This window comes from Streptomyces sp. NPDC025721, assembly GCF_055558595.1.
Genome location: NZ_JBVHMF010000005.1, coordinates 170,697 through 226,085, shown reverse-complemented (window position 1 = coordinate 226,085; position 55,389 = coordinate 170,697). Strand labels below are relative to the sequence as shown.

Genomic DNA, 55,389 nt, shown 5'->3' with positions numbered 1-55,389 from the left:
AAGACCGCGGGCCCGGCCACCAGCAGATTCTCCCGCTCGGCGAAGAACTCGTCATTGGCGGCGACCACCCCCGCGCCCAGCCTGCGGTCGGCCAGGTCCGCGAGTCCCGCGAAGGGCAGCTCCACGCGGCGGTAGTCCGCGAACGGGTTGCCGCCGCCGTAAGGAAGCGCGTCACCCGTGAAGGAGGTCAGGTCCGTAAAAGTGCCGGCCCCGGTCCCGGCCGCCGCGCCTGCCGCCGCTCCCCCAGCCGTTCCCCCAGTCGGTGCCGTCCCCGGCGCCGATCCCGCTGCCGTCGTCTCATGCGTCTCTGTCGTCGTCATGCCTCTACTCTCGGCCGACCCGACCCTTCACGTCCATCGAAACTTACTGAAGCCATTGTTCAGTCCAACTGCATGGTCGGGTCCAGCTCCGCGGCCCGCCGCAGCGCCCCCAGCGTCCGCCGCAGCAGCGGGGCGTCCTGCGAGCCGCCGCGCACCGCGCCCACGATCCGGCGCCGCGGCCGGTCCACGTCCAGCGGCCGTACCGCCAAGTCCTGGGTCAGGGCGCCGGACGCGGACATCCGCGGCACCAGCGCGATCCCCATTCCGGCCGCGACCAGGGCGAAGATCGCGGGCCAGTCTGCGGCGGCGTGCGCCTGCTCCGGCACGAATCCGGCCTCGGCGCAGGCCGCCAGGGTGATCTCGCGCCACGGTCCGCGACTTCCGAAGATCCACGGGTCCTCGGCGAGCTGCGCCAGTCGCAGCCCCGGCGCGGCGGCCAGCGGATGCGTCGCGGGCAGCGCGATGTCCAGCGGGTCGGTGAGCAGCGGGGCGATCACGAAGCGCGTGTCGCGGGCCGTCGGCGCGTCCACGGCCAGCGACAGCGCGAGATCCACGTCTCCGGCGGCCAGTTCCTCGTACACCTCGGCGGCCTCCGCCTCGCGCACCGACAAGGTGATGCCGGGCGCGTCGCGGCGCAGCAGCCGGGCGGCGGGCACCACCAGGCGCGTGATGGACGTGGCGATGGCGCCGACCTTCACGACGCCGACCTCGCCCTGTGCGTACCCGTCGAGCTCGGCGCCCGCGCGTTCGAGCTGCGCGAAGACGACCTCGGCGTGTCTGAGCAGGACGTGCGCGGCGCCGGTCAGCCGTACGCCGCGACCGCGCGCCTCCAACACCGGCGTGCCGATCTGCTTGGAGAGCGCGGCCAGTTGCTGCGAGACGGCCGACGGGGTCATCCGCAGCGCGCCCGCGGCGGCCGTGACCGTACCGGTGTCGCGCAGCGCGCGGAGGATTTGCAGCTTGCGGAGATCCCAGTCCTTCATGCAGCCAGCCTAAACAATTCCGGCCCGATACCCTGGCTCGAACCGAACGGTGCGCGGGACGCAGCATTCGTACGAGGCGCCCGTACGCGCCCCCCCGAAGGCCCCCGCGCGCCCGCCGGACGGATCAGGACGCCGCGCTCCCCTCCGCCACCACACCCTCGCGGTGCTGCTGCGGGCTGATGCCGCGGACGCGCTTGAAGGCGGCGCTGAGCGCGAAGGGGCTGCCGTATCCCACCTTGCGGGCCACGGCGCCAATGGTGGCGTCCGGCTCGCGCAGCAGGTCGGCGGCGAGGGAGAGCCGCCAGTTGGTCAGGTACGACATGGGCGGTTCGCCGACGAGATCGGTGAAGCGGCGGCCGAGGGCGGCGCGGGAGACGCCGGTCCTGGCGGCCAGCGCCGCGACCGTCCACGGGTGCGCGGGGTCGTCGTGCAGCAGGCGCAGCGCGGGGCCGACGACCGGGTCGCTCTGGGCGACGTACCAGGCGGGCGCGCCGGCCTCCGGGCGGGAGAACCAGGCGCGCAGCACCGCGATCAGCAGCAGGTCGAGGAGCCGGTCGAGGACGACCTCCTGCCCCGGCTCGTCCCTGACGATCTCCTCGCAGAGCAGTGCGGGCAGCGGGCTGGCCCAGGCGTCGCCCGGCATGACCAGGACGTGCGGCAGGGCGGAGAGCAGCCGCTGGCTGATCTCGCCGCGCATCTGATACGTCCCGGTGATCATCACCACGGAGTCCTCGGCGGTCCCGGCACCCCTCTGACCTGCGCCGACGCCGACGGCTCCCGACACGGACCGCACCGGTCCCGGCGCGCCGACCGTACCCACCGCCTCGGGCGGCACATCACCCCACGTCCTGACCCCCAGGTCCATCTCCTCGCACAACTCGACGCCCTGCGGGGTCGCGGAGACCTGTCCGGGATGGATGACGATCTGCGGCTCGGTGGCCGGCGCGTCCGCGACCGTGTACGGCTCCGGGCCGCGGATCACCGCGATGTCACCGGGGCACAGCCGTACGGGGTCGCCCTTGTCCGGCACCACCCAGCCGTCGCCGCGCACCATCAGGGCCAGCGTCAGCGGCGCCCGGTCCTCGATCCGCAGCGACCAGGGCGGGGTGAGGATCGACCGCAGCAGGAAGGCGCCTCGGGCCCGCGGCCCGTCCAGCAGATTCGCCAGTGCGTCCATGCGCCCAGCCTAGGACTGGACGCCCGCGCATGGGGGTGAGCTTTTCGACGATGGTCCCGCCGCCCTCGCCGCCGTTTCACTGAGGCCATGACACCGAACGCGCATACCGCGCCCCGCGACCGGACACCTCAGCGGGCACCTCGACAGCCACCTCAGCAGCCACCTCAACAGGCTCCGCACCAGCAGCATTACGCGGCGTGGCCGTACGGTACGCCGCCGCCTCAGCCGATGTCCGGCGGCGGCGCGGCGGACCCGGAGCGGCAGCCGCGCCGGGAGCGGCCGCTCCCGCAGGACCGCTCCGGTCGGGACCGCCAACCCGCCTACCAGCGGCCCGAGTCGGGCCGGAATCCGACCGCTCGTCCCCGAGGACCCAGAGGAGTTGCCATGTCCGGCGACATCCGCAGTCTCGTGCTGCTCGCCGCCACGCTCGCCACCGGCCTGATGGCGGGCCTGTACTTCGCCTTCTCCGTCGCCGTCATGCCGGGCCTCGCCGCCTCCGACGACCGGACGTTCGTGGAGGCCATGCAACGCGTCAACGTGGCCATACTCAACGGCTGGTTCAGCCTCGCCTTCGGCGGCGCCCTGGTCCTGGGCGGGATCGCGGCGGCGCTGCACTGGCGCGGCGACGGACGGCCCGCGCTGCCGTGGATCATCGCCGGGGTGGCCCTCTACGCCGCCTCGCTCGTCGTCACCATGGGCTTCAACGTCCCGCTCAACGACAAGCTCGCCGCGGCGGGCGACTCGTCGAAGATCCGCGATCTCGCCGCCGTCCGGGAGCAGTTCGAGTCCGCCTGGCTGCGCTGGAACGTCGCCCGCGTCCTGACCACGACCGCCGCGCTCGGCTGCCTCGCCTGGGCCCTGCGGCTGGGCCGGGGATGACCCCGCCGGGCCGACGGGCGAACGGCGCACGGCTTCGCGGCCGTTACGTCCTAAGGCGTGTCCGGCGGATCATGGGCGGTCCAGGCGGCGTGTGGTGTTCCCCGGACTCCGTCCGGGGGCCTTGAGCGCAAGGCTCCGGGGTGGCCTCATAGCGGAGCTATTCGGGTGTTCCGGCGACGCGGCGGGCGTGCGTGCTAGGCGCCGCCAGCGATCCGCCGCGCCACCTCGTCGGGGGCGACGTCCGCCGTCTCGACGATCTCGGCCTCCTCGCGCAGCCAGGGGAGGGCGGCGGCGTACGGGGCGACGTGGTCGTGCCGCCAGCGTCGGATGCCGGTGCCCTCGGGGTCGTTGTCGATCCGCGCGGCGAGCGTCAACGGGTCGGCGTGCAGCACGAAGTGCCGCAGCGGAATGCCGGACTTCGCGAACCCGTCCCGCAGTTCGGTCCAGTACGCCCGCACCAGCACCGACTGCGGTACGACCAGCGTCCCGCCGACGTAACCGAGGATCTGCGCGGCCGTCTCGACCACGAGGGCGCGCCACGGCGGATGGTCCTGGAAGTCGGCGACGGGGACCGAGGCGAGGACGGGGCGCAGCATGGAGCCGACCGTCTCGGAGTCGAAGATCCGCGCGTCGGGGCGGAGTTCGGTGAGCAGCCGGGACGTCGTGGTCTTGCCGACGCCGAAGGTGCCGTTGAGCCAGACGATCATGCCCGCGAGCACAACGGGCACGTGGGCGGCCGTCCGGGGACCCCGACAGGACTACGGGGCCGGCGCGTACGGCCGACAGCGGGCCTACGGCATCAGGTGAATGATCCGTGGCGGCCCTCGCCGGAGGCGAAGCGGGAGGCGCCCGCCGCCGCCTCGGTCAGGGAGGTCCGGCCGTGCGCCAACTCCACGGCCAGGGCGGCCTCTTCGGGCAGACCTTCCTGCTCCAGCAGGGAGAGCCGGTCCTCGCGCAGGCAGGTCTGAGGGAAGGCGGCGATCTCGGCCGCGAGTCGCTCGGCGGCGGCGCGGGCGGTGCCGGGCGAGACGACGCGGTCGACGAGGCCGATGGCGAGGGCTTCCGCCGCGTCGACCGGACGGCCGGTGAGGACGAGGTCCATCGCCCGGCCCGCGCCGATCAGCCGGGGCAGCCGTACGGTGCCGCCGTCGATCAGTGGCACGCCCCAGCGGCGGCAGAAGACGCCGAACACGGCGTCCTCCTCGGCGACGCGGAGGTCGCACCAGAGCGCGAGTTCGAGACCGCCCGCGACGGCGTGCCCGGAGACGGCGGCGATCACCGGTTTCCCGAGCCGCATACGGGTCGGCCCCATCGGGCCGTCGCCGTCGTCGGCGACCGCGTTGCCGCGTGCGGTGCCGATCGCCTTGAGGTCCGCGCCCGCGCAGAAGGTGCCGCCCTCGCCCCAGAGGACGGCGACGGCCGCCTCCTCGTCCGCGTCGAAGGCGCGGAAGGCGTCCGCGAGCGCGGCGGCCGTGGGCCCGTCCACCGCGTTGCGCACCTCCGGCCTGGACAGCACCACGGTGGTGACGGCGCCTTCGCGCTCGCTGCGTACGGACATCTCTCGCGCCTTCCGGTCGGCCGTCTGCGTGTTTACGTGTCCATGTGTCCATGTGTCGCGGGCATCGCACATGGACCGTGTACCCGCAGCGTTAACACGCGGGCACCCGCCTGAACAAGACACCCCCTGGGGGTATATCGTCAACCGGGTGACAGCGGACGGCGACGGTACGGCACACGCGCACCGGCCGCGTACGCCCCGGCTGTTGGCGGTGTGCGCGGTCCTGCTCGGGCTGTTCTTCATGCACGGCGCACCGGCTTCCGCGAGCGAGGGCTGCCACGGCGCGCCCATGGCCATGAACATGGGCACGGACATGGGTATCGCGCGGATGTCCGCTACCGCACCCGTCGCCGCCACCACCCACTCGACTCCGCACGTACGGCCGCAGGCCCCCGCCCCCCACGTCGCCAAGACCGGCTCCGGCGGTTCGTGTTGGGCCACGCCCGTACGCGCGCGGGCACCGCTCACCGGCTGGGCGCAGGTCGCCTCCGCCGTACCGCCGTTGCTGGGGGCGGGGTTGGCCGCCTCCGGCACCGCGCCGTCTCGGGACCGGCGGCGCGCTCCGCCGCCGGGCGGGCGGGCGATATTGCTGCGGGTGTGCGTCGCGCGGACGTGAAGAGGCCCGCCGCGCCGGGGAGTTCCCGGTGCGGTGTCGCGCCCCCACATCCGTCCGCATCGCATCCATACGCGCGCCGTTTTCCGCGCGCTCACCCGAAAGAGCATCATGCGAACACTCCGGCCCGCTCTCCTCGCGGCCACCGCCGCGACCTGCGCTCTGCTGCTCGGCCTGACCGCCTGCGGCGGCGGCTCCTCCACGACCGCCGGCCAGGCACACGGCCACGCCCCGGCGTCGTCACCCGAGTCCCCCACGTCGCCCCCCGCGTCCACGCCCTCCACGCCCTCCACGCCCTCCACGAACGGCATGGACGGCATGGACGGCATGGACGGCATGGACGCCCCAGCCTCCGCCAACGGCCTGTCCGCCGACCGCGACGGCTACCGCCTCGTCTCCCCCGACGCGCGGCTGCCTTCCGGTGCGCCCGCCACGTACCGCTTCTCCGTCACCGCGCCCGACGGCAGGCCGTTGACCGCCTTCGCGCTCGACCAGACGCAGCGGATGCACTTCTACGCCGTCCGGTCCGATCTCACCGGCTTCCAGCACGTGCATCCGGGGATGGCGAAGGACGGCACCTGGACGGCGCGGCTGGCGGCGCTCACACCCGGCGCGTGGCGGTTCTTCGCGTCCTTCACGCCGGACGCGGGCCCCGGCAAGGGGACGGACGTCGTCCTGAGCCGTACGGTCACGGTCCCCGGCGCCGCCTCGTCGCCCGTGCCGCTGCCCGCGCCCAAGACCAGCGCCACGGTGGACGGTTACACGGTGACGGTGAAGGGCGACATCATGGCGGGCATGTCGGGCATGGCGCATCCGCTGGCCGTGACCGTGACCAGGAACGGCCGCCCGGTGACCGATCTCCAGCCGTACCTGGGGACGTACGCGCACCTGACGGCGTTCCACGCCGGTGATCTGGCGTTCGCGCACCTGCATCCGACGACGGCCGTGAACGGCGATCACGGCGGCCCCGAACTGGCCTTCCACGCCGAGCTTCCGACGGCGGGCGACTGGCGGCTGTTCCTCCAGTTCCGCACGCAAGGCACCCTGCACACGGCCGCGTTGACGCTCCGCGCGGGCTGACGCACCGCCACCACGGGCACTGCACGCGGAGTTGACTCAGGGCGGCGTCAGTGGTGTTCCTGGACGAGCACCGCGAGGGTGTCCGGCTCCAACGCGCGGAAGATGTGCGGCTCGTCGCCCGGATAGGCGATGTAGTCGCCGGGGTGGAGTTCGACGGGATCGTCCGTGAGGCCGACCAGCGCGCGGCCGGTACTGAGCACCACGTGCTCGATCATGCCGGGCGCGTGCGGGTCGGACTCGCGGGCGGTGCCGGGCTGTACGGACACCAGGTAGATGTCACGGCGCGCGTGCGGCGGGCAGGAGGCGAGGAGTGTGGCCACGTAATCCGCGCGCTCGGCGGCGAAGGCGACGCCCTCGCCCGCGCGGACGACGCGGACGCGGGGGCGGGGCGGGTCGACGAGCTGGGCGAAGGCCACGTTCAGGGTGACGCTCAGCGCCCACAGGGTCTCGACGCTGGGGTTGCCGGTGCCCGATTCGAGCTGGGAGAGCGTGGATTTCGCGATGCCCGCACGGCGGGCGACCTCGGCGAGGGACAGGCCCGCGCGGCGGCGCTCGCGCTGGAGGGATTCCGCGATGGCCGCCAGCGGTGCCCGCCCGCTCTGCCGCTCCCGTCCACCCTCGTCCGCGCCGCGTCCCGGCTCCCCCGACTCTCCTGACGCGTGCGCCCCCTTGTCCGCCGCCATCGCCGCACCCTTCGTTCGTCAAACAAGTCCACTCGTTCGCCTTGACGAACGATCCCCACTCTGTTCATTATAGACGGCGATGCGTTCGATATGGCGAACTCCGGAGAAGGACCTGGTGCGGGACATCGCCCTGGTCTGCGTCGCCGATGCCGTCGTCGGGGTGTCGTTCGGCGCCATCGCCGTGGGGCTCGGCCTGCCGGTGTGGCTGCCGATGCTGCTGTCGGTGGTGGTCTTCGCGGGCGCGTCGCAGTTCATGTTCATCGGCATCGTCGCGGCGGGCGGCAATCCGGTGGCGGCGGTCGTCGCGGGCCTGCTCGTGAACGCGCGGCACGTACCGTTCGGCTTCGCGGTCGGCGACGTCTTCGGCACCGGGCCGCTCCGCCGCATCGCGGGCAGCCATCTGATGGCGGACGAGACCGTGGCCTTCACCCTCGCCCAGCGCGAACCCGAACGGCGGCGGGCGGCGTACTGGGCGTGCGGCATCGGCCTGTTCGTCTGCTGGAACGCCGGTGTCGTCCTGGGCGCCCTGGGCGGCGGCGCGGTCGGCGACACCGACGCCTTCGGGCTGGACGCGGCCTTCCCCGCCGTGCTGCTGGCCCTGGTACTGCCGTCCCTCGGCGACTCCGCGACGCGCGGGGCAGCGCTGGCCGGAGTGGTGCTCGCGCTCGTCGCGACGCCGTATCTGCCCGCCGGACTGCCGGTGTTGCTCGCCTTGGCCGGGGTCGGAGCGGCGCGGGCGGGCGGTCGTCGCGAGGAGCCGGACCCCGCCGCGCGGACCGGAGCGGGACGATGAGTACGGGGACGAGCCTGCTGCTCGCCACCGTCGCCCTGGGCGCGGGCACCTTCGCCTTCCGTTTCGCCGGGCCCGTGCTGCGCGCCCGCGTCACCCTCTCGCCGCGCCTGGAACGGCTGATGGCGCTCTGCGTCGTCGTGCTGCTCGCCGCCCTGGTCGCCACCTCCACCCTCACCGAGGGCCACGGCTTCGCCGGAGCCGCCCGCCCGGCCGGGGTCGCCGTCGGCGGTCTGTGCGCGTGGCGCCGGGCACCCTTCCTCGTGGTGGTGCTCGCCGCCGCGGCCACCACGGCGGCGCTGCGGCTGCTGGGCGCGAGCTGAAAGCGGTACGGACGTGACGCGGGCCCCACAACCCACCGAACCGCCCCTGACGTGGCGTCAATTCCGTTGAAGATCGGCTCGATTCGTAGCTGACAGCCGGAATCCAGATCGTGTTACGTGACATGTCTCCGTCGATTCACGCTCGGCAGTCACCGTCCGGACGGAGAGACACCCCCCCACTGGAGGACACGTGACCGGTCCGCTGTCCCGACGAGTTTCCCTACGACTGCGCACGGCGCTGCTCGGCGTGCTCACCACATGCCTGGCGTTCACCGTCGCCGGAGCCGGAGGCGGCGCATCCGCGTCCGCCGCTGACACCGGCTCCCTGCCGTTCTCGGGCGCCACGACGTCCGGCCTGCACAACACCTACGACCCCGCCGCCTTCCCGTACCTCGCCCAGGCGTTGGACACGGGCACGTCGCTGATCGAACTGGACGTGTGGGACGACTTCTTCACCCAGGAGTGGAAGGTCAGCCACTCCAGCCCGACCAGCAACGGCAACAACTGCGTGGACGCGTCATCGCCGTCGCAGCTCTACACGGGCGGCGCGAACAAGGACCTGGAGAGCTGCCTGGACGACGTACGCGTCTGGCTCGGCGCGCACCCCGGCCACGCGCCGCTGATGATCAAGCTGGAGATGAAGGCGGGCTTCCAGGCCAACCTCGGCATGAGCCCTGCCAAGTTGGACCAGTCGATCAGCGCGCACCTCGGCAGCCTGGTGTTCAAGCCGTCCGACCTGCTGGCCAAGCCCGGCGGCGGCAGCTACAGCACGCTCGACGAGGCCGCCCAGGCGGGCAACTGGCCGACGCGGCAGCAACTCGCGGGCAAGGTGATCCTGGAGATCATCCCCGGCACCGTCGAGGAGAACAACCCGACCGACACGCTGTGGACGGACGTCGAGTACGCGAGCTACCTCAAGGGGCACGTCTCGACCGCCCAGGTCTTCCCGACCGTGCACAACGTGCAGTCGGGCGACCCGCGTTCGCGCTACTCCGACGCCTCGCTGCGCCCGTGGTTCGTGATTTTCGACGGTGACGCCTCGGCGTTCCTCAACGTCGACACGAACTGGTACGACGCGCGTCATTACCTGCTCGTGATGACCGACTCGCAGAATGTCGCGCCCGCCCTGGACGACGCGAATCCGTCCCCGGCCGACGCTCAGGCGCGGATCGCCCAACTCGCCGCGGCGCACGCGACGATCGCCTCGAACGACTGGAAGGGGCTTCCCCAGATCCAGTCGCTCGTCCTGCCGCGCGGCAACGGCTGACGGTCCTGGTTCCAGGGCCGGCCGCGGCCTCGGCCGCGCAGCACGGCACCCCACGGCGACCGCCGGCCGTGGGGTGCCGCTCCTTCTCCGCCGACCTTTCCGGTCCCGCTCAGACGGGGACGGCGCCGCCGAACGCGGGCGCCCGGTAGGTGTCGAGGCGGGCGGCCTCCGGCCCGGCCGCCTCCTCCCGGTGCAGGCCGCGGACCGCGGGCAGCGCCGCCGCCAGCGTCCGCGTCGACGCCTCCGTCCACGGGCCGCCCGGCACCAGCACCACGTGCCCGATGCCCAGACCGGCGAAGTGGCGGCAGTGCGCGACGAGTTCGTCCGCCGACTCCTGCGGCCGCAGCCTGACGCTGACGGATGTGTCGATGTCGCCGAGCGGGCGGCCGATCTTGCGGCAGTGCACGGCGAGGATGTCGAGCTTGCGGCGGATGGTGGCGCCGCCGTTCGGCACGTCGAGCAGATTGCAGGCGTCGGCGTACCGCGCGACCAGCGGCAGCATCCGGGCCTCGCCGTTTCCGCCGATCAGCACCGGCGGGTGCGGGCCGCTGAGCGGCAGCGGACTGGGGTACGGCCTGGCCAGGTCGCAGTGCGCGCCGCGGAAGGGGCTGTCGTCGCCCGACCACATCCGGTGCGCGAGCCGCAGCACGTCCTCCATCCGCTCGAAGCGTTCGGGGGCGCCGGGCGCGGGCGGGCCCAGCGCGGCGGCCTGGTGGTCGGCGTATCCGGCGCCGATGCCGAGCCAGGCCCGGCCGCCGGACAGGACGTCGAGCGTCGTGACCGCCGTGATCAGCGGGCCGGCCGCGCCGTTGCCGACCGGGCTCGCCATGGCGCCGAGCCGCACCCGTTCACTGCGCGACGCGAGGAGTCCCAGCGTCGCGTACGCCTCCAGGACCGCCTCGTCCGGTGAGCGCGTCGGGTCCGTCCGCGTCGGGTCCGTCCGCGTCAGGTCCGTCCGCGTCAGGTCCGTCCGCGTCAGATGGTCCGTGACCCACACCGTGTCGAGCCCGATCTCGTCGGCGGTGGCGACGACCCGCTCCAACTGCCGTGCGGAGCCGCGCGGTCCCTCGGGCCAGGCGTCGTGGGCGACACTGATACTGATCCGCATCGTCTACGCCTCCGGTCCCGGGCGGTCGCCGGTCGGACTGAGGTGGAGCGCGGCCAACCGCCATACGCCGTCGGTCTCGACGATCGTCTGCGTCACCCGGAAGTACCCGTCCGCGTCCCGCCCGTCGAAGATGCTCTGCTGGCCCTGCACTCCGGTGGCGACGGCCGCCCGCCCGTACTGACGGATCGTCACCTCGGCCCAGGTGAAGGCGTCGTGGACGAGCGCGCCGGAGGCGTAGCGGTCGAGCCACTGCTTCTTGTCGAGGACGAAGCCGCGCGGTCCCACCGCGCTGAAGTCGTCGGTCAGCAGCGCGTCCAGCGCGGTCACGTCACCGCGCCGTTCCGCCTCGGTCCATCGGCGCGCGAAGTCCGTCAGCTCCTGCTCGTCTTCCATGGCCGTGCCTCCTCGCGAGCGGGTGCGAAAGCCCCGGCGGAGGCCGGACTCCCGGCCACCCGTGTGCCGGTCCGGGGTGCCTCACCAGACTCCCGCGTACGCCGCCGCGCCGCATCGCCCGGCGGTATGCCTCTGCCGTACTCCCCCGGTCAACCCGCCCCGCCCCCACCCGTACTCCCCGGGGAGTAACGCCCCGCCCCCGCCCTCCCCTCACCCCCTTCGCCGGGCGTTCCCGCCCCGCAATTCGCTGGCCGCCCCCACCGCCTCGACGGCACTGTGTCCGCATGCGAGAACCCGCCCGGCGCGTCCGCGCCCTCCACACCCCCACCACGATCACCGTCTACCAGGCGTACGCCCCCGCGATCGGCCTCCCCGCCGCCCGCGACGGCCGCTTCCCCGCCGCTTGGAGCCGGGACCGCATGACGTGGATCAAGCCGTCGTTCCTGTGGATGATGTACCGCTGCGGTTGGGCCGCCAAGGCGGGGCAGGAGACGGTGCTCGCGGTGGAGATCACCCGTGACGGATTCGAGTGGGCGCTTCGGCACGCGTGTCTGTCCCACTACTCCCCCGACGTGCACGCCGACCGGGACGCGTGGCGTCGGCAGCTCAAGCGCGCTCCCGCGCGGGTGCAGTGGGACCCCGAACGGGACGTGCGGCTGCGGCCGTTGCCGTACCGGTCGCTGCAACTCGGGCTGTCGGGCGAGGCGGTGCGGGAGTACGCGGACACGTGGATCGTGGGGATCAGGGATGTGACGCCGCTGGCGCGGGAGGTGCACCGCTTGGTCGGGGCCGGGGACGTCGAGGGGGCGGAGCGGCTGGTGCCGGAGGAGCGGGCGTATGACGTCGTGGGCGGGCTGCCGGAGCGGGTGGGCGGGAGTTCGGGTGTCTGACCCGTGGGCGGCGGTGGGCGGGGGCCCGGGGCGAGGGTGTCGCCCTGTGGGTCTTCTCGGTCGTGTTCGGGCGGGTCACCGTCGGCATGGTGGCGCAATTCGCGGTGCGCTGGCGGGCGTGCGGATGCGCGGCCTCGGCGATCCGTCAGCGGGCGCGGAGACCGGGAGAGGACTACGCCGACAGCGAGGCGTGGTCGCCCATCACGATCACCGGGTGGTCGGCCGGGACGAGCGTGTGCAGGAGGTCGACCATGTGCGCCGCGGAGACGCTGACGCAGCCGTGCGTCGGGCCGCCGTGGTCGACGTGGACCCAGATGCCGCCGCCGCGGTTGGCACCGAGCGGCTGGGTGCCGTCGAGCGGGGACGTACCGGGCACGCGGTTGTAGTCGATGGCGATGACGTAGTCGAAGGCGGCGTCCAGCGGCTCGCCGTCGAAGCCGACGCCGCCCGCGCGGAAGGCGGACGAGTGGTGGTAGGGCAGCTTGGCGCCCGGATCGGCGTCGAAGCCGCCCGCGTCGCTGAGGGTGAACACGCCGATGGGGCTGTGCAGATCGCCCGAGTGGTGCTTTTCGGTCCAGCCGCGCAGCGCGTTGTGCGCGGGCCAGGCCGCGCCCGCGCTCCAGTGGCCGTCGGCGGTACGGGACCACAGGGTGACGGTGGAGTCGGCGGAGTTCTTGGCCTTGCCCGAGGCCACCAGCACCTGCCGGGTGGCGGCGGGGATCGCGGAGCGGGTCTTGGGGCCGAGGCCCGGGATCACGGTGGGCGCCTCGTCCTTGACGCTCAGGGTGCCGGGGCCCGCGGCCTTGGCGGACGCGCCGGGCACCGCGGCCTGACCGTGCCCGGAGCCGCCGTTCCTGCCGCTGTCCGCGGCGGCGGAACCCGCGCCGTGCCGGTCCATCACCACATATCCGGCGCCGACGACCGCCAGCACGACGAACGCGGCGGCGCCGATCCCGGCCCTCCGTCGCAGCACATGTTTCCGACGCCGGTGGCGGTTTCGGCCACGGCCTTCTGTGGAGCGGCTCTCAGCGAAGGAGCCCGCGGGAGCGGAAGTCATCCCGGCGATCCTCGCAAACTCAGACCCATATGCACCACCCAGGGTGACCTCTCGCCCGATTTGCCCCGCATATCCCCCACCGTCCGCACCCGCCGCGCACACCGTACGCCCTGACCGGGCGTCAGCGAAGGATCAGCGGACGGCGCGGTGGATCGCGACCAGCAGCCGCCAGACGTGAGCGGCGAAGGCGTCCGGCGAAAGGTCCAGACGGCCGTGCAGCCAGTCGGCGAGCAGGCCGGTGAACACGGCCGCGGTGGCGGAGGCGGCGAGCGCGGGCGACGGGGCGCCCGCGCGGGTGCGGTCGGCGAACGAACGAGCGCGGAGTTCGTCGTGGAGGAGCGCGCCGAGCGGGCCGCCGCCGCCTTCCGCGATCAGACCGCGGTAGAGGTCGGCCCGCCCGGCCACGACGGCGAGGAATTCGGCCAGCGGCGCGGGCGGCGCGTCGGGCCCCGGCGGCGCGGTCCAGGCGTGCAGCGCGTCGACCGCTTCCCGTACGACGTCGGCGCAGGCGTCGACCGCGAGCGCCTGGAGACCGTCGTAGTGCAGATACAGGGTCGCCCGGCCGACCCCCGCGCGGCGCGCCACCGCCGACAGGCTGACCTGCTCCAGCGGGCGCTGCGCGCACTCGTCGAGCAGCGCGGCCCGCAGCCGGGCGCGGGTCCTGAGCGTACGGGGATCGGACGTCGCGCGCCCCCCGCTCACCTCACCCGTAGCGATCACACCCCTCATCCAGCCACAAGCACCGCCGCCAGCGCCACGACCGCGGGCGCGAACTGCACAAAGAGAATCTTGCGGGACGCGGTCGCCGCGCCGTACGCACCCGCCAGGATCACACAGCACAGGAAGAACACCCGCGCCTGGAAGCCCACCGGGTCGGAGGCGATCAGGCCCCAGACGAGTCCGGCGGCCAGGAAGCCGTTGTAGAGGCCCTGGTTGGCGGCGAGCGGCGCGGTGATCCTGGCGCCCTCGTCGTCGAGCCCGTGCAGCGCCCGGCCGCGCGGACCGCGCCACAGGAACATCTCCAGCACGAGCGCGTACACATGGAAGGCGGCGACCGCGCCGACCAGGATTCCCGCGACGACCTTCACGACCGTGCACCACGCCTTCCGTTGACCGGACTTCCCACTCCCCGACTTCCTGGACAACTGTACAGGAAGTCGGAAAGCCCCCTCCCTGCCGGGAAGCCCGCCGGGCAGTGGCCTCTGCGCCAGGAAGTCCCCCAGGCCGGGGGGAAGTCGCCGTTACGCGGCCGACCGCACGCGGCTCACACGTCCCGCACCAGCGCCTGCGCCAGCTCGCGCGGCCGGCTCAGCGCGAGCAGATGCCCGCCGGGCAGTTGCTCGACGTCCACGCCGATCCGCTCCTTGCCCAGCCGCCGCTGGAATTCCAGCGGGAAGAAGCGGTCCTGCGCGCCCTGGAGGAAGCGGGTCGGCACATCGGGCCACGCCGTCAGCGGCCACGGCTGCGTGAAGACCCGTTCCGGCGCGCCGCCCGACGGGGCGGAGTTCATGGCCTCCTCGGTGATCTCCCGCGGCACGTCGTGGAAGAAGTCGACGCGCACGTCGAACGCGGTGTCGCGTCCCTCCTCCCGCGCGTACGCCTCGCGCGCGGCCTGCTGGCCGGTGTGGTCCCACCACTCCCCCGCCGTCTCGCCGGGCAGCGGCACCATCGCGTTGAGGAGTACGAGCCGGTCGGCGCGCAGCCGCTCGCAGGCCAGCGGCGCGGAGAATCCGGCGAGCGACAGCGCCACGAGGACCAGCGGCCGGGCCAGCCGGTCGACGTCGCCGCACGCCGCCACGATCGCGTCCGCGTAGGCGTCGAGGTCGGCGGCGCTGTCCTCGGGCAGGTCGAGCGTCACCGCCTCGTGCCCGCGGGCGCGCAGTTCCGGTACGAGCCGGTGCCAGCCCCAGGCGCGGCCGTCCGCGCCGGGGACGAGTACGAAGGTCGCCATCGTTCACGCCTGCTTTCGTCGGGGCGCGCCCGGGACACGGGCCCGCTGCTCCCCATAGGACCGCGGGCGCGGCCGAAACTCATCGCGGATCGGCGGCGGCCGTCCCCGGTCGGCCGGGCCGACGACGGCGGTTTCCGCGCCGCCCGCGTCGTCGTCCCGGCGCCGGTCACGGCCGCCGCCCTTCCCGCCCCCGACTCCGCCCTGACATACGGCGTCGGTACGTCCTCCCCGACCGGCCGGTCGGGCCCTTCGGGTGCCTCACGGGCTCACCGGCTCAGCGGCTCAGCGGCTCACCGCATCACCGCATCACCGCATCACCGCATCACCGCATCACCGCATCACCGCATCAGCGCATCAGCGGCTCAGCCCGAAAGTGATCCGGTACCCGGCCTCGCCCCGGCTGGTGAAGGTGCTGGTCGCGTCGTCGTCCCCGTACGAGTACGCGAACGGCTCGGCCCTCTTGAACACGTCCGCGTACCTCACCGGCCACTGGTCGGGCAGGCACATCGAGCGCGGCGCCCACGTGCCGCGGCAGCAGTACTGGTCGGTGTCGAAGACCCCGCAGGGCGACTCGCAACCGACCACCCGGCCACCGGACGTCACCTGGAGGGCGGCCGGACAGTCCACGGCGTGGGTGCAGCCCGCGGCCGAGCAGCCGTTCGCCGAGATCGGGTCCTTCGTCGTACCGCCGACGAGGTTGATGTACATCGGGAGGTTGGAGCCGTCGACGAGGCTGACGTCGTAGAAGTCCATCCCGTCCCACGAGTTGAGGTTGAACTCCGCCAGCGTCGCCGGGATCACCCCGTAACCGGGGCACTGGAAGCGGCCGTCGCAGTCGCCGGTCTCGCAGTGGCCGCGGCCCGAGGCGTCGAAGGAGCAGCCGGTACGGCCCCAGAAGCGGCCGTTCCAGTGGTCGGGCACGCGGACGCCGAGGGTCTGCCCAGGGCGCAGGACCCAGCCGGTGGTGGTGAGCGCGGGCCGGGCGGTCTGCTCGCCCGAGGCGAGCCAGATCGTCTGGTCCACGTCGTTGACGAAGGTGAACACCCGGGTGCCGGAACGCGGTGGGAGCTTCGTACCGGCGGGCGGCGCGGCGGTGCGCGTCGCGGTCGGCCGCGGGGGCTGCCGGGAAGCGGTCGGCTTCGGCTTCTTGGCGGCGGTCGTCGCGGAGGCGGTGACGGTCGGTGTCACGGACGGCGCGGCCGTGGTCGTGACCTGCCCCGCCGATACGGGCGCGGCGCCCGCCGTGGCCGAGGTGTCGGCCGAACCGCCGCCAGGCCGTTGGCCGGAGACCACCCAGACCGCCACGCACAGGGCCGCGACGGCCAGCGCCACCGCCGCCGACACGGCACCGCGCCGTGATCGTCCGCCGTGCCGAGCTCTGCGTCCCATCGCTTCCTCCGCGCCGTGGCCGCCGTGGCCGCCGTCAATACCGTTGATGCCTGTGGCCAGCGCATCCCGTACGTCCCGCACATGCCGACTCACCGGCGATCAGGAGACGGCCGGTGAGCGGCGGGGATAACGGATTTCCGGTACGGCGAAGGCCCGACTCCGGCCGCGGGAGGGGGCGTTACGCGTAGACCCCGGCGAGCCAGCGCGTCCAGTCCGCGCCGATCCGCTCGGCGTCGGCGCCCGGCGCGAAGTCGTGCACGCTCACGCCGACCGTCGCGCCGAAGTGGTTGCGGCCGAAGAAGCGGTACATCGCCTGGTCGGTGCGGAGCCCGATGAAGTACGGGTTGCGGAAGTCGAGCACGGCCTCCACCCGTCCAGCGCCCGGCAGTTCGACCTGTACGGTCGCGCCCTCGGCCGCGTCGTCCGCCAGCCCGAGCGCGCGGGCCGCCGTCTCGAAGGCGTCGGGCGCGCCGGACGCCTTCGGGCCTTCCGCGCCGCCGAAGACGGCGATGCGGCCGGTGAAGTACCGCAGGTACTCCCGCAGGGTGTGCATGTAGAAGTCGGTGTGCTTGTTCGCGCCGTCGTACTGGTTGTCCCAGTCCTCGACGAGGATGCCGCTGTGCACGTACCGCACCCATGAACCGCCGCCCTCGCGGGGCTCGATGAGGTGGTCGACCTGGTTGAAGGTCTGCACCGAGATGCCCTCGGCGTCCTCGGTGCGCCCGGTCAGCCGGTGCGGCGGGTCCCACGCGACCACGGTCCCGCCGAACGGCGCCGCGCCGCCCTCCTTGGGCTCGTACTCCATGGGCCACAACCAGCCCCCGGTACCGGTGGTGATGGCGTCCCAGACCTGCGACGGGCTGGCGTCGACCTCGAATTCACGGACGATCTCGAAGTGCTTGGACATGGTTGTTCAGAGCTCCTTGCTCCAGGGGATACGCGGATGGGGGCCGTGCGGGTGCGGGAGGGCGGACGGGCCCTACGCCTTCCGCGGCGCGTAGACGACGTGATGGACGCCGGACGCGAACATCTCGGAGGAGACGACGGTGAACGGGGTCTGCGGCAGGCCGTCCTGGAACAGCCGCTTGCCGCGGCCGACCACGATCGGGTGCACCAGCAGGTCGAACTCGTCCACCAGGCCCTGCCCGAGCAGCAACCGCACGAGCGTCGCGCTGCCCATCACGGTGATGTTCGCGCCGTCCCGCTGCTTCAGCTCGCGGACGGCGGCGGCCGGATCTCCGCTGAGGACGGTGGAGTTGTTCCATTCGGCCTTCTCCAGCGTGCTGGAGACGACGAATTTGGCGATGCCGTTCATGTGGTCGCCGCCGGGCTGGCCGGCCATCGCGGGCCACGCGGCGGCGAAGCCGTCGTAGGTGGTGCGGCCGAGCAACAGGGCGTCGGACGCGTCCATTTGGGCGGACACGGCACCGGCCATGTCGTCGTCGAAGTACGGCCCGTGCCACTCGTGGGGCGCCTCCATGACTCCGTCGGCGGACAGGAACTCACTGACGACAAGCTTCCTCATGACGCTTCCTCAGGGGGTGTGGTGGGCCGGCCGACGGCCGGTTCGACAGCGGCGGCATCGGCGCCACCGCTCGTGACGGCGGGGGCCTCGGGGGTCTTCACCGTGGGGTGCAGGGCGACGACGATCCGGTGCGGACGCCCGCCCTCGGCCTCCTCGTCGTGGTACTTGGCGACCAGCGCGGCGATGCCGCGGGTCAGTTCGTCCACGAACGCGGCGCGGTCCGCCGCCGAGCCGAAGCGGACCTCGCCGTCGAGCGCGAAGGTCGCGATCCGCTGCCGCGCCCGGTCGGCGCCCGTAATCAGCGTGCCGACGTCCCGCACCAGCCGGGCGGCGACGGCCAGCAGCCAGCGCGCCGAGAGCTGGTCGCGGAAGCGGGCCGGATCGGGCTGCACGGCGGCCAGCGCCATCGGCGAGATCACGTACGAGGCCGCGGTCGCCCGCATCAGCCGCTCGGTGACATTGCCCTTCTTGCGCTCGCCCGACAGCTCGACCAGGCCGTGCTTCTCCAACGCCTTGAGGTGGTAGTTCACCTTCTGCCGCGGCAGCCCCACCCTCGCCGCGAGCATCGTCGCCGATGCCGGGCCCGCCGCCAGCTCGGCCAGCAGCCGGGACCTTATCGGGTCCAGCGACGTCGCCGCCGCTTCGGGGTTCTCGATCACGCTCACGTCCAACATGGCTTCAGCGTCTCACCGAAAACTTTTTTTGTCCAGACGCATTCCCTTGTCGGTGGGCGAGCGGCCTTCGGCGCGGGTAGCGGTCAGGCTGATGCAGGCACTGGCCGGTCCCATAGGGGCACCGGGCGGTCCCACCAGCGGCTTCGGCGCGCGGTGAAGGTCCGCGCGGTGCCGGTCCGCGCGGGGTCAGCCGGGTGGGGTCAGTGCCGCGCGGGATCAGTGCCGGGTGGGATCAGTGGCGGGTGGGGGCGGCGTCGCGGAGTGCTTCGGCGACGACGGCTTCGAGGCGGGTGTGGTGGGCGCCGCGCCAGTAGACGCGGCCGCAGGAGGCGCACGCGGCGAAGACGTCGTAGGAGCGTTCGGTGCCGCCCTCCAGGCGGTCGCGGACGGACTCCTTGTCGGCGGGGGTCAGCAGGCCGTTGCAGGCGACGCAGCGGGTCCAGGGCGCGAGGTCGGGCGCGAACCGCTGGAGGATGTCGCGCAGTTGGTCGGCCGGGCGGTCGCTGTAGACGTACGCGCCCGCCCACAGTTCGCGGCGGCGCAGCAAACCCCGGTCGCGCGTGAGCATGACCCTGCGGTCGCTCGCCGAGAGCGCGGCGAGCGCCGGGTCGCCGATGTCCTCGTTCTCGTACGCCGCGTCGACCCCGAGCAGCCGCAACCGCCGTGCCAGCGTGCCGAGATGGACGTCGAGCAGAAAGCGCAGCGGCGCGCCCGGCACCTCCTGCGGCCGTACGACCGCGTGGACCCGTACCGCCTCGCCCGGCGCCGGGACGTGCGCGTTCGGGACCGCGCGGCCGTCGACGGACAGCCCGCCGACCTCGGTGAGCGGCACGCCCAGCGACTCCACGACGTGCCCGAGCGACGACGTGCCGTCGGTGACCACGGCGCCGGGTTCCTCGCGGCGCCGGTCGGCGGCCACGAAGAGGTGCAGCTCAGCCGGGATGCTGACGGTGATGTGCGGTCCGTTCACGGACTCAGCATGCCATCGCCCACCGGGCCCGGCCACGGAGTTCCGCGCCGCTCGTCAGTGCCTTGGAGACGGTGGAGCCGGGGGTGTGACGCGCGCGCCGCGCCGCCGTGGCCTAGATGTCGTAGGTCACCGTCACCGGGGCGTGGTCGCTCCAGCGCTGGTCGTAGCTCGCGGCGCGCTCGACGACGGCGGTGGTGGCCGCGGCGGCGAGGGCTTCGGTGGCGACCTGGAGGTCGATGCGCCAGCCGGTGTTGTTGTCGAACGCCTGGCCGCGCATGGACCACCAGGAGTAGGGGCCCTCGACGTCGGGGTGGAGGCGGCGGACGACGTCGGTCCAGCCCGCGGGGCCGAAGAGTTCGGTCAGCCAGGCGCGTTCCTCGGGGAGGAAGCCGGCGGATTTGCGGTTGCCGCGCCAGTTCTTCAGATCCGCTTCCTGGTGCGCGATGTTCCAGTCGCCGCAGACCAGGGCATGGGTGCCGGTTTCGGCGGCGTGGTCGCGGAGCGCGCCGAGGTGGACGGCGAAGTCCTTCATGAAGCGCTCCTTCTCCGCCTGGCGCTCGGTGCCGACCTCGCCGGAGGGGAGGTACAGGCTGCCGACGGTCAGACCGGGTCCGGTGCCGGGCAGGTCGACCTCCAGGTAGCGCCCGGCGGCGGCGAATTCGGTGGCGCCGAAGCCGACGCGGACGGCGCTGGGCTCCTCGCGGGTGTACAGCGAGACACCGGCCCGGCCCTTGGCGGAGGAGGGCGCGTGGAAGGCGTGCCAGCCCGCCGGGTCGCGCAGCTCGACGGTGAGCTGGTCGGGCTCCGCGCGGACCTCCTGGAGGCAGACCACGTCGGCTTCGGTCTCCTCCAGCCAGGTCAGGAAGCCTTTCTTGGCGGCGGCGCGGAGTCCGTTGACGTTCACGGTGGTGACGGTGGTCGACATGCGCTGGACGATACCGGGGCCGGTCGGCTGGACCGCTTCGGTATCCCCCGTCCGCACGTGCGTACGACCGCGCACGTACGATATCGGGCGTGGAGATCAGAACGACGCGTTACGACCACCCCGACGCGGTGAAGCTCAACGACCTGGTGCAGCAGGAGTACGTGGAGCGGTACGGCGACGGGGACTCGACCTTCATGGACGCGGCCCATTTCGACCCGCCGCGCGGGCTGTACCTGCTGGCCTACGACGAGGACGGGCACGCCGTGGCCAGTGGCGGCTGGCGCGCCCAGGACGACTCGCCCGACGGGCACGCGGACGGCGACGCGGAGATCAAGCGGATGTTCGTGGTGGCGCGGGCGCGCGGGCGCGGTCTCGCCCGCGCGATCCTGGCCGAGCTGGAGCGGACGGCCACGGCGGCGGGCCGGACCCGGATGGTGCTGGAGACCGGTCAGCGGCAGCCGGAGGCCATCGCGCTGTACCGCTCGTGCGGCTACCTGCCGGTGCCGAAATTCGGCTACTACCGGCACGACGAGCTGAGCGTGTGCCTCGGCAAGCCGCTGGTCGCGCCGCCGGGCCCGTAAGCCGCTGATCCAAACCGCCGGTCCAAGCCGCCGGTCCAAGCCGCTGATCCAAACCGCCGGTCCAAGCCGCTGATCGCACCGCACCCGCGCGTACCCCACGGATCGCGGCGCCCCGCACGAGGTCCCGGCGTCAGCGCCCGCCCCTGTTGCGGCCGCCGCGCCGCAGGTACATCCCGGCCAGCGCGCCGACGATGAAGCAGCCGAGCAGCGCCATCCACAGCGGCATCGTGACCTCGGGGATCAGCAGCCGGATCTTGACGTCGCGGGTGTTCTCGAAGATGAAGATCAGGGCGAGGACCGCGAGCACGGCCACGGTCACCCGGCCCGGGGTCACCAGCGAACCGAACCTGCTGTCGCTCGGCGGCTTCTCGGTGCTCACCACGCTCACCTGCTCCCGGTTCGGCGCTGTCCCCTTGCGTTCATGATCGGTGCGGGGGCGCCGGGGCGGGCTGCGGACTACTCCGAACGGGTGAGCGCGTCCGATGCGCGCGCCTGTGTGCTCACCTGCGTGCTCGCGTACGGGCTCCCCTGTGTACTCGCCTGAGCGCTCGCCGCCAGCAGGCGCAGCGCCGCCTCGTCCGGGGTGCCGGGCGCCGCGCTGAACAGCAGCAGCCGGTGGCCCGAGCCGTCGGCGGTCCGCAGCATCTCGAAGGCGAGGTCGAAGCGGCCCACCACTGGGTGGTGGAAGGTCTTGGTGCCGGTGGTGCAGTTGCTGACCGGGTGGCGGGACCACAGGGCGGCGAATTCCGGACTCTTCATGGACAGCTCGCCGACGAGTTCGGCGAATCCGCGGTCGTCGGCCGCCTCGCCCGCCGCCAGCCGCAGGGAGGCGACGGCGCGCCGGGCCTCCTCGTCCCAGTGCGGGTGCAGTTCCCTGGTGTGCGGGTCGAGGAAGAGCATCCGCTGGGCGTTGGGGCGGTCGGCCGGGCGGTCGGGCGCGTCGGGGTCGAGGTGGCCCGCGGTGAGTGCGTGGCCGAGCGCGTTCCAGGCCAGGACGTCGTAGCGGCGGCCCATCACGACGGCGGGCACCGCGTCCATGGCGGCGATGAGCTGCCGCGTCGCGGGCCGTACGGTCTCGGCCCGCTGCGGGGCGCGGCGTCCCGCGCGGCCGGGGCGCGCGAGGTGGCGCAGGTGGGCGCGCTCGTCGTCGGTGAGCCGCAGCGCGGTGGCGAGCGCGTCGAGCACGGCCTGCGAGGCGTTGGCGCTCTGGCCCTGTTCGAGCCGTGTGTAGTACGCGACGCTGACGCCCGCGAGCTGGGCCAGTTCCTCGCGGCGCAGGCCCGGTACGCGGCGCCGGGCACCGTACGGGACGACGCCGACGTCCTCGGGGCGCAGCCGCGCCCGCCGGGTGCGGAGGAATTCGCCCAGTGCGGAGGGGGTGCGCGCGGTGCCGTCCATGCGTCCAGTCTGCCCCGGCGCCCGGCGCGGAGCCTGACCCTGCCGGTGGTAGGCACCGCCGACGTCCGTACGGCCCGCGTAGGCACCGCCCGCGTACGAAGAACGGGGGTCTGGGTACGGGCCGCGCCGCCGACGAGCCTTCCGTGGTGACCGCACCACCGCTATGGAGGGCCGCAGGATGACGCCACCGATACCGACACCAGCACCCACACCTACACCCGCGCCCACGCCGACATCCACACCGGCACCCGCACCCGCACCGACGACGGGCGCGGGCCGCGCGGCCGGGACGGGGAGCGCGCGGACGGACGGGGCCGGGGCACCGGACACCGCCCCGAGGTCCGGCCCGCCGCCGATGAGCGCGCGGCAGCGCTGGACGCTGATGCTGCTGCTGGGCGCGCAGTTCATGATCGCGGTGGACTTCTCGATCCTGAACGTGGCGCTGCCGGTAGTCGGCCGCGGTCTCGGCTTCTCGCTGGCGAATCTCCAGTGGATCGCGACGGCGTTCGCGCTGGCCGCCGCCGGATTCACGCTGCTGTTCGGCCGGGTCGCGGACCTGTTCGGGCGGCGCCAGGTGTTCCTGGCCGGGATGGCGGTGCTCGGGGTGTCGTCGCTGGCGGGCGGGCTGGCGACGGGTCCGGCGATGCTGCTGGCGGCGCGGGTCGCCCAGGGTCTCGCGACGGCGGCCGTGACCCCGGCCGGGATGGCGCTGCTGACCACGTCGTTCCCGCAGGGGCCGCTGCGCGACCGGGCGCTCGGTCTGAACGGGGCGCTGATGTCGGCCGGTTTCACGGCGGGCGCGGTGCTCGGCGGGGTGCTGACCGACCTGCTGAGCTGGCGCTGGGCGTTCTTCGTCAATGTGCCGGTGGCCGCCGTGGTGCTGCTCGCGGCGCCCGCGCTGATCGCCGAGAGCCGCCCCGCCGCGCGGCCCCGGCTCGACGTGCCCGGCGCGGTGACCGTCACCGGCGGGCTGCTCGCCGTCGTCTACGGCTTCACGTCGGCGGGCGAGCGCGGCTGGCTCTCCCCTGTGACGCTGACCGCCCTGCCGGTGGGCGCGGCGCTGCTGGCCGCCTTCGCCGCGGCGGAGCGGCGGGCCCCGGCGCCGCTGGTGCCGGTACGGTTCCTGCGCCGCCGGTCGGTGGTGTGGGGGAACGCGGCCGGGCTGATCGCCTTCGTGACGGAGACGTCGCTGGTCTTCCTGATGACGCTCTACCTCCAGAAGGTGCTGGGGTTCTCGGCGCTCGCGACCGGTCTCGCCTTCGGTGTGCTGGGGGCGGGCACCGTCGTGGGCGGGGTGCTCGGGGCGCGGGTGATCGGCCGGATCGGCACGCGGGCGACGCTGATCGTCGGCGGCGGGGGCCAGGCGGTCGCCACCGCGTCGCTGGTGCCGCTCGGGGAGGGCCGCGGATGGCTGGGGCTTCTGCTGGCGGCGACCTTCGTCGGCGGTGTCGGCAACATGCTGGCGATCGTCGGCTTCATGGTCACCGCGACGTCCGGGCTGCCGGACGAGGAGCAGGGTCTGGCCACCGGCCTCGCCACGATGACGCAGCAGGTCGGCATCACGCTGGGCATCCCGGTGATGAGCGCGGTCGTCACTGCCCGCGCGGGCGCGGCCTCGTCGGCGGCGCCGCACGTACTCCTCGGCGGGATCTCGCTCGCCGTACTGGTCAACGCGGCCCTGGTGGCAGCGGGTGCGGTGGCCTCCGCGCTGTTCCTGCGGTCGCCGAAGGGGCGTGAACCCGTCCGCGCGCATGGGTGACGGGGAGGGCGGGGCGCGCGGGGACACGGACGGGTGGCGGGGCGCGGGGGCACGGGGGCAGGGACGGGGGAAGGCCGCGGGCCCGTGCCCCGTACGTCCGTCATGGACTCGCCCGCCGCGGCCCCTGCTGGCAGCATCGGACGCATGGACCACAGGCACCGCTCGGACCGCAGGGACGTCCTCACCGACCTCAGGGAACCGCCGGTGCTCGGGGCGGGCGACTACACGTTGCGCCCGTGGTCGATGGCCGACCTGCACACGGTGCGCGAGGCGTCGACGGACCCGCTGATTCCGCTGATCACGACCGTGCCGCCGGTCTACAGCGACGCCGAGGGGATCGCCTTCGTCGAGCGGCAGTGGGGACGGCCGGCGGCGGGCCGCTACCCGATGGTGATCGCGCGGGCGTCCGACGGGTGCGCGGTCGGCAACGTGGGGCTCGACATCATCAGCGCGGACCGCGCCACGGTCGGCTACTGGGTGCTCGCCTCGGCGCGCCGCGCGGGCGCCGCAGGTTCGGCGCTGAAGGCGATCACCGAGTGGGGCCTGCACGAACTGGGCATCGCCCGGCTCGACTTGTACGCCGAGCCGTGGAACACCGGTTCGCTGCGCACCGCGGAGAGCGCCGGTTACCAGCGCGAGGGGCTGCTGCGCGACTGGGCGCGCGTCGGCGGGGAGTTGAAGGACGTGGTCATGTACGCAGCTCTTCGTACACCGCGATGACGCTGCGCGCCTGCTGCTCGACCTGGTCGGCGATCGGCACCCAGCGCGGGCGGTAGGCGCTCTCGTACGCCGCGCACCACTCGTCCACCAGGCGCGTGACGCGGGGGACGTCGGCGACGCGGCGGAGCATCGCGGCGGCGCGCAGCGGGACGCGCTGCGCGTAGACCTCGATGCTGGTGACGCGCGCGGTGGTCATCGGCGGCAGCGGGAGCGCGCCGGGCGGGCGCACGGCGGGGTCCCAGTCGGCGGACAGCCGGGGGCCGATGCCGACGAGTTCCTTGACGGTGCGCAGCATCGGGGAGTCCGCGCCGACCAGGCGCGGGTCGAGGTTGTCCAGGACCCGGGCGACGCGGGGCAGGTCGCGGCGGAGCGCCGCGCCCGCGACGCGCAGCGCGTGGTCGGGCGCGGGGTGCGGGGAGATGTCGGCGGTGCGGTCGCAGGCCCACATGGGCACTTCGACGACGGCGGTGACACCGTCGTAGCGGCGGGCGTGCGCCCAGGTGGAGTTGGCGCCGTCCCCGACGGTCGCGGGGTCGCCGTCCGGCGGCATCACGTAGACGCCGGGTCCCGGGCTCGGCCACTGGAAGGCGTCGGAGGACCCGCTCTCCAGCGGGATGTCCAGCTCGGCGGCCGACTTGCCGATCCGCGCGGGCACGCCGGGGATGTCGCTGGTGAGCTGCACGAAGCTGCCGCCCACGTCGATGCCGTGCAGCGAGCACTGCAACACCGGGCGCAGCGCGTCCAGTACGCCGAGCAGCGCGCGGGTCTCGGGGAGCGACGCGTCGGGGGCTCCCGGCGGCGGCAGCCATTCGGGCTGTTCCGCCGCGCACGGCCGGAAGAAGTGCTCGTAGTGGCCGCGCAGGGTGTAAGGCCCGCACAGCCAGGGCTCGTTGAGCACCGCGCCGTCCGGGTCGATGCAGAGCAGGAAGTGCCAGGCGGTGCCGTCGCCGTGGCCGCCCTCGCGCTCGGCGGCGAGCTGGTACGCGAGCCGGAGCACCGTGGCACCGCCGACCGCCGCCTCGTTGGCGTGCGGTCCCGCCACCACGAGCGCATTCCGCTCGCTCCCGCCCTCCGCCTGATTCACCGTCAGCATGAGCAGGGGCCGCCCGGCCCGCGACCGGCCGACCGCCCGCAGACGGCACAGTCTCGGATATCGCAACGTCAACAGCCGTGCGCCCTGGATGACTTCGGCCGTCGTCGGATAGTGCTCTCTCGCCACCGCATTCCCCCAGAAGCCGAAGCGCGTACTGGCTGCGACTGCGTGACGACGTCGGGTACAGCCCCCACATGACCCCGTCCACCACGGCCGTCGGGCGGCTTCGGTGACGGCGGCACAGAGCGTGCGCGTATCGCGGGTGCCGAAGGGGCCACTGCTGAACGGCCGGGCAAGCACTAAGTACGACACGGCGGCGGCAGGGTGTCAACGGTGCTACCGCAGGTGTTCCGGCGCACAACGGCGCCCGCGACGACGATCAGTGCGGCGGCTCCGTACGCGGTTGCCTGGAGCACGTTTCCATGGGCACCGGCGCCCATCGCGTTCCCGGTGTAGAGGGCGAGTCCGGCCAGCGGTACGGCCAGCCACTCCCAGCGGCCGTCGAGCGCGACGAGGGCGACGACCGACAGCGCGTACCAGTAGTAGGAGGGTGAGGTCAGCAGCAGCGCGGTGCCGGTCACGAGCAGGGCCCCGCGCCACGGCCGGTTCCGGTCCCCACGCCGCAGTACGTACACCACCACCGCGAGGACGGCCGCGATCGCGGCCGGGCCCGCCGCGCCGTCCGGCAGCACCAGTCGCAGCAGGGCGAAGCGCCGTACGCTGCCCGGCTCGTATCCCTCCTCCTGGAGGTACCCGGGCAGGTAGCCGAGCACCTCGCCGCCGGACGCGACGACGTACGGCAGATAGGCGAGAACGATTACGGCGACGGCGGGGAGCAGGACGCGGAGCGCCTCGCGCGGGGTGCGGCGGGCGAGCGCGCCGGGCACGGCGAGGGCGGGCAGCAGCTTCACCGCGACGGCGGCGCCCAGCAGCGCGCCGCGGCGCACCGGTCGCGCGGTCGCGCCGAGCGCGAGAACGGTCAGGAGCACGCCGAGGGTGTCGATGTGCGCGTCGTTGACGGCCGCCACGGGCACGATCGGGCACCACGCCCACAGGGCGGCGCGGCGCGGGTCGGCGCCGCGCCGCCGCAGCGCCAGGAGCAGCGCGCCCGTGGTCGCCGCGGCCAGCAGCGCGCCGCCGGCCTGCATCGGCTTGTACCGGGTGCCCGGCGGCGACAGCGCGTGCACGGCGAGGAACCAGCCCTCGGCGACGGGCGGGTAAATGGTGTGCACGGAGGGCCGGTTGATCCGCGTGCAGTCACCGGCGGTGGTAGGGATCTGCGTCCAGTCCGCGCAGTGGCCGTCCGCCTGGCGGGGGAAGAGCCATGGCTCCCGCAGCCGTTCGAGCTCCGGCGCGTTCGGCGGGTACGCGTACGGCGAGACGCCCGACGCCTGCACCGCGCCGTCCCACGCGTAGCGGTACATGTCGTTGCTGGTGCGGGGGGCCGTGGCCAGGCCGGTCAGGGCGAGAGCGACGCCTCCGGCGGCGACGAGGACGGTCGCGGCGCGGCGCGGCACCTTGCGGAGCGCGAGGAGGGCCGCCGCGAACAGGGCCCACGCGGCGGCGTACCAGTACGGCAGGCGGTCCGGACGGCCTTCGGTGCCGCCGACGGCGAGGGTCGCCGCGACGACGGCGACGAGGGCGGTGAGGAGCAGGGCGACGAGGGCGGTCGCCGGTCGGCCGCGGCTCGGGGGTGCGGTGTCGGCGCCGCTTGGGCGGGTGGTGCCGGGGGTGGTGCCGGCGGCGGCCCTGCGGGGGGCGGCGAGGAGCGAGGTACGGATTCCCACAGGTCACACGCTCGCATCCGGTCGTGGCGAGCGGGAGCCGAACCGCTGCGACGTACGCGTTCCGTAAGGAGTCGCGCGGTCCTGCGGGGGCCTCGGCGGGGGTGAGATGGCCTCATGACCGATACACCTCCTCCGCCTCCCGAACGGCCCGCCCCGCGGGCCCCGAAGCCTCACGCTCGGCCCGCGGCGGTGCTGTTTCCGGCGTGGGCGCGGGTGGGGCCGCTGCGGGAGGGCGCGTTCAGGGGGCGGCTGCACGACGCGCGTACGGCGGTGTCGCTGGGGCGGGTGCTGGGGGCGGCGCTGGTCGTCTGCTTCGTGACCGGGCTGGTCAGCCACTACTTGCAGCAGCCGCCGAGCTGGGCGGTGAACCACCTTCCCAGCCGCCCGAGTTGGGGCTACCGGCTGACCCAGGGCACGCATGTGGCGACCGGCATCGCCGCGATCCCGCTGGTGCTGGCGAAGCTGTGGACGGTCTATCCGCGGCTGTTCGCCTGGCCGCCGCTGCGATCCGTACCGCACGGCCTCGAGCGGCTGTCGATCCTGGTCCTGGTCGCGGCGACGCTGCTGCAACTGGCCACCGGCCTGCTCAACACCGTGCAGTGGTACCCCTGGCCGTGGAATTTCCGCCCGGCCCACTGGGCGCTGGCGTGGGTCGTGGTGGGCGCGCTGGCGCTGCACATCGCGGTGAAGGCGCCGGAGATCGCGGCGCACTGGTGGCGCCGCTCACCGGGCACGCTGCGGCTGCCCGCCGCCGACGGCCGGGACCGGCGGGCCTTCCTGGCCACGGTGGGCGCGGCGGTCGGCGCCGTGACGGTGACGACCGTCGGGCAGAGCCTCACCCCGCTCAAGGACCTCGACCTGCTGGCCCCGCGCCACCCCGACCACGGCCCGCAGCACCTGCCGGTGAACCGTACGGCCGCCGCCGCTGGCATCACGGCGGCGCGCCTGGCCGACTGGCGTCTGACCGTACGCGGCCCGCGCCCGTACGAACTGACGCTGCCTCAACTCCGCACGCTGCCACAGCGTTCCGTGGTGCTGCCGATCGCCTGCGTCGAGGGCTGGAGCAAGAACGCGCACTGGTCGGGCATCCGGATCCGCGACCTCCTCGACCGTGCGGGCGCCCCGGACCACGCGCGGGTCCGCGTCGTCTCGCTCCAACAGCACGGCGCCTACGCCGTGATGGAGATGGGCGACCTCTACGCCCGGGACCCGCTGACCCTGTTGGCGCTGTCCCTGAACGGCGACGTCCTCTCCCCCGACCACGGCTTCCCCGCCCGGATCATCGCCCCCAACCGGCCGGGCGTCCTCCAGACCAAATGGGTCACCCGTCTCGAGGTGCTGACATGAGACGCCCCACCGCCGTACGCCCGGCGACCCTCCTGCGGTATGGCGTCGGCGCCGTCGGCCTCGCCGGTATGGCCTTCGGCGCGACGCTGCTTCTGACGGACCCTCATATCTCGGACTGGCCCGCGGCGGTGGAGTGGCTCGTGGGCGCCGTCGTGCTCCACGACGGTGTCCTGGTCCCCGCCCTCCTCGCTCTCGGCGCCCTGGCCGCGACCCGCCCCGGCCTCCGTCCGCGGTGGCCCTTCGTCGTCGCGGGCAGCCTCGTCCTGATCGCCCTGCCCGTGCTCCTGCGCCCGCGCCCGACGGCCAACCCGTCCGTCCTTCCCCTGGACTATCCGCGCGGCCTCGCGATCGCGGTGGGTACGGTCCTGGCCCTCGCCCTGTGCGGGGCGGTCGGCCGCCGGGGGTGGGCGCGGCGGCGCGAACTGGGGCGGAGGGTACGCGGTGCGGGTCCACGGCTGAGAGCGGCCGGGACGGCGGGGGTGGCCGCGGTGGGACGCACGGCGCGCGGGCGGCGCCGCTGACCTCGTGTTCCGGCCCCGGGACCGCGCCTTCGAGCGGCCCGACCCCGGGGAGTCCAGGATGGGGGCATGACGGTATTCCCCGATGTCCCCGGCGTCTGGCACGGACGGTCCGGTTTCCGGCTCATGCCCACCGACCCCTTCCACGAGGCCCCCGCCGGCGCCCGGGTCGTCCTCGGCGCCGCCGGTCACCTGGCCTGCGTCACCTACACCTGGCAGCACCCGGACGACGGACCGCAGGACGGCATGCTCACCGTCGGCGCGACCGACGAGAACACCCGGCTCACCGCACTGTGGGCGGACTCCTGGCATCAGCAGCCCGCCCCGCTGCTGATGCACGGCACGCCCGGACCGCACGGCATCGACGTCGAGGGCGAGTACGCCGAGGGGTGGATCTGGCGCATCGCGGTCGACGCGGGTGAGCCCGGCACGCTGCGGATCCGTATGGACAACGACATCCCGTCCGGCCGCTACCGGGTCATGGAGGCCACGCTGACGCCGAGTTGACGTACCGGGCTCCGTGTCGGGACGCCGCTGCGCGAGCCGTCACCCTCCTACCGCACGCTGACCAGAGCGGCGAAGCGGCGGCCCGACGTCGACCACTCCTCCGCCACCGACCAGCCGGTGGCGCGCGCGGCGGCGCGCAGCGCGAGGGGGCCGAGGCGGGCCCACGGGAAGTCGCGGCCCTGCCGTCCGTGGGCGTCCTCGACGCGTACGGTCACCCGCTCGTCCACTTCGTGCGGCGCGGCCTCGGCGAGCAACCGGCCCCCGGGGGCGAGGAGTTCGCGTACGCGCGCGAGGAGGGTGTGCGGGTCGCCGCCGATGCCGATGTTGCCGTCGGCGAGCAGCGCGGTGCCCCAACGGCCCTCCGCGGGAAGGCGGTCGAAGACCGAGCGGCACAGGACCGCGCCGCCCGCGCCCTTGGTGCGGGCCACGGCGGCGGGGCTCACGTCGAGCCCGAGGACCGGCACCCCGTACCCGGCGACGGCGGCCACCAGCCGCCCGGGACCGCAGCCGATGTCCAGCACCGGTCCACGGCAACGGCGCAGCATCGTACGGTCGGCGGCGTCCGGCGCTGCGCACCAGCGCTCGACCTCGAGCGGCAGCAGCCAGCCGTCCTCCCGCCGCAGGAACAGCGGCCCGCGCCCGCTGACCAGGGCGCGCGCGTACGGATCGCCGCCCCAGGTGGTCGCGGTGGCGGACCGCGCGACGGGTACGGAGGTGGTCACCGGGCGGCACCGGCGGGGGCTGGAGCGGCGGGCGCGGCGGCGGTGGCGGCGGGACGGCTCATGGGGGCGAGGCGGCGCCAGGCCGCGGCGAAGTGCGTGGCCGGTGCCAGGGCGGCGACGTCGGCGGCGTCGGACGGGGTGTCGACGTCCCGCAGCAAGGGGAGGTCGTGGACGCGGAGTCCGGCGGAGGTGAGGCGGGCACGCTGGACGGCGCCCGTGTGCGGGGTGGACATGGGGACGCCGAGGAGGAGGTCGGGGCGGGCGGGTTCGGCGAGGCCGAGCGCCCAGAAGCCGCCGTCGGCGGCGGGTCCGAAGACGGCGTCGCGGGTGTCCCACGCGTCCGGCCGCAGCGCCGACTCCAGCAGGGCGGCGGTGAGTTGGGGGGTGTCCATGCCGACCAGCAGCGCGGGTCCCGTGCACAGGGCGAAGGCCCCGGCCAGTCGTTCGTCCAGGCCGCCGCCGGTCTGCGGTGCGACCTCGTAGCCGTCCGGCAGCCACGGTTCCGGAGCGCCGTCCAGGACCAACACCCGTCGGCTCACGGGGAGTTCGAGGCCCGCGGCCAGCGTGTCCCGGAGCGCCGCCTCGGCCAGGACGGCGGCCTCGGCGGCCGTGCAGTACGGCGTCAGACGGGTCTTGACGCGCCCGGCCACCGGCGACTTGGCGATCACCAGCAGCGTCGTCGCGGCCTTCATCGGGCACCCGCCGTAACCGTCGAGTCGGTGCCCGCGGTGGCGTGACCGGCCGACTCGCTGCCGGCCGACTCGCTGCCGGCCGTCGCGTTCCCGGCCTTCTCGGTACCGGCTCTCCCGTCACCGGCCATCTCGCCACCGGCCGCTCCAAGGTCACCGGCTCTTTCGTTCAGCACCGCCGTCATGTCGCGGACCGCGTGCCAGGTGCCGCGCCAGGTGCCGGTGACCTTGGAGCGGCCGGTGCGCGGCGCGTACGGGACGGGGGTCTCGCGGATCCGCCAGTCCGCGTCGGCGGCGCGGACCACCATCTGGAGCGGGTAGCCGGAGCGGCGGTCGGTGAGGGCGAGCGCGAGCAGGTCCTCGCGGCGGGCGGCCCGCATCGGGCCGAGGTCGTGCAGGCGCAGACCGGTGCGGCGGCGCAGCAGCCGGGCGAGCTGGAGGTTGGCCAGCCGGGCGTGCGGCGGCCAGGCGCGGAAGGTGGTGGGGCGGCGGCGGCCGAGCACCAGGTCGGCGGCGCCGTCCAGCACCGGCCCCGCCACGGTCGGCAGCAGCGCCGGGTCGAGGGAGCCGTCGCAGTCGCAGAAGCAGACGACGTCGGCGGTCGCGGCGAGCAGTCCGGCGTGGCAGGCGGCGCCGAAGCCGCGTACGGGCGCGTGCACGACGTACGCGCCGTGTTCCGCCGCGATCCGGGCGGAGCCGTCCGTGGAGCCGTTGTCCACGACGATCGCGCGCCAGCCGGGCGGGACGCGGTCCAGCACCCAGGGCAGGGCGGCGGCCTCGTCGAGGCACGGCAGGACGACGTCCGCGACGGCGGGGGGACGGGGGCCGGGGCGGGAGCCGGCACGGACATCGGGGCGGGCGTCCGGGCGGAGGTCGGCCGGGACGGCGGACCGGACGTCACCGGGGATGCCGGGGACGCCGGGGACGCCGGCCACGGTGGGCGATGGCTTGGTCACACGGATCACCCTACGGAGACGCAAGGGACATAACGGACCCGCGATCCTTACGAAACACGGACGGCACCGCTCCCCGGCCTCCGGCCCGGCGTCACTGTCCGTGGCGGGTGTCAGACTCGACAGCATGACCAGCCCCACCGTGCCCGCCGCCCCGGCCCCGCGCCGCCGGGTCCTCGTCGTGGACGACGACCCGACCGTCGCCGAGGTCGTCGCGGGCTACCTCGACCGGGCGGGCTTCGCCGTCGAGCGCGTCGCCGACGGCCCCTCCGCCGTCGCCCGCGCCGCCGCCCTCCGGCCCGATCTGGTCGTCCTCGACCTCATGCTGCCCGGCATGGACGGCCTCGAGGTCTGCCGCCGTATCCGCGAGAACGGACCCGTGCCGGTCGTCATGCTCACCGCCCGTGGCGACGAGGACGACCGCATCCTCGGGCTCGAAGTCGGCGCGGACGACTACGTGACCAAGCCGTTCAGCCCTCGCGAGCTGGTGCTCCGCGTCGAGTCCGTCCTGCGCCGCGCGGGCAGCCCGCCCGACCCCGCCTCCGCCCCCGGCGCGTGGCTGCGCTCCGGCTCCCTCGCCCTCGACCCGGCCGCCCGCCGCGCCACCCGCCACGGCGTCGAACTCCCCCTCACCATCCGCGAATTCGACCTCCTCGCCTTCTTCCTCCACCACCCGGGCCGCGTCCTCGGCCGCGAGGAACTCATGCGCCGCGTCTGGGGCTGGGAATTCGGCGACCTCTCCACCGTGACCGTCCACGTCCGCCGCCTCCGCGAGAAGATCGAGGCCGACCCCGCCCGGCCCCGCCTGATCACCACCGTCTGGGGCGTCGGCTACCGCTTCGACCCGTCCGACGGCCCCACGGACGACCCGGTGGGCGACCGGGACATGGGCGCGGCCCCGGCTTCGGGCGGGGGACGCGATGCGTGACGTGGTGCTCATCGCCGCCTACGCGGCGGCCGGGGCGGGGGCGGCCGGGGTCCTCGGAGCGGTCGCGCTGCGGCTGCTGCGGCACCGGTCGGTGGCGTTGTCGCTCGCCGTGGTCGCCGTCGTGACGGTGGCGGCGATGCTCGCGGGGACGCTGTCGGTGGCGTGGGCGATGTTCCTGTCGCAGCACGACCTGGGTGTGGTCACGACGGTGTGCGGGATGGCGGCCGTGGTGTCGCTGGGCGTCACGCTGCTGTTGGGGCGGCGGGTCGTGGCGGGCAGCCGCGCGCTGGCCGCCGCCACGCGGGCCTTCGGCGACGGCGACGCCTTTGCCGCTCCCGCGCACGCGCCCACGGCCGAACTCGCCGAACTCGGCCGTGAGTTGGCCGTCACCAGCGCCAAGCTGGCCGACTCGCGCCAGCGCGAGCGCGCCCTTGAGGCGTCGCGCCGCGAGCTGGTCGCGTGGATCTCGCACGACCTGCGGACGCCGCTCGCCGGGCTGCGGGCGATGACCGAGGCGCTGGAGGACGGCATAGCGGAGGACCCGGCCCGCTACCACAAGCAGATACGGGCCGAGGTCGACCGGCTCAGCGGCATGGTCGGCGACCTCTTCGAACTCTCCCGCATCCAGGCGGGCGTTCTCGCCCTCTCCCCCACCCGCATGTCGATGTACGACCTCGTCGGCGACGCCATAGCGGGTGCCAATCCGCTGGCGCGCGAGCACGGTGTACGGCTGGTCGGCGACGGGGTCGAGCCGGTGCCGGTGGAGGTCGACGGCCGTGAGATGACGCGGGTCCTGGCCAATCTTCTGGCCAACGCCATCCACCGCACCCCCGCGGACGGCACCGTCGCCGTTTCCGCTCGGCGCGACGCCGCTTCCGGCTCCGTCGTGCTCTCCGTCACCGACGGCTGCGGCGGCATCCCCGCCGACGACCTTCCCCGCGTCTTCGACACCGGGTGGCGCGGGACCGGGGCGCGGACGCCTCCGGCGGGGGCGGGGCTCGGGCTCGCCATCGTCCGTGGCATCGTCGAGGCCCACCATGGGCGTGCCGCCGTGCACAACGTCCCCGGCGGCTGCCGCTTCGACGTCGTCCTCCCCGCCGCCCCCCTCTAACGGGCGGCATCCCGTGCCTTCAGGGGCAGGGGGCAAGTCGGTCGTCCCCGGACCACCGGCCGGTGGTGGGTTGCTCGCGCAGTTCCCGCGCGCTCGGGGGCGCAGCCGCCTGCGGGATGGGGGGCCTGACCGGCTAGGCCGACGGGCGTTGGGGGGCGTGGGCGAAGTCGGTGACGCCCTGGGTGAAGGGGACGCGGGGGGACCAGGCGAGTTCGTGGTGGGCGCGGGCCGCGGAGGCCGTGACGTGGCGGACGTCGCCGAGCCGGTACGCCCCGGTGACGCGGGGCGCGGGCCCCCCGGTGGCGGCGGACAGGACGGTGGCCATCTCGCCGACGGTCCTCGGCGTGCCGGTGGCGATGTTGTAGGGGCGCAGGCCGCCGGGCGGCCGGTCGCCGAGCCGGGCGAGGGCGGCGACATTGGCGGCGGCCACATCGGCGACGTGGATGAAGTCCCGGCGCTGGCGGCCGTCTTCGAAGACGGCCGGGGCCTCGCCGCGGGCGAGGGCGGAGCGGAAGAGGGCGGCGACACCGGCGTAGGGGGTGTCGCGGGGCATGCCGGGCCCGTAGACATTGTGGTAGCGCAGGGAGACGGCCCGGCCGTCGGCGGCGCGGGCCCAGGCGGCGGCGAGGTGTTCCTGGGCGAGCTTGGTGGCGGCGTAGACGTTGCGGGGGTCGGCGGGCGCGTCCTCGTCGACGAGGCCGGGCGCGAGCGGTTCGCCGCAGCGGGGGCACGGCGGTTCGAAGCGGCCCGCGTCGAGGTCGGCGACCTGTCGCGGCCCCGGCCGTACGACGCCGTGCCGCGCGCACTCGTAACGTCCTTCGCCGTAGACGACCATCGACCCGGCGAGGACGAGCGACCGTACGCCCGCGTCGGCCATGGCGGCGAGCAGCACGGCGGTGCCGAGGTCGTTGCAGCTCACGTAGTCGGGGGCGTCGGCGAAGTCCTTGCCGAGGCCGACCATGGCGGCCTGGTGGCAGACCGCGTCGGCGCCGCGCAGGGCCTCCTCGACGGCGGCCCGGTCGCGGATGTCGCCGTGCCGCCATTCGACGCCGTCGGGCACGGGCGGCGGTGGGGCCCGGTGGGCGGCGGGCAGCAGCGCGTCGAGGACCCGTACCCGGTGTCCGGCGGTGCGCAGCGCGGTGACGATGTGCGAGCCGATGAAGCCCGCGCCTCCCGTGACAAGTACCAGCATGGGCCCGACCGTACGGTCCCGGCCGGGCCGATGGGCCGGGCCCGGCCGGGGCGTCAGCGCTCCGTAAGAACTCCCCGCGCCGCCTCACACGAGCGCGGGCACCTCGTACGTGAGCGTCGCCGCGTCCGCGTCCAGCACCGCGGGCACTCCGAGCGGCACGGTCAGCGTGGACTCGCAGTGGCCGAAGCCGAATTCCTCGACGATCGGTACGCCGAGGCCGCCGAGGAGGTCGGTCATCAGGGACCGGACGGCGGGGTACGGGCCGCAGTCCTGCCAGGAGCCGAGGACGATTCCGGCGACGCCGTCGAGCCAGCCGGAGCGCAGGAGTTGGGTGAGGATGCGGTCGAGTCGGTACGGCTCCTCGCCGATGTCCTCCAGGACGAGGATGCCGCCCGCGGCGGACGGGCGGGAGTACGGGGTGCCGAGGTCGGAGGCGAGCAGGCTGACGCAGCCGCCGAGGGTGACCCCGGCCGCGCGGCCCGGTACGAGGGTGCGGGCGGTCGGGGAGGTGGGCGTCAGGGTCTCGTCGGGCGTGAAGAGGGTGCGCCGCAGGTGGTCCTGGGTGGGGCCGTCCTTGAGGAAGGTCTCGGTCGCCGCCATCGGGCCGTGCAGCGTGGCCAGGCCGAGCCGGGTCGCGAACGCCTCGTGGAGCGCGGTGATGTCGCTGTAGCCGATGAACGCCTTGGGTGTGGCCGCGCCCATGGCGTCCCAGTCGAGCAGGTCGACCATGCGCTGCGCGCCGTAGCCGCCGCGGGCGCACAGCACGGCCGCCAACGACGGGTCGCACCACGCCTGTTGGAGGTCGTCGGCGCGGGCCCGGTCGGTGCCCGCGAGGTAGCCGGAAGGGTGGTCGTCCAGGACGTGCGGTGCCACGACGGGGTCGAGGTCCCAGCTCCGCAGGATGTCGAGGCCCGCGTCGAGGCGTTCGCGCGGTACGGGGCCGCTGGGCGCCACGACGCCGATCCGGTCGCCGGGCGCCAGCCGCCGGGGGCGGATCAGCGCGGGCACCGGCCCGCCGACCGGGCCGGCCGCCTGCCGCGGTCCGCCCCCGGAGCCCCGTCCGGCAGTGGCGTCGGCGGCGGAAGCGGAGGAGGCGGCAGCGGCAGCCGTAGAACTCTCCGTCATGTGTGCAGCTCCAGCGGCGCGACGCCCTCCGGTGTGAAGCCGAAGACCTGCCCGTAGAGGGCGAGTTCGGCCTCCAGGCAGGTGACCATGGTGTCCAGGCGGCGGAAGCCGTGGCTCTCGCCCTCGAAGGTCAGATACGCGTGCGGGATGCCGCGTCCGGCGACGGCCTCCAGGAACCGCTCGCACTGCACGGGCGGGCAGATCACGTCGTCCAGGCCCTGGAGCAGCAGGAACGGCACGTCTATCCGGTCGCCGTGGTGGACTGGTGAGCGGTCGCGGTAGCGCTCGGGCACCTCGTCGAGCGGCCCGATCAGCGACTCCAGGTACTCCGACTCGAAGTCGTGCGTCTCCCCGCCCGCCCGCGACCAGCCGCGCAGGTCGAGGATCGGGTAGATGACGGTGCCGCAGGCGTAGGTGTCGGTGGTGGTCAGGGCCGCGGCGCTGGTCCAGCCGCCGGCGCTGCCGCCGCGGATGGCCAGCCGCGCGGGGTCGGCGACGCCTTCGGCGACCAGCCCCTCGGCGACGGCGGCGCAGTCCTCGACGTCCACCACGCCCCACTGTTCGCGCAGCCGGTTGCGGTAGGCGCGGCCGTAACCGGTGGAGCCGCCGTAGTTGACCTCGGCGACGCCGATGCCGCGGGAGGTGAAGTAGGCGATCTCCAGGTCGAGGACCATCGCGGCGCGGCTGGTGGGTCCGCCGTGCACCCAGATGACGTAGGGCGCGGGTCCTTCGGCGGTGACCAGCGGACTGCGCGGCGGGTAGACCTGCGCGTGCACCTCGCGCCCGCCGGGGCCGGTGAAGGTCCTGGCCAGGGCGTCGGGCACGTAGGCGGGGTCGACCGTGTCGTGGTGCGCGCTGCCGATGACGCGGGTGCGGCCGGTCTTGACGTCCAACTCGACCAGTTCGTACGAGGTGCGGGCGCTGCCCGCGACGCCGATGACGCGGCTGCCGGACGCGGCGAGGGTCGCATTCCACTCGGTCCAGTGCCCGGGGGCGTCGGTGACCTCGCCGGTGGCGGGGTCGAGCAGGCCGAGCCGCAGGGCGCCGACGCCGTGCAGGACGGCGATCAGGCCGTCGTCGAGCGGGGCGAACCAGTGGTGGCCGAGTTTCCACAGCGCGTTGCCGAATTCCTCCTGGCGTGCGCAGAGGTTGACGGCTTCGCCGGTGGCCGGGTCGACGCGGTGCAGATTCCACCAGCCGGTGCGGTCGGTGGCGGCGAGCAGGGTGCCGTCGGCCGCCCAGCCGACCTGGGTGACCGATTCCTCGGGGCCGCCGATCAGGGTGCGGGCGGCGGTGAAGGTGCCGTCGGCGGTGACGTCGGCGATCCGCAGTTCGGTGCCGTCCCAGGGCATCAGCGGGTGGTCCCAGGCGGTCCAGGCGGCCCGCGTGCCGTCGGGCGACAGGCGCGGTCCCGTGACGAACCGGTGCGTGGCGGGGGCGAGTTCGCGTACGGCCGCGCGGTCGTCGGCGGCGGAGCCGTCGAGCGGTACGGCGGCGGGCACGCGGCGTACGTCGGTGGGCTTGTCGCCGGTGAACTCCTCCAGGACTCCCCAGACCTCACCGCGCTCGCGGTGCAGTGTCAGGTCGGCCCAGCGCAGTCCGCCGCCGACGGCGCCGACCGGGGTCAGCGGGCGCGGCGGGGTCTGCGGCTCGTCGGGGCGGAAGGCGTAGAGCCGCTGGTCGGCGAAGTTGGCGAAGACCACCAGCGGGGCGCCGTCCACGACGGCGCCCGCCCAGGGGGTGCCGCCGTATTCGATGACGCGGCTGCGGACGTTCCACGGCGCGGGCAGCGGGCATTCCTCGGTGCCGTCGGGCCTGCGGCGGATCAGCGCGCGGCGGCCCCCTTCGGCGGGGCGGGGCGCGGTCCACCAGACGTCGTCGCCGACGATGCCGACGAATTCGGGGCTGCCGTCGTGTGCGGCGGCCGTGGTGGCGTCGACGGGTGAGGGCCAGGCGCCGTGCGGGGTGGTGCTCCCGGTGGTCGTGGTCACGCTCCGGCCTCCGTTCCCGTGGCGCGCAGGAAGCGGTCGAGGACGTGGACGCCGAAGTGCAGCGCGTCGACGGGCACTCGCTCGTCCACGCCGTGGAAGAGCGCCTGGTAGTCGAAGCCGGGGGGCAGCCGCAGCGGTGAGAAGCCGTAGCCGGTGATGCCGAGCCGGGAGAACTGCTTGGCGTCGGTGCCGCCGGACATGCAGTAGGGCACGACGTGCGCCTGCGGGTCGAAGTGTTCCAGCGACTCGCGCATCGCGGCGTAGGTCGGGGAGTCGACCGGGGCCTGGAGCGGGATCTCGCGGTGGTGGAACTCCCAGTCGACGTCGGGTCCTGTGAGCCGGTCCATGGTGGCGGCGAACTCGTCCTCGGCACCGGGCAGCATGCGTCCGTCGACGTAGGCGGTGGCGGAGCCGGGGATCACATTGACCTTGTAACCGGCTTGCAGCATCGTCGGGTTGGCGCTGTTGCGGACGGTGGGCCTGACCAGGTCGGCCGCCGCGCCGAGCCGTTCGAGGAGGGTGTCGACGTCGTCCAGGGCGGCCTGGTCGGCGGGGACGCCGTAGAGCGCGGCCAGTTCGGTGAGCGCGGCGGTGACGGTGGCGGTGAGGCGGACGGGCCAGTCGTACTCGCCGATCCGGGCGATGGCGCCAGCCAGTCGGCTGACCGCGTTGTCCCGGTTGACCTTGGAGCCGTGGCCCGCCTTGCCGTGTGCGGTGAGCTTGAGCCAGGCGGTGCCGCGCTCGCCCGCGGCGACGGGATAGATCCGCAGGTCGTCGCCGGCGTGGAAGGTGAAGGCGCCGGATTCGCTGATGCCTTCGGTGCAGCCCTCGAAGAAGTCGGCGTGCTTCTCGGTGAGGAAGCCGGAGCCGTAGGAGGCGCTGTCCTCCTCGTCGGCGGTGAAGGCGAGCACGATGTCGCGGGTGGGGCGGTGTCCGGTACGGGCCCAGGCGCGGACGGTGGCGAGCACCATCGCGTCCATGTTCTTCATGTCGATGGCGCCGCGGCCCCAGACGACGCCGTCCCTGATCTCGCCGGAGAAGGGGTGCACGGTCCAGTCGGCGGCCTCGGCGGGCACGACGTCCAGGTGGCCGTGGACGAGCAGCGCGTCGGCGGCCGGGTCGCTGCCGGCGATCCGGGCGAGCACGTTGGCGCGGCCGGGCGCGGATTCCACGATCTGCGCTGCGATCCCGGCGTCGGAGAGCTGCTGGGCGACGTATTCGGCGGCGGGCCGTTCGTTGCCGTCGCCGCCGCCGCGGTTGGTGGTGTCGATCCTGATGAGGTCGGACGTGAAGGTCACGACCTCGTCGAGTGCCCGCGCGTCCACGGCGTCGTGCCGGACGTCTCGCTCGGCGGTCCGCTCAGCCATACTGCTCCTCCACCGCTTGCGACACGAGTGTGGTGACCGCCTTGAAGGCCCTGATGCCCTCGTACATCGTGGGCAGCGTGTAGGCGACACGCCGCTCCCCCGTCCGCTCCACGCCGGGCACCACGGTGGCGGCCCCGGCCAGGTGGACGGCGTCGAATTCCAGCTCGACGGTGAAGGGCCCGGCCTGCGCGGGCTCGTGGCGCACGGCCAGCGCGGCGGCGTCCTTGGCGGCGGCCCGGATGTCGGCGGCGGTGCGCGCGGGCGGGCGGCAGACGGCCGCGTAACGCGACACGTAGTCCTTCACCGCGACGGTACGGGCCTGCGGCGCGTACCCCTCGGCGTCGATCCCGGTCCTGTCGTCGCCGGTCACCAGCACCACGGGGACGCCGTACTCGGCGACGACCAGCGCGTTGAGCCTGCCCTCGCTGGCGGCGACGCCGTTGACCCACACGCCGGTGATGGAGTTGGCGAGGTAGGTGTGGGCGAGGACTCCCTCGGTCCCGGCGCCGGTGTGGTAGCCGACGAAGGCGATGCCGTCCACGTCTCCGTGCTGGACGCCCTCGACCATGGACAGGTCCTTGTGGCGGCCGGTGAGCATCTGGGCGCGCTCGTCCAGCTTCTCCAGCAGGAGATTGCGCATGGTCCAGTGCGCCTCGTTGACCAGCACCTCGTCCGCGCCGCCGTCGTAGAAGCCCGCGACGGCGGCGTTGACGTCGGAGGTGAACATATGGCGGCAGCGCTGCCACTGCTCGCTGCCGGGCAGCACGTCGGCGGGCCAGGTGACACCCGTCGCGCCTTCCATGTCCGCCGAGATCAGGATCTTCATGTTGCGTCACGTTACGCGGCGGCCGGAGGGCGCACCAGGGCCGGGCCCGGCCTGTGGATAACTTCAGTGGTCCAGACCAGTGAAGCGGGTGGGGGAATCAGCCGGTACGGCCCGCCACCAGCCATTTCGACGGTATCTCTATGCGAGTCCCGTCCACCCTGAACTCCGTTGTCACCAGGGGCTGTTCACCGTCGGCCAGCACTTCGAGCCCGGCGGCCCGGAAGAATCCGGGCAGCGCCGCGTCCGACACCTCGCCGGGCGCGATGCCGTGCGCGAAGATCGCCCCGAGCTTCTGCGGCGGCCCGGCGGGCCCCTGCGCGAGCCCCATCAGCACCGGTTTGGCCGCCTCCGCCAGCTCCAGCGCGAAGGCCCGGCCGCGGTGCCCGGTGAGCACCGCTATGCCGTCCGCCAGCCGCCCGCGGTCCTCCGGCTCGCACTGGTGCAGCACCCCGCGCATGTAGACGTTGGCGTCGCCGATCTCCTCGTGCAGCCGCTCCACCGCGTCGGTGTCCACCGCGTCCAGCCGCTGGTACTCCGCCACCCCGTGCGGATCGTCGCGCCTGGCCCGGTCGATCGCCTCCCGCGAGAGGTCCACGCCGACCACCCGGTCGTACCGCTCGGCCAGGAAGCGGGTCTGCGTCCCGTTCCCGCAGCCGAGGTCCACCACCGGAAGGCCGGGGTCGAAGTACGCCCGGAAGTGCGGGTAGTGCTGTTCCGCCGCGAGCTCGGGGTCGCAGTCCCAGAAGACTCCGCCGGGCTCGTGGGGCGCGTCCTGCCAGAAACTCTCCCACGCCTGCTCATACCCGCTGGACACGTTCACGCGTACTCACCACTCCCCAGGACCGCGATCGTAGAAAAGGCACAGGCACGGCCGCCGACCGTGCCCGCATCAGGAGCTACCGGACCGTCACTTCGGAGTCAACGGCCCGGGCGGAATCGACGGCGCCGACGTCATCGACGCCACGGACGGAACCGACGCCACGGACGGAACCGACGACAGCGGCGTATTGAACGCCTCGGACGGAACCGACCGCGCCGGCGGGATCAGCGCCTCCGGCCCGGCAGCGGCTGCTCGAACCAGACGGACTTGCCCTGCGCGAAGCGGCTGGTCCCCCACTCGCGGGCGAGCCTGCTGACGATCCGCATGCCGCGCCCGCCCTCGTCGTCGGGCCCGGCGCTCAGCAGGACGGGGACGGCGTGGTCGTCGTCCGTCACCTCGCACAGCAGCGCGCCCGCGCGGACGAGCCGCAGCCCGATCCGCCGGGTGTGCGCGTGCCGCACCGCGTTGGTGACCACCTCGCCGACCAGCAGCTCCGCCGTCTCCGACATCTCCGCCAGGTCCCAGCCGAGCAGCGTCTCGCGGACCAGACCGCGGGCCCGCGCCACCTCGCGCGGCTCCGGCTCCAGCTCCCAGGTCCTCACGTCGTGCCGCGGGATGCCGTTGAGCCGGGCCATCAGCAGCGCCACGTCGTCCTTGCGACCGCCGCGCGGGTTGAGCGCGCGGATGATCGTGTCGCAGGCGTCGTCCATCGACGCGGCCGGGTGCGCGGCGCTCTCGCACAGCGCGGCCAGACCGGTGCCGATGTCCTGGCCGCGCACCTCCACCAGGCCGTCGGTGCACAGGATGAGCCGGTCGCCGGGCGCGACCGGCACCCGTACCGTCTCGAACGGCACCCCGCCGACGCCCAGCGGCGCGCCCGTGGGCACGTCGAGCAGCTCGCTGCGGCCGTCGACGGCGCGGACCAGCACCGGCGGGATGTGTCCCGCGTTGGCGATCAGCAGATCGGACTCGACCGGGTCGTAGACCGCGTAGAGGCAGGTCGCCAGATACTGCTCGCCGAGCCGCTGCGCCAGGTCGTCCAGATTGCGCAGCAGTTGGGCCGGTGGCATGTCGAGCCCGGCCATGGTCTGCACGGCGGTACGGAACTGGCCCATCATCGCGGCCGAGTTCAGCCCGTGGCCCATCACGTCGCCGACCACCAGCGCCAGCCGCGAGCCGGGCAGCTTGATGCTGTCGAACCAGTCGCCGCCGACCCGGCCCAGCCGCTCGCCCGGCAGGTAGCGGGTCGCCACGTCACACCCCGGCATCCGCGGCGCGATGTGCGGCAGCATGCTGTCCTGGAGGGTGTCGGCGACATTCTCCTGATACGTGTACATGCGCGCGTTGTCGAGGACGAGCCCGGCGCGGGCGGCCAGTTCCGCGCCCGTCACGCGGTCCATGTCGTTGAACACCGCCCGCTCGCGGTGGCGCAGCAGGATCATGAAGCCCAGCACCACATCGCGCGCCTTCAGCGGGACGACGAGCATCGAGCGGTTGTTGATCAGCGGGCTGATGTCGCGCTTGGGGAACTGCGCGGCGATCGCGTTGCCCATCGGCTCGCTGATCCGCGGCACGAGCACCGGGTCGCCGGTGGTCATGCACTGGAAGAACGGCGTCTGCGCGGGGAAGGGCATGGACTCGCCGACCGGCACCACGTCGTCCCAGCGGCCCGGTTCGTCGGTGTGCTCGACCGCCACGCGGTACCACATGGTGGTGACATCGGGCGGCCCGTCGGGGAAGCCCTCACCCGCCAGCACCTGCTCGCGCAGATATGTGCCCGCAACATCAGTGAAGCGCGGCACGACGGCCGCGCTGACTTCCTGAATGGTCCTGGCCAGATCCAGCGAGGTGCCGATCCGGCCGCTCACCTCGTTGAGGAATTCGAGGTGTTCGCGGACCGCCGCGTATTCGAGGTCGGGCGCCAACTCCTCGGCCGGGACGGCCCGCGGGTCGGCCGCCGCGGCGGCCTCGGCGGCGCGCCGTCTGGCCTGCCGCTCGGCCCGGCGCGGCACGCCCCAGTCCGGGGTGACCGGCACCCGGTCGTGCTGGCTTATCTCCAGCACCGGATAGCCCAGTTCCAGCACCTGCGCCACGATCCGCCCGCTCTCCAGCGGATTCATGCTCGGCAGGATCTCGGGCAGTTGCCTGGCGAGCTGGTCGGAGCCGGGGAATTCGGTGTGCAGCGCGAAGCCGGGCGCTATCCGCTCCGAGCAGTCCGCCGCCCCCGACCTGTCGGTCGCCGCCGCGTCGGGGTCGGTCATCGCGGAGGGCGTCCCGGCAGCGGCGGAGGAACCGGCCGCTGAGGAGGCGTCGGTGGCCAGCACGAGCAGCCGCTCGGGGCCCGGACCGACCAGCGGGTAGGCCCACCACAGCACGTCCAGGGGGACACGCCCGTCGCCGTCGGCGTCCGTGCGCCGCACGCAGTCGTACAACCGGGCGCGCCCCGCCGTCGGGTAGGAGCTGGCACCGGCCAGCGAGGACTCCAGGTCGGGCCCGGTGACGTCGTACGGGTACGCGGTGCCCGCCGTGCCGCCGCCCGGGGCGGCGTCCGGGGGCACGTCGAGTGCGCCGCCCACCGGTAAGAGGTCGAGCGCGTTCCGCCCGACGGCCTCTTCCCGTGTCCAGCCGAACAGCCGGCGCGCACCCGTACTCCAGTGCGACACCAGCCCGGCGGCGTCCACGACGATCACCGCGAGCGGGATACGTCCGGACGGCTCCGGCGGTTGACGGCGGTCCATGGTTCGTCGGGCTCCTTCCCTCGGCCCCGCGGTCCGGGGCCGGAGTGCGGTGGGAACCGCCCCGGCACAAGATCTACGATGCCGTTAACCACGGTACGACCGGTCCGGGTGCCAGGGGAGGGAAAGTACGAATCCGGGCGCACGCCCGCGCGCGAGCAACCAAACTGCCCGTGCTAGCGTCCAAACCCTCTGTTCGAACTCTCTCACGTCGGTGGAGTTCGACCCCCTCGCCGGAAGGGATGCCGGCCGGGGCGCACCGCATCCGCGACTGGAAGAGGCCACGTGACCACCTGGCAGCCTGCGCGCTGGACCGCCATGAGGGGACCGGGGGCCCTTTTCCGGCGGGTCGACCTGCGCAATCCTGTCGTGGCCGCCACGGTGCTCGCCGCGGTCCTGCATGTGATCTGGGCCTATTTCCTGGCCAAGGACTCCGGCGACATGGCCGCGCAGTACGCCTGGACGGACTTCATAAGGGCCCACCCCTCCGCCTCGTACAACCTGTCCTGGTACGGCGGCATGCACCCCGCGTCGTACAGCATTCTGTCGCCGTACATCATGGCCGGGCTCGGGGTGCGAACCACCGCCGTGATCGCGGGCACCTTGTCCACGACGGCGGCGACGCTACTGCTGATCCGGGCCCGGATCAAGCGCCCGATGCTGCCCGCGCTGTGGACGGCGTTCGCTCTTTGGGGTGACGTGCTCTCCGGGCGGGTCACCTTCGCGCTGGGCGTCCTGTTCGGTCTGATCGCCACGCTGCTGCTGTTCCCCACCGACCCGCCGGTAGGCGCGCGCCGCACCCCGCGGGTGCTGACCGCCACGCTGATGGGCGCGCTGGCCACCATGTGCAGCCCGGTCGCGGGGCTCTTCATCCTGGTGGTCGCGGCGGCGCTGTTCCTCACCGGGCGCCGCAAGGACGCGTATGTGATGGCGGTCTGCCCGCCCCTGGTGGTCGGCGCGACCTCGCTGCTCTTCCCCTTCTACGGGGTGCAGCCCTTCAAGTGGTTCTTCGCCATCATCCCCTTCGCCACGGCCGTGGCGATCGCCCTGGTGGTGCCGCGCGAATGGCGCGTCGTACGCGTCGGCAGCTGGATCTACGCGGCCGGTGTCGCGCTGACGTACGTCATCCCGTCGCCGATCGGCAGCAACGTGGAGCGGCTGGCCCTGCTGTTCGGCGGCACCGTGCTGCTGATCGTGGCCATGGCGTGGACCAGGGGCGGCCGGATGGCGCTGATGCTCTACCTGGCCTTCCTGGGCGTCGCGGGCTGGCAGATCTCCAAGCCCGTGGTGGACCTGGTGAACACCTCGGCGCCCTCGTCCACGGTCGAGCACGCGGCGCCGCTGATCGCGCAGCTCACCAAGGTGCGCGCGGACAAGGGCCGGGTCGAGGTCGTACCGCTGCGCTCGCACTGGGAGGCGTCGGGCCTGGCCCCGCACGTCAACCTGGCGCGCGGCTGGAACCGGCAGGCGGACGTCGAGCGCAATCCGCTCTTCTACGACGGCACGCTGACCGCGGAGACCTACCGGCAGTGGCTCCAGCGCTGGAGCGTCGGGTACGTGGTGCTGCCGTCGGACACCCCGGACGGCGCGGCGGTGGCCGAGGCCAAGATCGTGGCGGCGGGCCAGAGCTGGCTGACGCCGGTCTGGCACGACGACTACTGGAAGCTCTACAGGGTCGCGAACGCCGATCCGCTGGCCGATCCGCCCGCGATCGTGGACGAGGCGAGTCCGGCCGAGCTGACCGTGACGATGCCGACCAGCGGCTCGGTGATCCTGCGCATCCCGTGGTCCCCGGTGCTGGGCATCGAGGGCGCCAACGACAACAAGCACGGCTGTCTCATCCAGGACGGCGACTGGACGCGGCTGTACGCGCCCTCGCCCGGCACGTACCGGATCGGCGGCACGTACGCGCTGATCCGCGGCACGCAGTGCAACAAGAACGACGTGGACGGCAGCGGCAGGCCGGACGGCGCGGCACCGGCCGGGCGCTGACCGGCAGGCTGTCCGACCTGCACGGCCTGCTGTCCGACCGGCCGACCGGCGCCCGAGGGCCGCGGTGACCGGGAACGGCAACGGGCAGTGACCCTCACTCTTGTGGAGTAAGGGTCACTGCCCGTTCCGTACGGCGGTGGATACGGCCGCGCGTCCACGGCGGGTACGGCGGCGGCACGGTCCTCGTCGGCGTGCCCCGACGTATCCGGCGTGACCGACGTATCCGCCGGACAGGCCCTAGTCGGCGTGTCCGAGCTGGAGGTCCCGCTCGGTCCTGCCGCCGCCCGCGACCTGGAGGACGGTGGCGACCGGCGGGTAACCGGCGGCGATCACCGTGTACTCACCGGCGGCGAGGTCCACGAAGCGGAAGTGCCCGTCGGGGCCGGTGGTGACCGAGTCCACGACATTGCCCGCCGCGTCCAGCAGCGTGACCCGCGCGTCCTCGACCAGCCGCCCGCCGGGGGCGCGTACGGTCCCGCGCAGCACCGCGCCGCCCGCCAGCTCCACGTCCTGCCGGGTCTCCCGCGACGCCTGCACCGACACCGGCAGCGCGGCGGGCCTGAAGGCGGGCGCGCTGGCCGCCAGCGTGTACTCGCCCGCCACCAACTCGCTCAGGACGTAGGCGCCTTCGCGTCCGCTGCGGGAGGTCGCCACGACGTCGCCGCGGATGTCGGTCAGGGTCACGATGGCGTCCCTGACCGGGGTGCCGTCCGCGGTGCGCACGGCGCCCGCCAGGCGTCCGGCGCCGCCGAGCACCACGTCGAGTTCGACCGGGCGGTCGGCGACGGTGATGCTGACGGCCTGCGGCTGGTGGCCGCCCGCGGCGGCGATCAGCACATAGCTGCCGCTGCCCGGGGTGCTCAGCGCGTACCGGCCGTCCTCGGTGGTCGCGCCGCGGCCGATCTGCCGTCCCGTGACGTCGATCAGGGTGAGCGCGGCGCGGCCGACGGAACTGCCGTCGGAGTGCTGGACGGTGCCGCACACGGGCACACCGCCCGCGTAGCTCTTGCGGGCGCCCGGCACGGCCGAGTCGGTCACGGTGAAGCCGGGCGCGCCGTCGGCGCCGGTGAGGGTGTCGGTGGCGGTGTCGCCGTCGTACGTGGTCGTCGGGGAAGCGGGGCCGTGCTGGGTCACCAGGGGTTTCTCCTTGAGGAGGAAGGCGAAGAGGAAGCCGAGCGCGAGCACCGGCACCAGGTAGAGGAAGATCCGCGGCATGGCCTCGGCGTACGCGTTGACGTACCCGTCGCGCACAGCCGCGGGGAGTGTGCGGACCAGTTGGGGGGTGACCGACTGGGCGTCGGGCAGGTGGGCGCCCTTGGGGAGTTCGACCGCGAGGCGCTTGGCGAGGCGGTCGGCGAAGAGCGTGCCGAAGACGGCCGCGCCGACCGAACCGCCGATCTGCCGGAAGTAGTTGTTGGCGCTGGTGGCCGCGCCGATGTCGGTGGGGCGCACCGAATTCTGCACGGCGAGCACCAGCACGGGCAGCATCAGGCCGATGCCGAGGCCGAGTACGGCCATGTAGACGCTGTACTCGGCCTGCGGGGTGTCGGCGTCCATCAGCGACAGCAGATACATGCCGGCCGTCGACAGGGCGCCGCCGATGATCGGGAAGATCTTGTAGCGCCCTGTCCTGCTGATCAACTGCCCGCCGACGATGGAGGCGAGGACGACGCCCATCATCATCGGCAGCATGAGGAGCCCTGATCCGGTGGCGCTCGCGCCGTCGACCATCTGGAGGAAGGTCGGCAGATAGCTGGCCGCGCCGAACAGGGCGACGCCGACGATCCCGCCGATCAGGGCGGTGGTGTTGAAGACCCCGTCGCGGAACAGCCGCAAGGGGATGACCGGTTCCGCGGCGAACCGCTCGACGAGCACGAAGAGCAGCGCGCTGACCACGGCGCCCGCGCCGAGGCCGAGGATCTCCCGGGACTGCCAGCCGTACTTGGAGCCGCCCCAGGTGGTGACGAGCACCAGGCAGGTGGAGCCGACGGCCAGCAGCAGGGCGCCGAGCACGTCGAGGCGGGGCCGGACGGCGGGCTTGGGGAGTTTCAGCACGAGGCTGATCACGACGAGGGTGACCAGGCCGAAGGGCACGTTGATGGAGAAGCACCAGCGCCAGGAGGCGTGGTCGGTGAAGAAGCCGCCGAGCAGCGGTCCCGCGACCGACGCGAGGCCGAAGGCGGCGCCGATCAGGCCCATGTAGCGCCCGCGTTCCCGCGGCGGCACGATGTCGGCCATGATCGCCTGCACGCCGATCATCAGTCCGCCGCCGCCGATGCCCTGGATGGCGCGGAAGGCGATGAGTTCGTCCATGGTGCGCGACCATGCGGCCAGCGCGGAGCCGATGACGAAGGTCATGATCGCGAACTGGAAGACGATCTTGCGGCCGAAGAGGTCGCCGAGCTTGCCGTAGATCGGCAGTCCGATGGTGGACGCCAGCAGATAGGCGGTGACGACCCAGGACATCTTGTCGAGGCCGTGCAACTCGCCGACGATCTTCGGCAGGGCGGTGGCCACGATCATCTGGTCGAGCGCGGCCAGCAGCAGCGCCAGCATCAGGCCGACGAAGACCAGCCGGACCCGGCGCGGTGTGAGGTCGACCGCGGCGCCGTTGCCGCCGGGCGGTCCCGAGGCGCCGCCCGCCTCCTCGGCCGCGCCCCCGGTCCCCTCCCCCGGCCGTTCGTCGTCCACGGCCGCCGGACGCTCGATCAGCGTGCTGCCACCCACTGCCACTCCCCTCGTCGCGCCTGCCTGGCCACCGTTTCCCGCATTAAGCGACAACGACGAGCAAGCGCGACGATTCTCAGGAAGTACGCGAAACCACCCGTATCAGTGAACGATCACGAAACCAGCGGCACCGTAAGGGACTTCACTCCCCCGCGGTGCACTCCCCTCACTTCACTCCACTCGGCCCCACTCCACTCGGCCCCACTCCACTCGGCCCCATCCCGCTCGACCCCACTCCGCTCGGCCCCATCCCGCTCGGCGCCTCACTTCTTCTCGACGTCGGCGGCCAGCGAGGCGAGCAGCGCGTCGTAGATACGGCCGAGGCCCTTGGGCGCGAAGGTGCGCTCGAAGAAGCCGCCGACGCCGCTCGCGCCCTGCCAGGTGGTGACGACGACGACCTTGCTGCGGCCCTCGCCCGACGGGGTGACCGTCCAGGTGTTCACGAGCGTCGAATTGCGGTCGGTCTCGACCAGCGTGTCCGCGGCGGGCGCGGAGACGTCGAAGAGGCAGTCGCGGATCCGCTTGCTGGTGGCCTGGAGCTTCCAGTGGACGACGGTGCCCGCGCCGTGGCCGCCCTCCCGGACCTCGTACTCGCTGAACTGCTCAGGGAGCACCCGGCCGCGGGTGCCCGCGTAGTCGGCGACGGCGGCGTACACCCGCTCCGGCTCCGCGTCGACGATCCGCTCCGTGGTGGCCTCGACCAGCGCCATGACTTCTCCTCAGGTCCGTGCCAGGTCGCGCGCCTTCCCGGCGCGCCGCACAAGCCAACCACACGCGCTTATCGAATCTGTGTTCTATTGTGGAGGGACGGGCGACCGGAGACGGCCGGCCGGAGACAACCGGAGGAGGGCGCGATGCGCTGGGACCATCTGAGCGGTGACGACGCGGCGGCCGGTGGCGCGCCCGCGCTGTTCGGCGCCGACGCGGTCACCCGGACCTTCGACACGCCGGGCTTCCGCGGCATCACCTTCCACGAGATACGGGCGAAGTCGATCATCAACCGGGTGCCGGGGGCGTCCCGCATGCCCTTCGAGTGGACGGTCAACCCGTACCGCGGGTGCAGCCACGCCTGCGTGTACTGCTTCGCGCGCAAGACGCACAGCTATCTCGATCTCGACACCGGGATCGACTTCGACTCGCAGATCGTGGTGAAGACCAACGCGCCGGAGCTGCTGCGCCGGGAGCTGGCGTCGGCGCGCTGGCAGGGCCAGCACATCGCGATGGGCACGAACGTGGACTGCTACCAGCGCGCGGAGGGCCGGTATCAGTTGATGCCCGGCATCATCGCCGCGCTGCGCGACCGCGCCAACCCCTTCTCGATCCTCACCAAGGGCTCGCTGATCCTCCGCGACCTGGAACTGCTGCGGCAGGCCGCCGGCGTCACCGATGTGTCCATCGCGCTGTCGGTCGGCTTCACCGACGGCGAGCTGTGGCGCAGCGTGGAACCGGGTACGCCTTCCCCCGAGACCCGGCTGGCGGTCTGCCGCACCCTGCGGGCGAACGGGCTGCCGCCCACCGTGCTGATGGCGCCCGTCCTGCCCTTTCTCAGCGACTCCCCCGAGCAGTTGCGGGCCACCGTCCGCGCCATCGCCTCGGCGGGCGCCGCCTCGATCACGCCCCTGGTGCTCCATCTGCGGCCGGGCGCCCGCGAGTGGTACATGGCGTGGCTCGGCCGGCACCACCCGCATCTCGTACGGCGCTACGAGACGATGTACGCGGGCGGCGCGTACGCCCCGACGTGGTACCAGCGCCGGGTCACCCGCCAAGTCCACGAATTCGCCACGGAGTTCGGCTGCGGGCCCGCGCATCGCGAGGGCACGCGGCGCTTCCGGAAGCCGGGCGAGCCGGAGGCGGGTGTGTCCGGCGACCAGGTGCCGGCGGCACGGCCCGCCGCGGAGAACACCCAGCTCACGCTGCTATGACCTCGCGCGGTTCCGGACAGGCGTCAGGCCCTAGGCGTCGGCCAGCGCCGCGCGGGCGGCCGGGGCCAGTGGCGGGTGGGCGGTCGCGGCGCGCAGCGCGTGCCGGGCGGCGGGGGGCGCCTGCCGCGGGCACAGTGCGCCCAGGCCCTCCACGCAGGCCAGCGCGATGCGTTCGTGGGGCGCGGGGGTCGGCCGGGCGAGCAGCCGCTCCAGGGTGGTGGTGAGCGCCGGTACGGCCTCGGGCGCCCGCATCCGGACCAGGAGGCGGATGGCGGGCAGCGCGTACGCGACCCGCAGTTCGTTGGTGGCCAGCGCGGCGGCGGCCCGCCCGGTCCGCGGGTCCGCCAGCCGCGCCAGCGCCTCGGCGGCGCGGCTCGCCCGCGACTCGTCCCGGTAGTTCAGCAACAACGCCAGCGTCTCGAAAGCCCGCCGGTCTCCCGCTTCCGCCAACTCCACGGCGGCCGCCTCCCTCACCTCCAACGGTTCGCCCACGGCGGTGAGCTTGCGAGCGAGGCGTTCACGGGTCTCGACGTCCATCTCCCCACTGTAGGAGCCGAGTTGCCCGTTACCGCCCCGGCGGGGCAGATCGGTCGTTCCCGGACCACCGGCCGGTGGGGGTGGGCCGCGCAGTTCCCCGCGCCCCTGACGGGGCACACCCACTGCGTTCGGACGGCGAGCCGATCTTTTCAGGGGCGCGAGGCTGTGTCTGATCTGCGGCTGCCCCGCCCCGGCGGGGCGGATCGGTCGTTCCCGGACCAGCGGCCGGTGGGGGTGGGGCGCTCAGATGGGGGCGGCGCAGATCACATGGGCACAGGACTGGCGGGGAAGTTACTCGCCGGTTACGCTCGGGGGACGTGCACGGTGGTCGGTGACGCAGCCGCCGTGGACGGGAACACTCGTCGGTTCGGCATCATCGCGGCGCGGCCCCGGGACAGGGCTCGCCTATCTCTTCGCGCGGGCACGCACCCCTGCACTTCCGGCCCGCGACTCCACCTCACTCCTTCAGCCGTGTGCGCGCGTGGCGCGCTCCGGTCTCCCCAGCGTCTGGAGTCACGCGATGGACCGTCCGTCCACACCCTCATCGTCAGCGACCGCATCCTCACCCCCCGCCGCGAGCGCGGCGCCCCTGGCGACCGTCGCCGTCGTGGGCCTGGGCACCATGGGCACCGGCATCGCCGAGGTCATGGCCCGCGCCGGTCACGAGGTGATCGGCATCGACATCGACCAGAGCGCGGCGCGCCGCGCGGTCACGGCGCTGGAGCGTTCCACGGCGCGCGCCGTGGAGCGCGGCCGGAGCACCGAGGCGGAGCGCGGCGACGCGCTGGCCCGCTTCCGTACGTTCCCCGATCTGCGGGCCGCCGCCGAGGCGGATCTGGTGATCGAGGTGGTCGACGAGCGCTACGACATCAAGCGTGAGGTCTTCACCGAGCTTGACCGGCTGGCCAAGCCGGACGCGATCCTGGCGACCGGCACGAACGCCCTGTCCGTGACCCGGCTGGCGGCCGAGACCTCCCGCCCCGACCGGGTGCTGGGGCTGCACTTCTTCGCGCCCGCGCCCGCGATGAAGCTGGTCGAGGTCGTGTCGACGGTCCTGACGTCGCCGGAGACCACGGCGGCCGTCACCGCCCTCGTGCGGAGCCTCGGCAAGGAGCCGGTGCCGGTCGGCGACCGGCCGGGCTTCATCGCCGACGGCCTGCTGTTCGGCTATCTCAACCAGGCGGCGGCGATGTACGAGGCGCGGTACGCCACCCGCGAGGACATCGACGCGGCGATGCGGCTGGGCTGCGGGCTGCCGATGGGCCCGCTGGCGCTGCTCGACCTGATCGGCGTCGACACCGCCACGACCGTCCTCGAGGCGATGTACGAGGCGTCCCACGACCGGCTGCACGCCCCCGCGCCGGTGCTCAAGCAGCTCACGGCGGCCGGGCTGCGGGGCCGTAAGTCGGGCCGGGGTTTCTACAGCTACCAGGCGCCGGGCAGCGCGGTCGTGGTGCCGGACGCGGAGACTCCGGGCGCCGGGGACACCCGGCCGGCCGGGCGGCCGGTGCGCGCGGTGGGCGTCGCGGGGTCCGGCACGATGGCGACCGGTATCGCCGAGGTCTTCGCGAAGGCGGGCTTCGACGTCGTGGTGGCCGCCCGTACCCAGGAGAAGGCGGAATCGGCGGTGGCGCGGCTGGCGAAGTCGCTGGACCGCTCGGTCACCAAGGGCCGGCTGACCCAGGAGCAGCGGGACGCGGCGGTGGCGCGGGTGTCGCCGTCCGGTTCGTACGACTCCTTCGCCGACGCCGACCTGGTGGTGGAGGCGGTGGCGGAGGATCTGGCGGTCAAGCAGCAGCTCTTCCAGACGCTCGACAAGGTCTGCAAGCCGGGCGCGGTGCTGGCCACCACCACCTCGTCGCTGCCGGTGGTCGCGGTCGCGCGGGCCACCGGGCGCCCGCAGGACGTCGTCGGAATGCACTTCTTCAACCCGGCGCCCGCGATGAAGCTGGTCGAGGTCGTGCACACGGTGCTGACCGCGGACGACGTGCGGGCGACGGTGCACCAGGTGTGCGGCGCGGTCAGCAAGCACGCGGTGGACTGCGGCGACCGGGCCGGTTTCATCGTGAACGCGCTGCTGTTCCCGTACCTCAACAACGCGGTGAAGATGGTCCAGGACCACTACGCGAGCGTGGACGACATCGACGCGGCGATGAAGCTCGGCGGCGGCTATCCGATGGGCCCGTTCGAACTGCTCGACGTGGTGGGCCTGGACGTGTCGCTGGCGATCGAGCAGGTGCTGCACGAGGAGTTCCGCGATCCGGGCCTGGCGCCCGCGCCGCTGCTGGAACACCTGGTGTCCGCGGGCTGCCTGGGCCGTAAGACCGGCCGCGGCTTCCGCGAGTATGCCCGGCGCTGAGGCGCGCCCCGGCAGCGGAACAGGGCACGGCACCGAGCGCCGCGCCGACACCGGCGGCGCGCCGTCCGGCGGGCGTGAGCGCAGGTCGGACCGCGGTCGTCCGGCGGACTGGGGACGTTTCCCCCCGGCCGCCGGACGGGGGGCCGCGCCGTGTTACGTTCCCCACATGTCCCAGCCCGCGAAGTCCGACCCACCTGAGACCGCGAACGGCCGTCGCGCCGCGGCCCAGCGCCACCGGGTGCGCCAGGACCTCGCGTCGGCGGCCATGCACCTGTTCGCCGAGCGGGGTTACGAGGCCACGACGGTCGACGACATCGCGGCGACGGCCGGGGTGGCGCGCCGTACGTTCTTCCGGCACTTCCGCTCCAAGGAAGAGGCGATCTTCCCGGACCACGACGACACGCTGGTACGGGTGCAGGCGGTGCTGGACTCCGCGGAGCCGTACGAGCACCCGTTGGACACGGTGTGCCGGGGCATCACCGAGGTGCTGCGGATGTACGCGTACATGCCGGAGGTGTCGGTCGAGCGGTACCGGCTGACCCGCGAGGTGCCGACGCTGCGGGAGCGCGAGATCGCCTCGGTGGCCCGGTACGAGCGGCTGTTCACCCGCTATCTGCTGGGCCACTTCGACGAGGGCGCGCACCGGGACGGCGACGACGACCCGCTGCTGGCCGAGGTGGCCGCCTCCGCGGTGGTCGCGGCGCACAATCACGTCCTGCGGCGCTGGCTGCGCAATGACGGCAAGGGCGATGTGGAGGCGCAGCTCAACCACGCCTTCGACGTCATCAAGGCCACCTTCGGCAGCGGCATCGGCGCGGGCCGGATACCGTCGCGGGTCGCGGTGGAGCCTGCGGCGACCGTGTCGCGGCAGGGTGAGGTGGTGGTCGCGGTCGCCCGCACCGACGCCTCCCCGGCCGAGATCCTGCGGACGATAGAGCAGGCCCTGCGCCGCGCCTGAGCGCCCCGGGTGCCGTCGGCGCCCGCCCGGCGCCCGAGCGCCCGCCCCACCGCACCCGCAACCACGGCAGCGGGGGGGGGGGGGAGGGGGGGGGGGGGGAGGGGGGGGGGGGGGTGGGGGGGGGGGGGGGGGGGGAGGGGGGGGGGGGGGGGGGGTTTGGTGGTGGGGTA

At 73.7% G+C, this 55,389-nt stretch carries 54 protein-coding genes (1 of these 54 cut by a window edge); 19 read left to right on the top strand and 35 right to left on the bottom strand.

Going from position 1 to position 55,389, the window contains the following annotated elements; genetic code table 11:
• From alc to ACZ4EF_RS10535, 3 genes are all read right to left on the bottom strand, one after another.
• Positions 1–320 carry the start of an allantoicase gene (gene alc / locus ACZ4EF_RS10545; protein ID WP_467503855.1) on the bottom strand. The gene continues 910 nt to the left of window position 1, outside the view, so the window shows 320 of its 1,230 coding nt (coding positions 1–320); the start codon lies at positions 318–320; the stop codon falls past the left edge of the window.
• Between the two features lie 59 nt (positions 321–379).
• Positions 380–1,303: a LysR substrate-binding domain-containing protein gene (locus ACZ4EF_RS10540; protein ID WP_355339283.1), complete on the bottom strand. Its 924-nt coding sequence runs from the start codon at positions 1,301–1,303 to the stop codon at positions 380–382.
• Between the two features lie 124 nt (positions 1,304–1,427).
• Positions 1,428–2,480, bottom strand: a complete 1,053-nt coding sequence (locus ACZ4EF_RS10535) for an AraC family transcriptional regulator (protein WP_467503853.1) — start codon at positions 2,478–2,480, stop codon at positions 1,428–1,430.
• Between the two features lie 384 nt (positions 2,481–2,864).
• On the opposite strand from ACZ4EF_RS10535, the gene ACZ4EF_RS10530 reads away from it, so the two are divergent.
• Complete coding sequence (locus ACZ4EF_RS10530; RefSeq protein ID WP_467503851.1) at positions 2,865–3,359, top strand: anthrone oxygenase family protein; 495 nt, start codon at positions 2,865–2,867, stop codon at positions 3,357–3,359.
• Positions 3,360–3,553: 194 nt separating this feature from the next.
• On the opposite strand, the gene ACZ4EF_RS10525 is transcribed toward ACZ4EF_RS10530, so the two are convergent.
• Together ACZ4EF_RS10525 and ACZ4EF_RS10520 are read right to left on the bottom strand one after the other, a co-directional pair.
• Positions 3,554–4,066 (bottom strand): P-loop nucleotide/nucleoside kinase family protein, encoded by a 513-nt coding sequence (locus ACZ4EF_RS10525; protein WP_467503971.1) that lies wholly within the window; start codon positions 4,064–4,066, stop codon positions 3,554–3,556.
• Positions 4,067–4,158: 92 nt separating this feature from the next.
• Positions 4,159–4,917, bottom strand: a complete 759-nt coding sequence (locus ACZ4EF_RS10520; RefSeq protein WP_467346293.1) for a crotonase/enoyl-CoA hydratase family protein — start codon at positions 4,915–4,917, stop codon at positions 4,159–4,161.
• A gap of 148 nt (positions 4,918–5,065) precedes the next feature.
• Here ACZ4EF_RS10520 and ACZ4EF_RS10515 point away from each other — a divergent pair, with 148 nt between their 5' ends.
• Both ACZ4EF_RS10515 and ACZ4EF_RS10510 read left to right on the top strand, forming a co-directional pair.
• Complete coding sequence (locus ACZ4EF_RS10515) at positions 5,066–5,533, top strand: hypothetical protein (RefSeq protein ID WP_467346295.1); 468 nt, start codon at positions 5,066–5,068, stop codon at positions 5,531–5,533.
• A gap of 108 nt (positions 5,534–5,641) precedes the next feature.
• The gene (locus ACZ4EF_RS10510) at positions 5,642–6,610 is read left to right on the top strand and encodes a hypothetical protein (RefSeq protein WP_467346296.1); all 969 of its coding nucleotides are present in this window, start codon (positions 5,642–5,644) and stop codon (positions 6,608–6,610) included.
• 47 nt (positions 6,611–6,657) lie between these two features.
• On the opposite strand, the gene ACZ4EF_RS10505 is transcribed toward ACZ4EF_RS10510, so the two are convergent.
• A complete protein-coding gene (locus tag ACZ4EF_RS10505) occupies positions 6,658–7,293 on the bottom strand; it encodes a helix-turn-helix domain-containing protein (RefSeq protein WP_355339265.1) in 636 nt (211 codons plus the stop codon).
• A gap of 79 nt (positions 7,294–7,372) precedes the next feature.
• On the opposite strand from ACZ4EF_RS10505, the gene ACZ4EF_RS10500 reads away from it, so the two are divergent.
• The 3 genes from ACZ4EF_RS10500 (at position 7,373) to ACZ4EF_RS10490 (ending at position 9,673) form a co-directional block, all read left to right on the top strand.
• Positions 7,373–8,086, top strand: a complete 714-nt coding sequence (locus ACZ4EF_RS10500; protein WP_401855964.1) for an AzlC family ABC transporter permease — start codon at positions 7,373–7,375, stop codon at positions 8,084–8,086.
• Positions 8,083–8,406 carry an AzlD domain-containing protein gene (locus tag ACZ4EF_RS10495; RefSeq protein ID WP_391051310.1) on the top strand — a complete coding sequence of 108 codons (324 nt, stop codon included), beginning with the start codon at positions 8,083–8,085 and terminating at the stop codon, positions 8,404–8,406. Before ACZ4EF_RS10500 ends, ACZ4EF_RS10495 begins: the two co-directional genes overlap by 4 nt.
• Before the next feature lie 190 nt (positions 8,407–8,596).
• Positions 8,597–9,673 carry a phosphatidylinositol-specific phospholipase C domain-containing protein gene (locus ACZ4EF_RS10490; RefSeq protein ID WP_467346299.1) on the top strand — a complete coding sequence of 359 codons (1,077 nt, stop codon included), beginning with the start codon at positions 8,597–8,599 and terminating at the stop codon, positions 9,671–9,673.
• Between the two features lie 109 nt (positions 9,674–9,782).
• Here ACZ4EF_RS10490 and ACZ4EF_RS10485 read toward each other — a convergent pair whose 3' ends face one another.
• Entirely contained in the window at positions 9,783–10,781 is a 999-nt protein-coding gene (locus ACZ4EF_RS10485; RefSeq protein ID WP_467346300.1) for an LLM class flavin-dependent oxidoreductase, read from the bottom strand.
• Between the two features lie 3 nt (positions 10,782–10,784).
• A complete protein-coding gene (locus ACZ4EF_RS10480) occupies positions 10,785–11,174 on the bottom strand; it encodes a nuclear transport factor 2 family protein (RefSeq protein WP_355339250.1) in 390 nt (129 codons plus the stop codon).
• A 284-nt stretch (positions 11,175–11,458) separates the two neighbouring features.
• Between ACZ4EF_RS10480 and ACZ4EF_RS10475 the strand changes: the two genes are divergently transcribed.
• On the top strand, positions 11,459–12,064 hold the full coding sequence (locus ACZ4EF_RS10475; RefSeq protein WP_467346302.1) for a DUF4291 domain-containing protein: 606 nt from the start codon (positions 11,459–11,461) through the stop codon (positions 12,062–12,064).
• A gap of 172 nt (positions 12,065–12,236) precedes the next feature.
• Here ACZ4EF_RS10475 and ACZ4EF_RS10470 read toward each other — a convergent pair whose 3' ends face one another.
• The 10 genes from ACZ4EF_RS10470 to ACZ4EF_RS10425 all read right to left on the bottom strand — a co-directional run bounded on the left by ACZ4EF_RS10470 (position 12,237) and on the right by ACZ4EF_RS10425 (position 20,555).
• Positions 12,237–13,037 (bottom strand): L,D-transpeptidase family protein, encoded by an 801-nt coding sequence (locus ACZ4EF_RS10470; protein ID WP_467346304.1) that lies wholly within the window; start codon positions 13,035–13,037, stop codon positions 12,237–12,239.
• A gap of 216 nt (positions 13,038–13,253) precedes the next feature.
• Positions 13,254–13,841 (bottom strand): TetR family transcriptional regulator, encoded by a 588-nt coding sequence (locus ACZ4EF_RS10465; protein ID WP_467346305.1) that lies wholly within the window; start codon positions 13,839–13,841, stop codon positions 13,254–13,256.
• Between the two features lie 5 nt (positions 13,842–13,846).
• Positions 13,847–14,209 (bottom strand): DUF1304 domain-containing protein, encoded by a 363-nt coding sequence (locus ACZ4EF_RS10460; RefSeq protein ID WP_355339239.1) that lies wholly within the window; start codon positions 14,207–14,209, stop codon positions 13,847–13,849.
• 176 nt (positions 14,210–14,385) lie between these two features.
• Positions 14,386–15,072, bottom strand: a complete 687-nt coding sequence (locus ACZ4EF_RS10455) for an alpha/beta fold hydrolase (protein WP_467346307.1) — start codon at positions 15,070–15,072, stop codon at positions 14,386–14,388.
• A gap of 354 nt (positions 15,073–15,426) precedes the next feature.
• A complete protein-coding gene (locus ACZ4EF_RS10450; protein ID WP_467503844.1) occupies positions 15,427–16,461 on the bottom strand; it encodes a thaumatin family protein in 1,035 nt (344 codons plus the stop codon).
• A gap of 178 nt (positions 16,462–16,639) precedes the next feature.
• Positions 16,640–17,368 carry an SRPBCC family protein gene (locus ACZ4EF_RS10445; protein ID WP_355339231.1) on the bottom strand — a complete coding sequence of 243 codons (729 nt, stop codon included), beginning with the start codon at positions 17,366–17,368 and terminating at the stop codon, positions 16,640–16,642.
• Between the two features lie 72 nt (positions 17,369–17,440).
• Complete coding sequence (locus ACZ4EF_RS10440; RefSeq protein WP_401719454.1) at positions 17,441–17,986, bottom strand: dihydrofolate reductase family protein; 546 nt, start codon at positions 17,984–17,986, stop codon at positions 17,441–17,443.
• Complete coding sequence (locus ACZ4EF_RS10435) at positions 17,983–18,660, bottom strand: ArsR/SmtB family transcription factor (protein ID WP_355339226.1); 678 nt, start codon at positions 18,658–18,660, stop codon at positions 17,983–17,985. Before ACZ4EF_RS10435 ends, ACZ4EF_RS10440 begins: the two co-directional genes overlap by 4 nt.
• A 232-nt stretch (positions 18,661–18,892) precedes the next feature.
• Positions 18,893–19,630 carry a Mut7-C RNAse domain-containing protein gene (locus ACZ4EF_RS10430; RefSeq protein ID WP_355339223.1) on the bottom strand — a complete coding sequence of 246 codons (738 nt, stop codon included), beginning with the start codon at positions 19,628–19,630 and terminating at the stop codon, positions 18,893–18,895.
• A 112-nt stretch (positions 19,631–19,742) separates the two neighbouring features.
• Positions 19,743–20,555 carry an exodeoxyribonuclease III gene (locus ACZ4EF_RS10425; RefSeq protein ID WP_391163676.1) on the bottom strand — a complete coding sequence of 271 codons (813 nt, stop codon included), beginning with the start codon at positions 20,553–20,555 and terminating at the stop codon, positions 19,743–19,745.
• A gap of 89 nt (positions 20,556–20,644) precedes the next feature.
• Here ACZ4EF_RS10425 and ACZ4EF_RS10420 point away from each other — a divergent pair, with 89 nt between their 5' ends.
• Positions 20,645–21,136: a GNAT family N-acetyltransferase gene (locus ACZ4EF_RS10420; protein WP_467503840.1), complete on the top strand. Its 492-nt coding sequence runs from the start codon at positions 20,645–20,647 to the stop codon at positions 21,134–21,136.
• A gap of 130 nt (positions 21,137–21,266) precedes the next feature.
• Here ACZ4EF_RS10420 and ACZ4EF_RS10415 read toward each other — a convergent pair whose 3' ends face one another.
• The gene (locus ACZ4EF_RS10415) at positions 21,267–21,524 is read right to left on the bottom strand and encodes a lipopolysaccharide assembly protein LapA domain-containing protein (protein WP_391049575.1); all 258 of its coding nucleotides are present in this window, start codon (positions 21,522–21,524) and stop codon (positions 21,267–21,269) included.
• A gap of 68 nt (positions 21,525–21,592) precedes the next feature.
• Positions 21,593–22,534, bottom strand: coding sequence for a helix-turn-helix transcriptional regulator (locus ACZ4EF_RS10410; protein ID WP_467503838.1), 942 nt, complete (start codon positions 22,532–22,534; stop codon positions 21,593–21,595).
• 355 nt (positions 22,535–22,889) lie between these two features.
• Here ACZ4EF_RS10410 and ACZ4EF_RS10405 point away from each other — a divergent pair, with 355 nt between their 5' ends.
• Positions 22,890–24,293 (top strand): MFS transporter, encoded by a 1,404-nt coding sequence (locus ACZ4EF_RS10405; protein ID WP_467503836.1) that lies wholly within the window; start codon positions 22,890–22,892, stop codon positions 24,291–24,293.
• A 144-nt stretch (positions 24,294–24,437) separates the two neighbouring features.
• Positions 24,438–25,013, top strand: a complete 576-nt coding sequence (locus tag ACZ4EF_RS10400) for a GNAT family N-acetyltransferase (RefSeq protein WP_355339208.1) — start codon at positions 24,438–24,440, stop codon at positions 25,011–25,013.
• Here the strand turns inward: ACZ4EF_RS10400 and ACZ4EF_RS10395 are convergent.
• Both ACZ4EF_RS10395 and ACZ4EF_RS10390 read right to left on the bottom strand, forming a co-directional pair.
• Positions 24,982–26,232, bottom strand: coding sequence for a M14 family zinc carboxypeptidase (locus ACZ4EF_RS10395; RefSeq protein ID WP_467503833.1), 1,251 nt, complete (start codon positions 26,230–26,232; stop codon positions 24,982–24,984). The two genes, ACZ4EF_RS10400 and ACZ4EF_RS10395, sit on opposite strands and share 32 nt — an antisense overlap.
• 173 nt (positions 26,233–26,405) lie before the next feature.
• A complete protein-coding gene (locus ACZ4EF_RS10390) occupies positions 26,406–27,893 on the bottom strand; it encodes a glycosyltransferase 87 family protein (RefSeq protein ID WP_467503831.1) in 1,488 nt (495 codons plus the stop codon).
• A 189-nt stretch (positions 27,894–28,082) separates the two neighbouring features.
• On the opposite strand from ACZ4EF_RS10390, the gene ACZ4EF_RS10385 reads away from it, so the two are divergent.
• The 3 genes from ACZ4EF_RS10385 to ACZ4EF_RS10375 all read left to right on the top strand — a co-directional run bounded on the left by ACZ4EF_RS10385 (position 28,083) and on the right by ACZ4EF_RS10375 (position 30,265).
• Positions 28,083–29,240: a molybdopterin-dependent oxidoreductase gene (locus ACZ4EF_RS10385; RefSeq protein ID WP_467503829.1), complete on the top strand. Its 1,158-nt coding sequence runs from the start codon at positions 28,083–28,085 to the stop codon at positions 29,238–29,240.
• Positions 29,237–29,761, top strand: a complete 525-nt coding sequence (locus tag ACZ4EF_RS10380) for a hypothetical protein (RefSeq protein WP_467503827.1) — start codon at positions 29,237–29,239, stop codon at positions 29,759–29,761. The genes ACZ4EF_RS10385 and ACZ4EF_RS10380 overlap by 4 nt, the downstream gene beginning before the upstream one ends.
• A 66-nt stretch (positions 29,762–29,827) precedes the next feature.
• Positions 29,828–30,265, top strand: a complete 438-nt coding sequence (locus ACZ4EF_RS10375) for a hypothetical protein (RefSeq protein ID WP_391163659.1) — start codon at positions 29,828–29,830, stop codon at positions 30,263–30,265.
• 47 nt (positions 30,266–30,312) lie between these two features.
• Here ACZ4EF_RS10375 and ACZ4EF_RS10370 read toward each other — a convergent pair whose 3' ends face one another.
• The 3 genes from ACZ4EF_RS10370 to ACZ4EF_RS10360 are packed head-to-tail and all read right to left on the bottom strand — an operon-like array spanning position 30,313 to position 32,470.
• Positions 30,313–30,987 carry a methyltransferase gene (locus tag ACZ4EF_RS10370; protein ID WP_401855996.1) on the bottom strand — a complete coding sequence of 225 codons (675 nt, stop codon included), beginning with the start codon at positions 30,985–30,987 and terminating at the stop codon, positions 30,313–30,315.
• Positions 30,984–31,679 (bottom strand): TIGR04282 family arsenosugar biosynthesis glycosyltransferase, encoded by a 696-nt coding sequence (locus tag ACZ4EF_RS10365; protein WP_467503825.1) that lies wholly within the window; start codon positions 31,677–31,679, stop codon positions 30,984–30,986. Before ACZ4EF_RS10365 ends, ACZ4EF_RS10370 begins: the two co-directional genes overlap by 4 nt.
• On the bottom strand, positions 31,676–32,470 hold the full coding sequence (locus tag ACZ4EF_RS10360; protein ID WP_467503969.1) for a glycosyltransferase family 2 protein: 795 nt from the start codon (positions 32,468–32,470) through the stop codon (positions 31,676–31,678). The genes ACZ4EF_RS10365 and ACZ4EF_RS10360 overlap by 4 nt, the downstream gene beginning before the upstream one ends.
• A gap of 286 nt (positions 32,471–32,756) precedes the next feature.
• Between ACZ4EF_RS10360 and ACZ4EF_RS10355 the strand changes: the two genes are divergently transcribed.
• Complete coding sequence (locus tag ACZ4EF_RS10355; protein WP_391049561.1) at positions 32,757–33,557, top strand: response regulator transcription factor; 801 nt, start codon at positions 32,757–32,759, stop codon at positions 33,555–33,557.
• Positions 33,550–34,668 (top strand): sensor histidine kinase, encoded by a 1,119-nt coding sequence (locus ACZ4EF_RS10350; RefSeq protein WP_355339181.1) that lies wholly within the window; start codon positions 33,550–33,552, stop codon positions 34,666–34,668. Before ACZ4EF_RS10355 ends, ACZ4EF_RS10350 begins: the two co-directional genes overlap by 8 nt.
• Positions 34,669–34,801: 133 nt before the next feature.
• On the opposite strand, the gene ACZ4EF_RS10345 is transcribed toward ACZ4EF_RS10350, so the two are convergent.
• The 7 genes from ACZ4EF_RS10345 to ACZ4EF_RS10315 all read right to left on the bottom strand — a co-directional run bounded on the left by ACZ4EF_RS10345 (position 34,802) and on the right by ACZ4EF_RS10315 (position 44,727).
• Entirely contained in the window at positions 34,802–35,860 is a 1,059-nt protein-coding gene (locus ACZ4EF_RS10345) for an NAD-dependent epimerase/dehydratase family protein (protein WP_467503822.1), read from the bottom strand.
• Positions 35,861–35,944: 84 nt separating this feature from the next.
• Positions 35,945–36,868, bottom strand: a complete 924-nt coding sequence (locus ACZ4EF_RS10340; protein ID WP_355339518.1) for a S66 peptidase family protein — start codon at positions 36,866–36,868, stop codon at positions 35,945–35,947.
• A gap of 113 nt (positions 36,869–36,981) precedes the next feature.
• Entirely contained in the window at positions 36,982–38,976 is a 1,995-nt protein-coding gene (locus tag ACZ4EF_RS10335; RefSeq protein WP_467503820.1) for a prolyl oligopeptidase family serine peptidase, read from the bottom strand.
• A complete protein-coding gene (locus ACZ4EF_RS10330) occupies positions 38,973–40,343 on the bottom strand; it encodes a M20/M25/M40 family metallo-hydrolase (protein WP_467503818.1) in 1,371 nt (456 codons plus the stop codon). The genes ACZ4EF_RS10335 and ACZ4EF_RS10330 overlap by 4 nt, the downstream gene beginning before the upstream one ends.
• On the bottom strand, positions 40,336–41,169 hold the full coding sequence (locus tag ACZ4EF_RS10325; protein ID WP_188281247.1) for a M55 family metallopeptidase: 834 nt from the start codon (positions 41,167–41,169) through the stop codon (positions 40,336–40,338). The genes ACZ4EF_RS10330 and ACZ4EF_RS10325 overlap by 8 nt, the downstream gene beginning before the upstream one ends.
• A 97-nt stretch (positions 41,170–41,266) precedes the next feature.
• Positions 41,267–41,989 carry a class I SAM-dependent methyltransferase gene (locus tag ACZ4EF_RS10320; RefSeq protein ID WP_467503815.1) on the bottom strand — a complete coding sequence of 241 codons (723 nt, stop codon included), beginning with the start codon at positions 41,987–41,989 and terminating at the stop codon, positions 41,267–41,269.
• Between the two features lie 224 nt (positions 41,990–42,213).
• The gene (locus ACZ4EF_RS10315; protein WP_467503813.1) at positions 42,214–44,727 is read right to left on the bottom strand and encodes a SpoIIE family protein phosphatase; all 2,514 of its coding nucleotides are present in this window, start codon (positions 44,725–44,727) and stop codon (positions 42,214–42,216) included.
• Between the two features lie 282 nt (positions 44,728–45,009).
• Here ACZ4EF_RS10315 and ACZ4EF_RS10310 point away from each other — a divergent pair, with 282 nt between their 5' ends.
• Positions 45,010–46,716: an MFS transporter gene (locus ACZ4EF_RS10310; protein ID WP_355339162.1), complete on the top strand. Its 1,707-nt coding sequence runs from the start codon at positions 45,010–45,012 to the stop codon at positions 46,714–46,716.
• A 237-nt stretch (positions 46,717–46,953) separates the two neighbouring features.
• Here the strand turns inward: ACZ4EF_RS10310 and ACZ4EF_RS10305 are convergent, their stop codons facing one another.
• Positions 46,954–49,443: an MFS transporter gene (locus ACZ4EF_RS10305; RefSeq protein WP_391049549.1), complete on the bottom strand. Its 2,490-nt coding sequence runs from the start codon at positions 49,441–49,443 to the stop codon at positions 46,954–46,956.
• A gap of 263 nt (positions 49,444–49,706) precedes the next feature.
• Positions 49,707–50,153 carry an SRPBCC family protein gene (locus ACZ4EF_RS10300; protein ID WP_355339159.1) on the bottom strand — a complete coding sequence of 149 codons (447 nt, stop codon included), beginning with the start codon at positions 50,151–50,153 and terminating at the stop codon, positions 49,707–49,709.
• A gap of 144 nt (positions 50,154–50,297) precedes the next feature.
• Between ACZ4EF_RS10300 and ACZ4EF_RS10295 the strand changes: the two genes are divergently transcribed.
• Entirely contained in the window at positions 50,298–51,365 is a 1,068-nt protein-coding gene (locus ACZ4EF_RS10295) for an Rv2578c family radical SAM protein (RefSeq protein ID WP_401311538.1), read from the top strand.
• 30 nt (positions 51,366–51,395) lie between these two features.
• On the opposite strand, the gene ACZ4EF_RS10290 is transcribed toward ACZ4EF_RS10295, so the two are convergent.
• Positions 51,396–51,995 carry an adenylosuccinate lyase gene (locus ACZ4EF_RS10290; RefSeq protein ID WP_402711749.1) on the bottom strand — a complete coding sequence of 200 codons (600 nt, stop codon included), beginning with the start codon at positions 51,993–51,995 and terminating at the stop codon, positions 51,396–51,398.
• Positions 51,996–52,422: 427 nt separating this feature from the next.
• Between ACZ4EF_RS10290 and ACZ4EF_RS10285 the strand changes: the two genes are divergently transcribed.
• The gene (locus tag ACZ4EF_RS10285; RefSeq protein ID WP_467503810.1) at positions 52,423–54,261 is read left to right on the top strand and encodes a 3-hydroxyacyl-CoA dehydrogenase family protein; all 1,839 of its coding nucleotides are present in this window, start codon (positions 52,423–52,425) and stop codon (positions 54,259–54,261) included.
• Between the two features lie 166 nt (positions 54,262–54,427).
• The gene (locus ACZ4EF_RS10280; protein ID WP_355339147.1) at positions 54,428–55,219 is read left to right on the top strand and encodes a TetR family transcriptional regulator; all 792 of its coding nucleotides are present in this window, start codon (positions 54,428–54,430) and stop codon (positions 55,217–55,219) included.
• Positions 55,220–55,389: the final 170 nt, after the last annotated feature.

Excerpts from the sequence above, each read along its gene's own strand:
- ACZ4EF_RS10540 (WP_355339283.1), bottom strand. The coding sequence starts at position 1,303 with ATGAAGGACTGGGATCTCCGCAAGCTGCAAATCCTCCGCGCGCTGCGC.
- ACZ4EF_RS10535 (WP_467503853.1), bottom strand. The coding sequence starts at position 2,480 with ATGGACGCACTGGCGAATCTGCTGGACGGGCCGCGGGCCCGAGGCGCC.
- ACZ4EF_RS10530 (WP_467503851.1), top strand. The coding sequence starts at position 2,865 with ATGTCCGGCGACATCCGCAGTCTCGTGCTGCTCGCCGCCACGCTCGCC.
- ACZ4EF_RS10525 (WP_467503971.1), bottom strand. The coding sequence starts at position 4,066 with ATGATCGTCTGGCTCAACGGCACCTTCGGCGTCGGCAAGACCACGACG.
- ACZ4EF_RS10520 (WP_467346293.1), bottom strand. The coding sequence starts at position 4,917 with ATGTCCGTACGCAGCGAGCGCGAAGGCGCCGTCACCACCGTGGTGCTG.
- ACZ4EF_RS10510 (WP_467346296.1), top strand. The coding sequence starts at position 5,642 with ATGCGAACACTCCGGCCCGCTCTCCTCGCGGCCACCGCCGCGACCTGC.
- ACZ4EF_RS10505 (WP_355339265.1), bottom strand. The coding sequence starts at position 7,293 with ATGGCGGCGGACAAGGGGGCGCACGCGTCAGGAGAGTCGGGGGAGCCG.
- ACZ4EF_RS10500 (WP_401855964.1), top strand. The coding sequence starts at position 7,373 with ATGCGTTCGATATGGCGAACTCCGGAGAAGGACCTGGTGCGGGACATC.
- ACZ4EF_RS10495 (WP_391051310.1), top strand. The coding sequence starts at position 8,083 with ATGAGTACGGGGACGAGCCTGCTGCTCGCCACCGTCGCCCTGGGCGCG.
- ACZ4EF_RS10485 (WP_467346300.1), bottom strand. The coding sequence starts at position 10,781 with ATGCGGATCAGTATCAGTGTCGCCCACGACGCCTGGCCCGAGGGACCG.
- ACZ4EF_RS10480 (WP_355339250.1), bottom strand. The coding sequence starts at position 11,174 with ATGGAAGACGAGCAGGAGCTGACGGACTTCGCGCGCCGATGGACCGAG.
- ACZ4EF_RS10475 (WP_467346302.1), top strand. The coding sequence starts at position 11,459 with ATGCGAGAACCCGCCCGGCGCGTCCGCGCCCTCCACACCCCCACCACG.
- ACZ4EF_RS10455 (WP_467346307.1), bottom strand. The coding sequence starts at position 15,072 with ATGGCGACCTTCGTACTCGTCCCCGGCGCGGACGGCCGCGCCTGGGGC.
- ACZ4EF_RS10450 (WP_467503844.1), bottom strand. The coding sequence starts at position 16,461 with ATGGGACGCAGAGCTCGGCACGGCGGACGATCACGGCGCGGTGCCGTG.
- ACZ4EF_RS10445 (WP_355339231.1), bottom strand. The coding sequence starts at position 17,368 with ATGTCCAAGCACTTCGAGATCGTCCGTGAATTCGAGGTCGACGCCAGC.
- ACZ4EF_RS10440 (WP_401719454.1), bottom strand. The coding sequence starts at position 17,986 with ATGAGGAAGCTTGTCGTCAGTGAGTTCCTGTCCGCCGACGGAGTCATG.
- ACZ4EF_RS10435 (WP_355339226.1), bottom strand. The coding sequence starts at position 18,660 with ATGTTGGACGTGAGCGTGATCGAGAACCCCGAAGCGGCGGCGACGTCG.
- ACZ4EF_RS10425 (WP_391163676.1), bottom strand. The coding sequence starts at position 20,555 with ATGTCGACCACCGTCACCACCGTGAACGTCAACGGACTCCGCGCCGCC.
- ACZ4EF_RS10410 (WP_467503838.1), bottom strand. The coding sequence starts at position 22,534 with ATGGACGGCACCGCGCGCACCCCCTCCGCACTGGGCGAATTCCTCCGC.
- ACZ4EF_RS10405 (WP_467503836.1), top strand. The coding sequence starts at position 22,890 with ATGAGCGCGCGGCAGCGCTGGACGCTGATGCTGCTGCTGGGCGCGCAG.
- ACZ4EF_RS10400 (WP_355339208.1), top strand. The coding sequence starts at position 24,438 with ATGGACCACAGGCACCGCTCGGACCGCAGGGACGTCCTCACCGACCTC.
- ACZ4EF_RS10380 (WP_467503827.1), top strand. The coding sequence starts at position 29,237 with ATGAGACGCCCCACCGCCGTACGCCCGGCGACCCTCCTGCGGTATGGC.
- ACZ4EF_RS10375 (WP_391163659.1), top strand. The coding sequence starts at position 29,828 with ATGACGGTATTCCCCGATGTCCCCGGCGTCTGGCACGGACGGTCCGGT.
- ACZ4EF_RS10365 (WP_467503825.1), bottom strand. The coding sequence starts at position 31,679 with ATGAAGGCCGCGACGACGCTGCTGGTGATCGCCAAGTCGCCGGTGGCC.
- ACZ4EF_RS10355 (WP_391049561.1), top strand. The coding sequence starts at position 32,757 with ATGACCAGCCCCACCGTGCCCGCCGCCCCGGCCCCGCGCCGCCGGGTC.
- ACZ4EF_RS10350 (WP_355339181.1), top strand. The coding sequence starts at position 33,550 with ATGCGTGACGTGGTGCTCATCGCCGCCTACGCGGCGGCCGGGGCGGGG.
- ACZ4EF_RS10345 (WP_467503822.1), bottom strand. The coding sequence starts at position 35,860 with ATGCTGGTACTTGTCACGGGAGGCGCGGGCTTCATCGGCTCGCACATC.
- ACZ4EF_RS10330 (WP_467503818.1), bottom strand. The coding sequence starts at position 40,343 with ATGGCTGAGCGGACCGCCGAGCGAGACGTCCGGCACGACGCCGTGGAC.
- ACZ4EF_RS10325 (WP_188281247.1), bottom strand. The coding sequence starts at position 41,169 with ATGAAGATCCTGATCTCGGCGGACATGGAAGGCGCGACGGGTGTCACC.
- ACZ4EF_RS10315 (WP_467503813.1), bottom strand. The coding sequence starts at position 44,727 with ATGGACCGCCGTCAACCGCCGGAGCCGTCCGGACGTATCCCGCTCGCG.
- ACZ4EF_RS10300 (WP_355339159.1), bottom strand. The coding sequence starts at position 50,153 with ATGGCGCTGGTCGAGGCCACCACGGAGCGGATCGTCGACGCGGAGCCG.
- ACZ4EF_RS10295 (WP_401311538.1), top strand. The coding sequence starts at position 50,298 with ATGCGCTGGGACCATCTGAGCGGTGACGACGCGGCGGCCGGTGGCGCG.
- ACZ4EF_RS10285 (WP_467503810.1), top strand. The coding sequence starts at position 52,423 with ATGGACCGTCCGTCCACACCCTCATCGTCAGCGACCGCATCCTCACCC.
- ACZ4EF_RS10280 (WP_355339147.1), top strand. The coding sequence starts at position 54,428 with ATGTCCCAGCCCGCGAAGTCCGACCCACCTGAGACCGCGAACGGCCGT.